Here is a 56,077-nt window from a genome sequence, read left to right on the forward strand (position 1 = left end):
TCATGACCTCACCGATCATGTCCGAGTCCGAGGTGCGGGCCGCCGTCGAGCGGGAGATGCCCGGCGTCCGGGCCGACCTGGAACGCCTCGTCCGCATCCCCGGCATCGCCTTCGAGGGTTTCGACCACTCGCACGTGGAACGTTCCGCCGAGGCGGTGGCCGAGCTGCTGCGCGGCTGCGGCCTGGACGTCGAGATCGTGCGTTCCGGTGGCCAGCCGGCGGTGATCGGCCGTCGGGCCGCCCCGCCCGGCGCACCCACCGTGCTGCTCTACGCCCACCACGACGTGCAGCCGGTCGGCGACCGGTCGCTGTGGGAGTCCGACCCGTTCGAGCCGGTCGAGCGAGACGGCCGGCTCTACGCCCGGGGCGCGGCCGACGACAAGGCCGGCATCATGGCGCACGTCGCGGCACTGCGCGCGTACGGGGACGCGCTGCCGGTGGGCGTGGTGCTCTTCATCGAGGGCGAGGAGGAGTACGGCTCCGACTCGCTGGAGCAACTGCTGATCGAGCACCGCGACGAGATCACCTCGGATGTCATCGTGATCGCCGACTCCGGCAACTGGGACATCGGCGTACCGGCGTTGACCACCTCGCTGCGCGGCGTCGTCAACTGTTTCGTCGAGGTGCGCACGCTGGACCACGCGGTGCACAGCGGCATGTTCGGCGGTGCCGTGCCGGACGCGCTCGCCGCGCTGGTCCGCCTGCTGGCGACCCTGCACGACGACGCCGGTGACGTGGCGGTGGACGGGCTGGTCGGCCGGGTGGGCGCCACCGTCGACTACCCCGAGGACCGGGTCCGGGCCGAGGCCGGGCTGGCCGACGGTGTCCAGTTCATCGGCACCGGCCGGATCACCGACCGGCTCTGGACCAAGCCCGCGATCGCCGTGATCGGCATCGACGCGCCATCCACCAGTGAGGCGCCGAACGCCCTGGTGCCGGCCGCGAAGGCGAAGCTCAACGTCCGTCTCGCTCCGGGCGACGACCCCAAGCGGGCGTACGAGGCGCTGCGCGCGCACCTGGAGAAGCACGCGCCGTGGGGTGCCCAGGTGACTGTCAGCCTGGAGCACGACGGTTACCCGTGCGTGATCGACGCGTCCGGGCCGATGTTCGACGCCGCCCGGTCGGCCTTCCGGGCCGCCTGGGACGGCACCGACCCGGTGGACATCGGCGTCGGCGGTTCGATCCCGTTCATCGCCACCTTCCAGGAGATGTTCCCGGAGGCGGCGATCCTGGTGACCGGTGTGGAGGACCCGCACGCCCGCGCACACGGCCCGAACGAGAGTCTGCACCTGGGGGAGTTCGCCCGGGTCTGCCTCGCCGAGGCGCTCCTGCTGGGCAAGGTGGCGGCAGCGGGCAGGTAGGGCCCGGGTGCCGGTGTCGGCAACTTCGGGTCTGATCTGGAGGTTTACGGCGTGTCGGACGGCTGGCTGTTATAGCCTTTCGTACATGAGTACGAACGAGGTGATGGCCCGGTTGGGGGCCGCTGTCAGCGCACTGGGAGATGTCGATGTCTCCGCGTGGTCCGAGGACACGCTCAACGAGCAGCTCGGTGAGCTCTCCGCCGCACTGGTCGCCCTCGACTCGGTGCTCTCCCGTGTCGCCGGCGAGGTCCGCGCCCGAGGGTTGCGCATCGAGGAGCCCGTCTCCGCCTGATCCGCCTTCCGCCTGATTCGTCGTCCGCGAGGGCGGGCGGCATCCGGCCGACACCGCCCGGGCACGGCAATGCCCGGGCGGTGTCGGCGGTGACTGGCAGGATGAGCTGCGTGCGGTTCCTCGATCTGGCAGCCACCTCCGCGGCCGTCGGTGCCACCAGCGGCCGGCGGGCCAAGGTGGAGCTGCTCGCTGACGCGCTGCGCCGGCTCGACCCCGACGAGGTCGAGCCGGGAGCCGGCTATCTCGCCGGTGAGCTGCGCCAACGGCAAACCGGGGTCGGCTATGCGAGTCTTCGTGACCTGCCGTCACCGGCCGTCGAGCCGACGTTGACGGTGGCCGCCGTGGACGCCGCCATCGCGCAGATCGCCTCGGTGCACGGCTCGGGCTCGCAGGCTCGGCGTCGGGCGTTGCTCGGTGCCCTCTACGCGACGGCGACGGCCGACGAGCAGCGCCTGCTCACCGGCCTGTTCAGCGGCGAGCTACGCCAGGGCGCCCAGGCCGGGCTCCTCGCGGACGCGGTGGCCCGGGCCGCCGAGGTGCCGGTCGCGGCGGTCCGCCGGGCGCTGCTGCTCGCCGGTGATCTGCGGGCCGTGGCGGTGGCCGCCCTGGCCGGCGGGGCCGCCGCGCTGGCCGGGTTCGGTCTGCAGGTCGGCCGGCCGCTGGCGCCGATGCTCGCGCAGAGCGCCCCCTCGGTCGACGAGGCGCTCGCCGCGACCGGCACGCCGGCGGTGGTCGACGTGAAGCTCGACGGCATCCGCATCCAGGTGCACCGCTCCGGCGCCGACATCGCGGTGTTCACCCGCAGCCTCGACGAGATCACCACCCGGGTGCCCGAGGTGGTCGCCGCGGTCCGTGCCCTGCCCGGCCGCGAGTTGGTCCTCGACGGCGAGGCGATCGGCCTGGACGAGACCGGCCGCCCACTGCCCTTCCAACAGACGTCGAGCCGGGCCGCCCGACGCACCACCCCCAGCACCACCGGTCGCACACCGGTCGCCCCAGCGGTGCTCGCGGCGGCTGCCAGCACCGGTGCGACGGTGCTCACCCCGTACTTCTTCGACCTGCTGCACCTCGACGGCGAGGATCTGATCGACCTTCCCGGCCGGGAGCGGTGGGCCGCCCTCGCCGGTTCGGTGGATTCGTCACTGCTGGTCGGGCGAATGGAGGTCGACGATCCGGAGCAGGCCGCCGCCGCGTTCGCCGCCGCGCTCGACGCCGGGCAGGAGGGCGTGGTGGTGAAGGCGCCGGACGCCCCCTACGACGCCGGCCGGCGCGGTGCCGCCTGGGTCAAGGTGAAACCGCGGCACACCCTCGACCTGGTGGTCCTCGCCGTCGAGTGGGGCAGCGGCCGACGCAAGGGCTGGCTGTCCAACCTGCATCTGGGCGCGCGTGACGCGCACACCGGCGACTTCGTCATGCTCGGCAAGACGTTCAAGGGGCTCACCGACGAGCTGCTGCGTTGGCAGACCGAGCGGTTCCTCGACCTCGCGGTCGAACGCGGCGACTGGGTCGTCCGGGTCCGGCCCGAGCAGGTGGTGGAGATCGCCTTCGACGGGGTGCAGACGAGTTCGCGCTATCCGGGTGGGGTGGCGCTGCGGTTCGCCCGGGTGGTGCGTTATCGCGACGACAAGTCCGCCGCCGAGGCGGACACCATCGACGCGGTCCGCGCCATCCACGCCGGCCGGGTGAGTGGCTGACGGGGCGGGGTCACGCGGACGCGGTCGACGTCGGTTCGGCGGCCCGGTCCAGGGGAGCCGGAGGGGTGCCGATGCCGGCGGCCCGGCGGGCCTCTCGACGGGCCACCCAGCCGTAGCCGAACAGCGCCATCACCGCGAAGAGCCACCACTGCACGACGTAGCCGAAGTTCTGCCAGTTGTTGGTGTGCCCGACCGGCACCGCCTTGAACAGCGGATCGGCCGCCGGGGTCTGCTCGTCGAGCAGCAGGTAGGCGCCGTAGACCGGGTAGGGCATCTCGCCGGCCAGCCGGGACACCCCGATCCGCCGGATCTCCAGCACCCCGTCGCGTCGGGCCACCGTGCCGGCGCCGCTCTCGGTCTCGTGCACCCGACCGACCACCGTCACGTCGCCGGTCGGCGCGGCCGGCACCGACGGCTGGGCGGTCGCCCCACCGGGCGCCGGCGGGATCCAGCCCCGGTCCACCAGCAGCGCCGTGCCGTCGGCGAGCACCAGCGGGGTGAGCACCTCGAAGCCGACCCGGCTGTCCACCGTCCGGCCACGGACCAGCACGGTGTTCGTGGGGTCGTACCGGCCGGTGACGGTGACCCGGGTCCAGACCTTGTCCTCGGCGGGGGCCGGGCCTGTCGTCCCCGGGCCGCCGGTGGGAGTGCGCAGCGCGTCGCCGAGCTGCGCGGGAGCCATCCGCTGGCCCGCGTCGATCCGCTCATTGACCTCGGTGCGCCCCCGGTAGCGGTCCAGCTGCCAGTCGCCGAGGAACACCATGACGGCGGCGGCGACCATGGTCAGCGCGAGAGCGCCCAGCCAGCGTGGGCTCAGCAGGAACCGGTACACGGCACCGAGGCTACTCGTATGACCGGCGCCACTGACCTGGACGGGCCGGACCGGGCCGGGCCCGTCGCCGGTGGGCCCTGCCAGGGCGGGGCCGGCTGCCCCGGTTGGCGGTGCTCGCGCCCGCGGCCGGGCGGGTATCGTCACGCCGACGGATCGGCCTCGGTCGTCCTGTCGCGTACCCGCCACCGCTCGCGAGGAGTCGATGATGACCGTCGTGCCGCGCCTGGTGCTCAGCGCGCCGTCCTCCGGGCACGGTAAGAACGCGCTGGCGATCGGGCTGCTCGCCGCCCTGGCCGAGCGAGGGGTCGACGTCGCCGGGTTCAAGCTCGGGCCCGACCACGTCGACGCCGCCTACCTCGGTCTCGCCTCCGGTCGGCCGGGTCGGGTGATCGACCCCCGGCTGGTCGGCGTCGACCGGCTCGCCCCGCTGGTGGCGCATGGTGCCGCCGGTGCCGGGCTCGCCGTGGTGCAGGGCAGCATGGGGCTGTACGACTCGGTCGGTGGCCGTCCCGAGGAGGAGTCCACCGCCGCCGCGGCCGCCGCGCTGCGCAGCCCGGTGGTGCTCGTTGTCGACGTGGCCGCGATGGGTCAGTCGGTGGCGGCCCTGGTGCACGGTTTCCGCTCGTACGACGAGCAGTTGTGGCTCGGCGGGGTGATCCTCAACCGGGTGGCGTCGTCGCGTCACGAGGGGATGCTGCGCGAGGCGTTGGACGACGTGGGAGTGCCGGTCTACGGCGCGCTGCGTCGCCAGGACCTGCCGGCGGTGCTGCCGTCGCGGCGGCACGGTGTGGCGCCGGTGGTCGACAATTCGGCCGATGCCGTCCGGGCGGTCCGCCGGTTGGGCGAGGCGGTCGCCGCCACGGTCGACCTGGAACGGCTGCTCGGGTTGGCCCGCTCCGCTCCGCCGCTGCCGGCGCCCGCCTGGTCTCCCGAGGAGGCGCTTGGCGCGTTCACACTCCCGGCGAACCGTCCGCTGGTGGCGGTGGCCGGTGGGCCGGGCGGCAGCTTCAGCCACCCGGAGACGGTGGAGTTGCTCCGGGCCGCCGGAGCCGAGGTCGTCGTCGTCGACCCGCTGCGCGACGAGGCCCTGCCGGTCGGCACCCGCGCGCTGGTCGTCGGTGGCGCGCTGCCCGAGGCGTACGCCGAGCAGTTGTCGGCCAACCGGCGGCTCTGCATCGCGGTGGCCGAGTTGGCGCGCACCGGGCGTCCGGTGATCGCCGAGGGCGCCGGCCTGCTGTGGCTGGCTCGGGAGCTGGACGGGCTGCCGATGTGCGGTGTCCTGGACGCGGTCGGGGTCAGCCGGGAGGGGGTGGTGGCCGGCTACCGGGAGGCGACCGCCCAGACCGACAGTGTGGTCGCCGCCACCGGCACCGTGCTGGTCGGGCACAAGGCGCACCGTGCGGTGCTCACCCCCCGCGCCGGTCAGCGGCCGGCCTGGAGCTGGGACGGCGGCGCACCGGAGGGCTTCGTCTGGCGCAACGTGCACGCCTCGCAGCTCACCCTGCACTGGGCCGGCCATCCGGCGACGGCCACCCGGTTGGTCGCCGCGGCGGCGGCCGACCCGACGAGCGAGGTGGTGCCCGCTCAGCCAGGCGGGGTGTCGGTGTGATCGGTCAGGTGGCGGTGCGCCGGTTCCCGGCGTTGACCGTCTCCACCCCGCGGACCGAGGTGCGCCAGCTCGCGGCGGCCGACGCGGCGGCGGCCGGGGAGATCTTCGCCGACAAGCTGACCCGGCGTTGGCTGCCGCTGCCCGACGACTCCGGCCCGATCGACGGGTTGGCCTGGTGCACCGATCTGGCCAGGCAGCGGCGCGACAGCGGGGAGGGCGACCACTATGCGGTGGTCCGGCGTGAGGACGACCAGGTGGTGGGCTCGCTGTGGACCCGGCGCACCGACTGGGGCGCCCGCCTCACCGAGATCTCCTATGCGATGGCGGCACCCGCGCGGGGCTTCGGTCTCGCCGCCGAGGCGGTCGACGCGGTGGCCATCGCGCTGATCCTGGAGCACGGCTTCCAACGGGTCGAGCTGCGGGTGGCGCCCGGCAACCTGGCCTCGCGCCGGGTCGCCGAGAAGGCCGGCTTCAGCTACGAGGGTCTGCTGCGTAACGCCGGGTTCGTCAGCGGCGGCCGGGTCGATCTGGAGCTGTGGTCGTTCGTCGCCGCCGACCTGCGCTGAGCTGACCTGCGCCGCGCTGGCGCTGGCATTGGCCTGAGCTGCGTTGCGCTCGCGCCGGTCAGCCGACGATGGCGTCCGATGGTGGGGTGAACTGGCGGGTTGGAGTGCCCTTCAGGCCGTCGCGCAGGGTCTCCGAAACCGCGGCGATGGGGATCTGGGACTGCCCGTCACCGACCGCGTTGAACGGATTGTCGGGGTCGGAGATGAAGCTCGCCGCCGCCAACTCCGGGGTGTAGCCCACGAACCAGGCCGACCTGGTGCTGTCGGTCGTACCGGTCTTGCCGGCCACCGGGCGTCCGACGGTGCCCCGCACGCTGTCGGCGGTGGACCAGCCGCCGCAGCTGCCGCGCGCCGGGGTGTCTCCGGTGGGGCAGCGGGCCGCGTCGGTGGCTGCCCGCGCGGCGTCCGCGCTCACGACCTGCCGGCACCGTGGCTTGGCCACTTCGCGGTGCAGGCCGCCCGGGGTGGCGTACGTGGCGGGAGTGCCGTCCCGGTTCATGATCGCTTGCACCGGGATGGCCTCGCAGTAGCGGCCGTCGGCGGCGATGGCGGCGTAGGCGTTCGCCATCTCCAGTGGGGTGGCGTCGGAGACGCCCAGGGTGAACGCGCCCCACTTCTTCGCCTTGGTCGGGGACGCCTGTTCCCGGTCGACGTCGGTGCGCCAGCGCAGCCCGAGCTGTTCGGCCAGTCGGACCGCCCGGTCCGCGCCGACCTTCTCCTCCAGCCACACGAAGTACGTGTTTACCGATTTGCCGAAGCCGGACCACATGGTCTGTTGGCCGGTCATTGCTGCGCTGGCGTTGGAGGGCGCCCAGCCGTCGTACACGGACGACTTGTAGCGGTAGGGCGCGTTGAACGAGGTGGAGAGGGTCATCCCGGAGTCCAGCGCGGCCAGCATCGGGAACATCTTGAACGTCGACCCGGCCTGGTAGCCGGCCAGGTCACCGCCGCCGAGCAGCGGCGCCACCGTGTTCGGATAGTTTGCCTTCACCTTCGGCCCGGCCTCGGGGTTGGAGCTCTGCGGATTCTCGGCCAGGTCCAGCGAGTACGTCCGGTTCACCGCCATGGCCTTCACCCGTCCGGTGCCCGGCTCGGAGACCACGATGCCGTTGGCGAACGGGCTGCCGGTGGCGTTCTTGGCGCCGACGCTGTTCTCCGCCGCCTCCTGGATCTTCGGGTCGAGGCTGAGCACGATTCGGTAGCCGCCCCGGCGCAGGTTGTCCATCCGTTCCAGCCGGTTCGCTCCGAACGCGGGCTGCGCGCTCCACCAGTTCTTCAGGTAGTCGCAGGCGAAGCCCCAGCTGTTGTACTTCTCCGACACCGCGGCGCAGTCGTGCGGTGGGGTGGTCAGCTTGAGCCGGATCGGCTCGGACTTGGCGGCGGCGGCCGAGTCGGGGGAGAGGTAGCCGAGTTGGCTCATCCGGTCCAGCACGTAGTTGCGCCGCCCGGTGGCCTCCTTCTGGTCGGAGTCGGCCGGGTCGTACTCGGACGGGGACTTGACCAGTCCGGCGAGGGTGGCGGCCTCGACCGGGGTGAGGTCCTTGGGGGTCTTGGAGAAGAAGATCTCGCTGGCCGCGTAGATGCCGTACGCCCGGTGCCCGAAGTACGCGGAGTTCAGGTAGCGCTCCATGATCTGTTCCTTGCTCAACTCCTTCTCCAGGTCCAGCGCCATCCGCATCTCCTTGACCTTGCGCAGGCTGGTCTGCTGGGTGGCTTCCTGGACCTGCTTGGGAGTGGTCGCGCTGTCCCGCAGGGCCATCCGGACGTACTGCATGGTCAGCGTCGAGGCGCCCTGGGAGCCGCCGGAGCGGGCGTTGGAGACGAAGGCCCGGGCGACGCCCTTCGGGTCGACGCCGTGGTGCTGGTAGAAGCGGGAGTCCTCGGCCGCGATGATCGCCTGCTGGATGTTCGGCGACATGTCCGACAGCTTGGTGTACTGCCGGTACTCCTCGTAGAACATGGTCAGCACGGTCTTGCCGTCGGGGGCGTAGAGGTACGAGGTCTCGGCGGGCAGGGCGGTCTTCAGCACCCGGGTCTTCTGGTCCACGGCGTGCGCGGTGGCCTTGGCGCCGATCCCGGTGAGGGCGACCAGTGGGTACGCGGCGGCAGCGATCACGATTCCGGCGATGAGACCGGCGCGGAGGAGAGGGACGAGACGACCAGCGGCAGCAAGGGGTCGATTGCTCACCTGGTCAAGTTATGACATTTCCGATTCGTACATGAGAAGAACTCTTAAACCGGCGAGTGGTGACGCGGCTTACGCCGAGATCGGCTGTCCCACCGGCCACCTTCCCGGCAGGATCGCGGACATGTCTGATCAGTCGAGCACGGTCGCCCCACCCACCGGGGCCGAGCCGGACCTCGCGCACCACGGGGACGCGGAGGCCACCGCCGGTCTGATCGACCTCGCCGTCAACGTCCGGCGCGGGCCGCCTCCCGCCTGGCTTGCCAACCCGATCGCCGCGACCCTCACCGAGCTGGCGCGTTATCCGGACCCGGCGCCGGCCCGGGCGGCGGTCGCCGCCCGACACCGCCGTCACCCGAACGAGGTGCTGCTCACCGCGGGCGCCGCCGAGGGCTTCGTGCTGATCGCCCAGGCGCTGCGCGGCGTTCGCCGCCCCGTGGTGGTGCACCCCCAGTTCACCGAGCCGGAGGCGGCGCTGCGGGCCGCCGGGCACCCGGTCGAGCGGGTGCTGCTCGACGCCGCCGACGACTTCCGACTCGACCCGTCCCGGGTGCCCGCCGACGCCGACCTCGTGATGATCGGCAACCCGACGAACCCGACCTCGGTGCTGCACCCCGCCCAGACGGTGGCCGCGCTGGCCCGCCCCGGCCGGGTGCTGGTGGTCGACGAGGCATTCGCCGACACCACGATCGCCCCCGGGCACCCCGGCGAACCGGAGTCGCTGGCCGAACGCCGCGACCTGCCCGGACTGCTCGTGGTGCGCAGCCTCACCAAGACGTGGGGCCTGGCCGGCCTCCGGATCGGCTACCTGCTCGGCGCTGCGGAGCTGCTGTCCCGGCTGGCCGCCGTCCAGCCGCTCTGGGCCGTCTCCACGCCCGCGCTGGCGGCCGCGTCGGCCTGCGCCAGCGCCGTCGCGGTCCAGGCCGAACGCGCGATCGCCGCCGACCTCGCCGCCGACCGCGACCACCTGGTCGCGCGCCTCACCGACCTGCCCGGTGTACGCGTCGTCGGCACTCCCGCCAGCGCGTTCGTGCTGCTGCACCTGCCGGGCGCGACAGCGATCCGGGCCGCACTGCGTGAGCGCGGCTGGGCGGTGCGCCGAGGCGACACCTTCCCCGGGCTCGGCCCGGACTGGCTGCGGGTGGCGGTACGCGACCGAAACACCACCGATGCGTTCATCGAGGTGCTGCGCGAGACCATGGAGGCATGATGCTGGAGACCACGATCGCGGCGATCCGCCCGGCGGACGAGACGGCCATGGCCGCCGCCCGGGAGCTGCACGGCCGGCTGACCAAGCCGGCGGGCTCGCTGGGCGCGCTGGAGGAGCTTTCGGTACGCCTCGCCGGCCTGGCCGGGGCCTGCCCACCACCGCTGCCCGAGCCGGCCGCAGTGGCGATCTTCGCCGGCGACCACGGCGTGCACGCCCAGGGGGTGAGCCCCTGGCCGCAGGAGGTCACCGCGCAGATGATCGGCAACTTCCTGGCCGGCGGGGCGGTGGTCAACGCGTTCGCCCGACAGGCCGGCGCATCGGTCACCGTGGTCGACGTCGGCGTGGCCACCCCGCTGCCCGTCGACCCGGGTGTGCCCGATGCGGCCGTGTCCGACCCGGCCGTGTCCGATGCGGCTGTGTCCGACGCTGCTGTGCTCGACCCGGCGGTCCCTGGCCCGGCCGTGCTCGACCCGACCGTGCCCCGGCTGGTCGTCGCGTCGGTTCGCCGGGGCACCCGCGACCTCGCGGTGACCGCCGCGCTCACCCGGGACGAGGCGCTGGCGGCGGTGCAGACCGGCATCCGGATCGCCGACGAGCTGATCGACGCCGGCGCCGGGATCCTGCTCACCGGGGACATGGGCATCGGCAACACCACCCCGGCAGCCATGCTGATCGCCGCGTTCACCGGCGCCGATCCGCTCGACGCCACCGGCCGGGGCACCGGGGTCGACGACCCGACGTACGCGCACAAGGTGGCAGTGGTGCGGGCCGCGCTGGCCCGGCACACCCCCGACCCGGCCGACCCGCTGGGGGTGCTGGCCGCCGTCGGCGGCCTGGAGCACGCCGCCCTGGCCGGGCTGATCCTGGGGGCCGCGGCCCGCCGTACGCCGGTGCTGCTGGACGGCGTGATCGCGGTCTCGGCCGCGCTCGCCGCCGCCGCGTTCGCCCCGGCGGCGGTCGACGCCATGGTCGCCGGTCACCGCTCGGCCGAGCCCGGTGCCACGGTGGCACTGCGCCACCTCGGCCTCGACCCGCTGATCGACCTGGGGCTGCGCCTCGGTGAGGGCACCGGCGCGCTGCTGGCGTTGCCGGTGGTCACCGGCGCGGTCCGGGTGCTGCACGAGGTGGCCACCTTCGACTCCGCCGGGGTGTCCGAGAAGTGACCACGCGCACCGAACGAGCCGCGCGCCCTGGTGGTGCGGCGTGACCTCCAATCCGTACCCCCTCGGTCTGCGGCTCGACGGGCGGCGAGTGGTCGTCGTGGGTGGCGGCGCGGTCGCCACCCGGCGTGTGCCCGCGTTGCTGGACGCCGGTGCGGACGTCCTGCTGGTGGCCCCGGAGCTGACCCCGGCCCTGCGCGCCCGGGTTGACGCGGGCCGGCTGCACTGGGTTGCGCGCTGGTTCGTGCCCGAGGACCTGGACGGCGCGTGGCTGGTCCAGGTGGCGATCGACGACCCGATGGCGGCGGCTTCGGTCAGCGCCGTCGCCGCCGAGCGGCGGATCTTCTGCGTCCGGGCCGACGACCGGACGGCCGCCACCGCCTGGACCCCGGCGGTGACCCGGCACGGCCCGGTCACCGTGGCGGTGCTCGGCGGCGGCGACCCCCGCCGCGCGATGACCGTCCGCGATGCGATCCGCGACCTGCTCGCGGTCCGCCTGGCCCCGGACGGAACCGTGCCGACGCACCGCCGGCCCGACGCCTCGACCGGGCCGACCGCATCGACCGGCCCGACCGCGACGACCGGGACTGCCGCGTGGACCGGGACTGCTGCTCCGACCGGCACGACCGTGACGACCGGGACTGCCGCGTCGACCGGCACGACCGCGATGGCCGGCGGGCGGCGGACCGGACGGGTGGCGCTGGTCGGGGCGGGGCCGGGAGACCCGGAGCTGATCACCGTGAAGGGCTGGCGGCTGCTCACCGAGGCCGACGTGGTCGTCGCCGACCGGCTGGTGCCCGGCCTGCTCCTGGACGAGCTGCGCCCGGACGTCGAGCTGGTGGACGCCTCGAAGATCCCCTACGGCCCGTCTCGGGCCCAGGAGGAGATCAACCAGATCCTGGTCGACCGTGCCCTGGCCGGTGCGGTCGTGGTCCGGCTCAAGGGCGGTGACCCGTACGTCTTTGGCCGCGGCGGTGAGGAGTTGCTGGCCTGCGCGGCGGCCGGTGTGCCGGTCACCGTGGTGCCGGGGGTGACCAGCTCGATCGCCGCCCCCGCTGCGGCCGGCATCCCGGTCACCCACCGGGGGGTGGCGCACGAGTTCACAGTGGTCTCCGGGCACCTGGCACCCGACTCGCCGGCCTCGCTGGTGCGCTGGGACGCCCTCGCCGGCCTCCGCGGCACCCTGGTGGTCCTGATGGGGTTGAAGAACCTCGCCGCCATCACGGCCACCCTGATCGCGCACGGCCGGTCGCCGCAGACCCCGGCCGCCGTCGTCCAGGAGGCCACCACGGGCACCCAGCGGGTGCTGCGGTCCACCCTCGGCGCGGTCGCCGCCGACGCGCTCGCCGCCGACCTCCGCCCGCCCGCGGTAGTCGTGCTGGGCGACGTGGTGAACACGCTCGACGTCTGAGAGCCGATGAACGGCACAGTCAGCCGTAGATCTTGGACACTTTCCGTTAGCGCGTAACGGAAAGTGTCCAAGATTGCCAGCTGCGGCCGGTGCAAGGGGCGCCGGTGCCAGCTGCGGCCGGTGCAGGCGGCCGGTGCAGGGGCCCCGGGCGGGCGGACAGACGACAGGGCCGGAGCGGCAGCGCTCCGGCCCTGTCGTACGTGCTGTCGGCTACTGCTTGAGCATGTTGTCCAGCAGCAGTGCGCAGCGGATCAGCCCGAGGTGGCTGTACGCCTGCGGGTGGTTGCCCAGGCCGCGCTCGGCGAGCGGGTCGTACTGCTCGGGGAGCAGCCCGGTCGGGCCGGCGGTCAGCACCATCTGCGCGAACAGTTCCTCGGCATCGGTGCGGCGGCCGGTGCGCAGGTACGCCTCGATCAACCACGCCGTGCAGATGTGGAAGCCGCCCTCACGGCCGGGCAGGCCGTCGTCCCAGTGGTAGCGGTAGACGACCGGGCCGCTGCGCAGGTCCGCCTCGATCCGCAGGACGGTGGAGAGGAAGCGCGGGTCGTCGCCCGGGAGCAGGCCGGAGAGGCCGATCCAGAGCGACGAGGCGTCCATGTCCTCGTCCCCGTACGCGACGCTGTACGCCTCGACGTCCGAGTGCCAGCCGTGCTCCAGCACGTTGGCGCCGATCCGGTCGCGCAGGTCCTTCCACTCGGGCCGGTCCTCGCCACCGTGCTCGCGCATCACGTGCAGTGCGCGGTCGACTGTCATCCAGCACATCACCTTGGAGAAGACGTGGTGCCGGGGTGGCAGTCGGGCCTCCCAGATGCCGTGGTCGGGCTCGTGCCAACGGCGGCGGACCGCCTCGACCATGTTCTCCAGGACCCGCCACTCGTCGTCGCGGACCGAGCCGCGGGCGTCGGCGACGGCCGCGATCAGGTCGGCGATCGGGCCGAAGACGTCCAGCTGCAACTGGTGGTTGGCGAGGTTGCCGACCCGGACCGGCCGGGAGCCGGCGTACCCGGGCAGCGTGTCGATCACCGCCTCGGCGCCCAGCTCGTAGCCGTCGATGGTGTAGAGCGGGTGCAGGCGCTCCGGGTGCCCGCCGGTGCGCTCGATGCAGCCGTCCACCCAGCGCAGCAGCGCCTCGGCCTCCTCGACGGAGCCCAGGTCGACGAGCGCACGGGCGGTCAGCGCGGCGTCGCGTAGCCAGCAGTAGCGGTAGTCCCAGTTGCGGACGCCGCCCAACTCCTCGGGGAGCGAGGTGGTCGCCGCCGCCAGGATCGAGCCGGTCGCTTCGTGGCAGAGCCCGCGCAGGGTGAGGGCGCTGCGCGCGACCAGGTCACGGGCGGTGGACGGCAGCCGCAGCGAGGCCACCCAGTCCTTCCACGGCTGCTCGGCGGCGGCCTGCCGCTCGTGGATCGGCACCCGGTGGTGCTCCAGGCTGTGCGTGCCGAAGCGCAGTTCCAGCACGACCTGCCCGCCGGCGGCGGAGAGGTCGACGACCGCCTTGGCGGTCTCGTACCCGCCGTCGTTGCCGACCTCCCACTGCACGCCGGGGGAGTAGAGCGCGACCGGCTCGTTGGAGCCGAGCACCAGCAGGCCGTCGCCGAGCGGCTGCAACTGGACGGCCACCTGGCCGAACTCCGGCCTCGGGGCGAATTCCACCTTGGCCTTGCCGCCGCCGGTCAGCACCCGGACCAGTGTCGAGTCACCGGTGACGACGGCCGGGCCGTCCGGGGTGGTCTCCCGGGCCGGCTTGTCCAGCCAGTCGGTGACGGTGAGCCCGGACCAGCGCGTCTCCACGGTCATCGTGCCGGAGCGGTAGCGCTGGCCCAACGGGATGCCGCCGCGTTCCGGGATGATGCTGAAGTGGCCGGCCGGGCTGCCACCGACCAGGTCAGCGAAGATCGCCGCCGAATCCGGCTTGGGGTGGCAGAGCCAGCTCACCTTGGCCTCGGGGGTGAGCAGAGCGACGGTACGACCGTTGGCCAGCATGGAGTGCCGTTCGATCGGCACCGCCCGCTCGCCGAACAGCCAGTGCCGCCGGGTCTCCAGCAGCAGCGCCAGTGCCCGCGCGGCCTCCAACGGGTCGGCCACCCGGTAGTTGGCCTGGGTGTCGCCGGGGCCGATCTTGATGCCGAGGTCGGGGCCGTGCAGGTTGCCGAAGGCGTTCTCGTCGGTGATGTCGTCGCCGATGAACAGCACCGCGCTGGCGGCGAGCTGGGTCCGGAGTTGGTCGACAGCCGTGCCCTTGTGGGTGGCCACCACGGAGAGTTCGATGACCTCCTTGCCCTGGGTCACCGTTACGCCGTCGAAGGTGGCCGGACCGTTGAGCACCGCCTCGATGGCCGAGGCCGCCACCTGCGGGTCGATTCCCCGGGTGTGCATGGCGACGCTGGCCGGTTTGCGTTCCAGCCGGATGCCCGGATGCTCGGCGGCGATCTCCCGCAGCGCGTTGCGGACCTGGGTGCGGACCGCGACCAGCTCGGGGGAGAGCCGCTCGACGAAGCCGATGTCGAACTCGGAGCCGTGGCTGCCGACCAGGTGCACCTCGCTGGGCAGCCGGGAGAGTGCGGCCAGGTCGCGCAGCGCCCGACCGGAAACCACCGCCACGGTGGTCTGTGGCAGCGCGGCGAGCGCGCGGACCGCGGCCACCGACTCGGGCAGCGGGACGGCCGTGCTCGGATCCTCCACGATCGGCGCGAGCGTGCCGTCGTAGTCGCAGGCGACCAGGAGCTGGGGGACCCGGGCGATCCGGCCGATGGCGGAGCGCAACTCAGGGTCCATGACCCCGGTGGCGATTGCCGCCCCATCGTTGACGGACGTGTTCACTCGGCCTCCGCCTCGGGAACTCCGAGCTCCGAGAGGAAAGACTTGGCCCAGTGGCCCACGTCGTGGGTACGCAGGTGACGTTGCATTGTCCGCATCCGGCGGCGTGCCTCGGTTTTCTCCACGTGCACTGCCCGGAGGAGGGCGTCCTTGACCGCGTCCGGGTCGTGCGGGTTACACAAAAATGCCTGGCGAAGCTCGGTGGCGGCACCGGCGAACTCACTGAGTACGAGTGCGCCACCCTGGTCGGCACGTGATGCTACGTATTCCTTTGCCACGAGGTTCATTCCGTCTCGCAGCGGGGTCACCATCATCACGTCGGCAGCAACGTACATCGCGGCCAGCTCACTGCGACTGTACGACTGATGGAGGTAATGGACCGCCGGCACGCCGACCCGGCCGAACTCGCCGTTGATCCGACCGACCTCGCGCTCCACCTTGACCCGTAGTGCCTGGTAGTGCTCCACGCGCTCACGGCTGGGTGTGGCGACCTGAACCATGACCGCGTCGGGAACTGTCAACTTTCCGTCAGCCAGCAGCTCCCGGAAGGCCTTGAGCCGCAACTCGATGCCCTTGGTGTAATCCAGTCGGTCCACGCCCAGGATTATCGTCTTCGGGTCGCCCAGCTCAGCCCGAATCTGCTTGGCCCGGGCCTGGATCGCCGGGTCGGCGGCCATCCGCTCCATCTCCTGGGTGTCGATCGAGATGGGGAAGGCGCCCGCCTTCACCTGCCGACCGTCGACCTGGATCATCTGCCCCTCGTAGCGCAGCCCGAGCAGGTGCCGGGCCAGCCGGACGAAGTTCTGCGCGGCCAGCCGCTGCTGGAAGCCGACCAGGTCGGCGCCGAGCAGACCGCGCAGGATCTCGGTGCGGAACGGCATCTGCATGAACAGCTCGATCGGCGGGAACGGGATGTGCAGGAAGAACCCGATCCGCAGGTCCGGGCGGAGCTCGCGGAGCATCGCCGGCACCAACTGGAGCTGGTAGTCCTGCACCCAGACCGTCGCGCCCTCGGCCGCCACGTCGGCAGCGGCCTCCGCGAACCGGGCGTTGACCAGGCGGTACGCCTCCCGCCATCGGCGCTTGTAGGCAGGCGTCTCCACCGCGTCGTGGTAGAGCGGCCAGATCGTCGCGTTGGACTGGCCCTCGTAGTAGCGCTCCAGCTCTTCGGCGCTGAGCGGGACCGGGTGCAGCCGGATCCCCTCCAGGTCGAACGGCTCGGGGGCCGCGCCGGTGCCACCGGCCCAGCCGACCCAGGTGCCCTTGTGTTCGGCGAGTACGGGATGCAGCGCGGTGACCAGCCCGCCAGGGCTGCGTCGCCACTGCCGGCCCTCGGGTGTGCTCACCTCGTCGACCGGCAGACGGTTCGCCACTACGACAAAGGAGCTACGGACGGTCACGATCGGCCACCTCCGGGTGCTGACGGGTCCACCGCGATGAGCGTACTGAGCGTAGCTGCGGCGTCTGGTGCCCCGTGCCGGAGTCTCCTACCCGCGTCTGTTTGCCCGAATCCTAAAGGTGATCTTGTCAACAGCCGTGCCGGGCCGAGGGGTCGATGGTGACACCAGGGTGGGGCGACGCGGCGTGTCCGCGTACTCCTGGGGCGGGGTGATGTGGGCGAAGCGCGCCGTACCTGTCAGGATTGACGGTGGCGTGCGCGCGGCCGGCTTCCCGGCCGGCGGCGGCGGGTGGAGGTCCGAGCCCGCGCCGCGCCGCCGATCATGCGACAGCAACCGACGGAGGTAGCCCGCACCGTGGCCCAGTACATCTACGTCCTGGAAAAGGCGCGCAAGGCGCACGGCGACAAGGTCGTGCTCGACAACGTCACGTTGAGCTTCCTGCCGGGGGCCAAGATCGGTGTGCTCGGCCCCAACGGTGCCGGTAAGTCCAGCCTCCTCAAGATCATGGCAGGGCTGGACAAGCCGAGCAACGGCGAGGCCCGACTCATGCCCGGCTACACCGTCGGCATGCTCGCCCAGGAGCCCCCGCTCAACGAGGCCAAGACCGTGCTCGGCAACGTCGAGGAGGCGGTCGCCGAGACCAAGGCCAAGCTGGAGCGGTTCAACAAGATCGCCGAGCAGATGGCGACCGACTACTCCGACGAGTTGATGGAGGAGATGGGCAAGCTCCAGGAAGAGCTCGACCACCTCGACGCCTGGGACGTCGACTCCAAGCTCGAACTGGCGATGGACGCGCTGCGCTGCCCGCCGCCGGACGCCGACGTGACCCAGCTCTCCGGTGGAGAGCGTCGCCGGGTCGCGCTCTGCAAGCTGCTGCTGGAGGCGCCCGACCTGCTGCTGCTCGACGAGCCCACCAACCACCTGGACGCGGAGAGCGTCTCCTGGCTGGAGCAGCACCTGGCGAAGTACGCCGGCACCGTCATGGCGATCACCCACGACCGGTACTTCCTCGACAACGTGGCCGGCTGGATCCTGGAGTTGGACCGCGGCCGGGCGATCGGGTACGAGGGCAACTACTCCACCTACCTGGAGAAGAAGGCCGCCCGGCTGGCCGTCGAGGGCCGCCGCGACGCCAAGATGAAGAAGCGCCTCACCGAGGAGTTGGACTGGGTCCGCTCCAACGCCAAGGCCCGGCAGACCAAGTCCAAGGCCCGCCTGGACCGGTACGACGAGATGGCCAGCGAGGCGGAGAAGACCCGCAAACTGGACTTCGAGGAGATCCAGATCCCGCCGGGCCCGCGGCTGGGCAGCACGGTGATCGAGGCACAGAACCTCAGCAAGGGCTTCGGTGACCGGCTGCTGATCGACAACCTGTCGTTCTCGCTGCCGCGCAACGGCATCGTCGGCATCATCGGCCCCAACGGCGTCGGCAAGACCACGCTGTTCAAGACCATCGTCGGGCTGGAGCAGCCGACCAGCGGGTCGGTCCGGGTCGGCGAGACGGTCTCGCTGTCGTACGTCGACCAGAACCGGGAGGGCCTCAACGGCGACAAGACCGTCTGGGAGGTCGTCTCCGACGGACTGGACTACCTGATGGTGGGCAAGGTCGAGATGCCGTCGCGGGCGTACATCGCCGCGTTCGGCTTCAAGGGCCCGGACCAGCAGAAGCCGACGAAGGTGCTCTCCGGCGGCGAGCGCAACCGGCTCAACCTGGCGCTGACCCTGAAGATCGGTGGCAACGTCATCCTGCTCGACGAGCCGACGAACGACCTGGACGTGGAGACGCTGTCCAGCCTGGAGAACGCGCTGCTGGAGTTCCCCGGTTGCGCCGTGGTCATCTCGCACGACCGGATGTTCCTGGACCGCGTCGCCACGCACATCCTGGCCTGGGAGGGCGACGACCAGGACCCGGCCAAGTGGTTCTGGTTCGAGGGCAACTTCGAGGCGTACGAGAAGAACAAGATCGACCGCCTCGGCGCTGAGGCCGCCCGGCCGCATCGGGTGACCTACCGCAAGCTGACCCGCGACTGACCGGCCGAGACGGTGTCTGATCGCTTCATCTACCACTGCACCCTGCGCTGGTCCGACCTGGACGCGTACGGCCACGTCAACAACTCGCGCTTCCTCACCCTGTACGAGGAGGCGCGGGTCGCGTTGATGTTCGCCGGCGGCCGGGCCTGGGGGGTCGGGTCGTTCGCCGACGGGGTGGTGATCCGCCGGCACGAGGTCGACTACCTGCGCCCGGTCGACTACGCGCTCGGCCGGGCCACCGCGGAGGCGGCACCCACCGTACGGATCGAGCTGTGGGTGGAGGAGATCCGGGCTTCCCGGTTCACGGTCGCCTACGAGCTGTACGACGGCGAGGTGTTGGCCAGCCGGGCCCGCTCCGTGCTGGTGCCGTTCGACCTGACCCGCCAGGTGCCCCGGCGGATCACCACCGAGGAACGGGACTTCCTGCTCACGTACGCGCCGCAGGGCGGTGTGGGGTGACCCGGCCGGGCACCGCTGAGCCGGGCCGGGTGGCGGCGTCGGCGTCCACCCACGGTGTTGCCGGGGTGGCCGACGCGGGTGCCTTCCTGGCCCGGCTGGTCCGGTTGGACCCGGCCGCGCCGGTCCGGCTGCGGCCGGCCGGCGCACCCGGCCGGGTCGCGCTGTGGGCCCGGCTGCCGTGGCAGGTTCTGGTGGTCCGCACGGTTGCCGGTGGGCCGGCCGACGGTGCCGCCGAGGACGTCACGGTGGCCGCTGCGGAGCTGCTCGCCGAGCTGGAGCACGGCGGCGCTGCCCTGCCGGCCCGGCGGGACGCCCAGTGGCGGTGGCCGTTGCCGCCGACGCGGAGCCGTCAGGTGGAGGCGTTGCCCGTCGCCGAGTTGCGACGGATCGCGGACGCGGCGGCGGGCACCCTGCGGACGGCGAGCGAGGAGGGCGTCGCCGGCCGTGCCGTGGGCCAGCGGGCCCTGCGTGACGCGTTGCTCGACCACGTGGCGGTGCTGATCACCCCGGACGGGCCGCCCGCCGCGCCGGTCGAGGTGCCGCAGCGGCTGGTGCAGGGGGTGGTCCGGATGGGCTTCCTCGGCGCCGCCGACGGTTCGCCGGCCGGCGAGGGCGGGAACACCGTTCAGGTGCGGGTGGCCGGTCGTTGGGTCGGCCTGGTGGGACCGCACGGAGCGGCTTGGTTGCAGAAGGCCACGGATCTTGCCGTGACACCCCTGAACACTCGTCCGAACGGATGACCCCGGCTCATTCTTCTGGTCATGGGCGGTCGTTGGGGGGGTGCTTCAACCCGGCTGTCCGGGTACCGTCCATCCTCGGATCCAACGCACCGTAGGCGGCTGGATCCGCTGGGGAGTGAGGTGCGCGAGCGATGCCGTGGTGGTCATGGCGCCCTGGTCCCGCCGACGGCGGCGATCCGGAAACCCGAAGCGGGATCACAGTCGACAGTGCGGTCCGGATCGGGCCGCCCAGCCCTCGCCAGCCGGGGGACGACTGCCCGTCCAACGAGCGGCCAGTGCTGACCGAGATGCCCGCCACCGTCGAGGCGGTGAGTCTGGGCCGGGTCTGTGACGCACTCGATCTACTCGACGTGCGCTATCTGGCCGATGGCGACGGCAACCTGCTGGCGATGTGGGAGCGGCACGCCGTGCTGGTCACCCTCGAAGGCCCCGAGGACGAGATCCTGGTCATGCGGGCACGTCCGCACGCCACGGTCCCGCCGGACTGGGCCGACCGGGCGTACCGGGTGGTCAACGAGTGGAACCACACCCGCCGCTTCTGCAAGGCGTACATCGGTGACCCGACCGAGCGCGGCCAGTTGCCGATCTACGCCGAGCTTCAGGTGCCACTCGGCGCCGGCACCCACGACGCGCTGTTGGTCGAGATGCTCGACTGCGGCGCGGCGGTCGCCACCAGCTTCGTGGACTGGCTGCACGACGAGGGCGCGCTGCTCTGACGGTGCGGCTGACCGGGCCGGTCAGCCGCCGTTGGCCGGGTCGTCCTCGACGTTGACCATGAAGTACGCGGCCCGCTCCAGGTAGTCCCAGAGTGTGCCGGCGATCTCCGGTTCAAGGTCGAGCCGATCCACGGCACGACGCATGTTCCGCAGCCAGGCGTCCCGTTCGGCCGCGCCGATCCGAAACGGCGCGTGCCGCATCCGCAGCCGTGGGTGCCCGCGCTGGGCGGAGTACGTGTTCGGCCCGCCCCAGTACTGCATCAGGAACAGGGTCATCCGGTCTGCGGCCGGGCCCAGGTCCTCCTCCGGGTACATGGGGCGCAGCAGGGGATCGGTGGCGACACCGGCGTAGAACTCGTCGACCAGCTTACGGAAGGTGGGTTCGCCGCCGACCGCTTCGAAGAGGGTCATCGACGCACCGGGACGGTCGGATTCACCTGCGGAAGTCACCGTTCCATCCTGCCAGGTGCGCCCCCTGCCGAACCGACCCGCCCGGCGTGCGTCGGATCACGCCGGGGTCGATGCCCCCGAATGTCGGGCACCCGGCCCGCTCGTGGCGACGTCGGCTCGACGGGTCAGGTGACCGCGTGCCGGCGGTGGCCGTCACCGCTGTGCGGGTCGGCGGTGCCTTCCCCAGTGCGGTCACCGGCCGGGCCCTCAGGCGGCTCGGCGTTGGCCCTCGTGGCGGCAGTGATCGCGTCGTCCACCGTCTGCCGGTCCGGCCAGCGCAGCGTGGACACCACCATGAGCACCACCCCGGCTGCGCTCCACAGGCCGACCACGATCGGGATGGGGAACCGGTCAGCGAGCACCCCGGTGATCAGCACCGCGAAACCCTGGATGACCTGCACACCGGTGGCCATCACGCCGAAGGCGCGGGCCCGGAACCCGTTCGGCAGCGCCTGGACGAACAACCCGTTGGCCATCGGCATCATGCCGGCGACCGCGAACCCGCAGAGCGCGGCGAGCAGCGCGACCACCATCGGCGGGGGGTCGAGGAGGACCGGTACGAGCATCAAGGGGGCGAGCACCGCGAGCGGCCGCATCAGCTTCAGCCGGCGAGTCGGCCCGAACAGGCGACTCACCAGCAACCCACCGAGGATGAAGCCGATCGGGTTCGCCACCATGATCGCTGCCTGTGCGGTGCCCGCGCTCACGGCGCCGCGGCTCTCGTCGTGGGCCCAGGCCGCGGCCAGCCCCTCGGGAACGATAGAGAAGAGCATCGCGCTGAACACCAGCACCGCGATGGCCCGGAGCACCGGTGTGCGGAACACGATGCCGAACCCCTCGCGAGTCTCCCGCAGCAGGTGGCTGCGGTGGGCCGGGCTCATCACCGCCGGGCGGTCGCGCACACCCAGACGCAGCAGCAGCGCCGAGAGACCGAACGTGGCCGCGTTGAACACCAGCGCCACCTCCGGGTTGATCGCGGCGACAGCGGCGCCGAGGGCGTACCCCACGACCTGGGCGGCCTGTCCGATGCTGCTGTTCAGCGACAGCCCCAGCACCAGTTGGTCCCCGGTGAGCAACTGCGGCATCAGCGCGGACTTCGCCGCCTGGCTCGGTGGGTTGGCCAACGTGGCGGCGAAGATGAGCACCAGCACCGCCTGGTACGGCAGGCCGGGAATGGCGATGAGCAGCATCAGCGCCATTCGGATGAGGTCGCACGCCACCATCACCCGTCGGTACGGGTACCGCTCCGCGAGTGCGGCGAGCACCGGACCGCCGAGCAGCCACGGCAGGAAGCTGACCGCGAAGGCGGCCGCGGAGAGCGCGACGGACCGGGTCTGTTGAAAGACCAGCAGGGTGACGGCGGCCTTCGCGACATAGTCGCCGACCCAGGAGAGAGCACCGGCCACGAACACAGCCCGGAACTCGCGCTGGGAGAACACTTCACGAAACGTGGCGGGGCCTTCCGCGGAAGGTCGCTCGTTAGGCACCGTCGCCTCCATCGGCCCCGGCTTGGCCGCTCGTGGCAGCACGGCCGGAAGCTCTCGTCAGATCTACGGATCAGCGAGGATGTGATCACGCATTGGTGGGAACGCGTGCTCCGGATTCTGCCCGATCGTCTGACAACTGGCTAGGTCGAACGGGTCGTTCGTCGCCTCCCCGACTGAACGAACGGACGATACCCGAGGGGCCGGCCGGATCGCGACCCCTGAATTGCAGGACAGTGTTCGGCCGGGTCAGGTGGCGCCGCCCTGACCAGTCTCGCCTTCGGAAAGTGGCCGGGTCGACAGACCGGGATAGATGCGGCCAGCCGCGATCTGCGCGGTGATTCCCGCATTCTCCAGGGCCTCCGCGAGACGCCGACGCAACTCCCGGCCCACCGCGTACTGCCCGTCCGCGGTCGTCTTCACCACGGTGCGGATGACCGCGCCGTCCACCGTCACCTGCTCGACACCCAGCACCTCGGGCGCCTCGACGATCTCCGGCGACAGCTCCGGGTCCATCGCGACCGAGGCGGCCGCGGTCCGTAGCACCGCCACGGCCTCCTCGGTGCTGTTGAAACCGATCGGCAGGTCCACCACCACGAGGGCCCAGCCCTGGCTCTTGTTGCCCACCCGGATGATTTCGCCGTTGCGGATGTACCAGAGCACGCCGCGGCCGTCGCGCACGGTGGTGACCCGCAGGCCGACCGACTCGACCACGCCCATCGCCTCGCCCAGGTCGACGTTGTCGCCCACGCCGTACTGGTCCTCGATCAGCATGAAGAGGCCGGCGATCAGGTCCTTGACCAGGCTCTGCGCACCGAAGCCCAGCGCGACGCCGGCGATCCCCGCGCTGGCCAGCAGTGGAGCCAGGTCGAAGCTGAACTCGCGCAGGATCATCAGCAGCGCGATGCCGAAGACGAACGCGGTGGTGAGGCTGCGCAGCACCGACCCGATCGCCTCGGCCCGCTGCCGTCGTCGCTCGGGTACGAACTCGCCCGGGTCGGCTGCGGCGCTGGGCACCCGCTCGCGCAGCGGCCGCAACATCGTCGGCACCGCACCGTCGGTGGTCGTCCGCACCAACCGGTTGATCGTCCGGTGCAGCGCCCAGCGGGCCACCATCGCCAGTGCCAGGATCAACAGCACCCGAAGCGGTTTGAGCAGGATCCAGTAACTGCCCTCGGCGAACCAGGCGGAATTGGTGATCCGGTAGAGAAATTCACAGGAGGTGCTGCCCTGGCAGCTCACCGAATCGGTGGCGGACAGGGCTAGGGGCATCACGCTGGCGGCACTCACCCTGTCTTCGTACCGTAAGGAGCCCGGGCGCCCGCCGCCGACCCACGGCTGGTGACCCCCTGGCAACCTCCGTCCTGGCAGCCCTCACCTGTTCCACGGTGTGCGGACGAAGGCCGACAGGATGGCTGGGGGCGCAGGCGGGGATGTTCAGAGGTTCGCCTTGACGATCGCATCGGTAAGTCGTAGCTTTCGTTCGTGGGGACTTACGGAGTGCATCCCGGCTGGGAGGCGTTGGGCGATCCCAGCAGGCTCGCCATCGTCCATCGCCTAGCCGAGCGGCCCCGGGCCGTGGGGGAGTTGGCAGACGAATTGCCCATCAGTCGGCCAGCCGTGTCGCAGCACCTCAAGGTGCTCAAGGGTGCGGGCCTAGTCGTTGACCAGGCGATCGGAACTCGCCGTGTCTACCGGCTCAGTCCGGTCGGGTTGGCCGCTCTGCGAGACCAGCTCGACACGTTCTGGCGGCGGGCGCTGGACGGCTATCAAGACATCGTCGGAGAGACTGAGGAAATTCCATGACGCATGCAGCGACGGCGGTGGTCCGCCGACAGATTGTCGTCAACGCGCCGATCGAACAGGCCTTCACCGTGTTCACCGAGCGGTTCGGCGACTTCAAGCCACGCGAGCACAACTTGCTTCAGGTCCCGATCGCCGAGACCGTGTTCGAGCCCAGGGTCGGCGGGCACATTTACGACCGAGGTGCCGACGGCAGCGAGTGCCGCTGGGCACGCATCCTCGCGTTCGAGCCGCCGACCCGGGTCGTCTTTAGCTGGGACATCGGACCGACCTGGCAAGTCGAAGCCGATCCGGACCTCACCAGCGAGGTCGAAGTCCGATTCGTTGCCGAGACGCCAGACCAGACCAGGATCGAGCTAGAACACCGACACCTTGACCGGCACGGCCCCGGCTGGGAGTCGGTGCGAGACGGCGTCGACAGCGACACCGGATGGCCCCTCTACCTCAGCCGCTATCTCTCGCTCTTCGGGAGCGACAACTAACGGCGCGGCAAGGGCTGTCAACCACTGTCGGGCAACGGAAGGGTTCACCGAGGCCAGGGCAGCGATCCACCCGGATGCGGATGATCCTCATACCCCATGAGGGATTAGTACGTGCAATCCGGGGTCCGATCAGGGACTATTGGCGCAACGGACGTCGGTGATCGGCCCGGCGTCGACCGTGTGAGCCCTTGTGCCCGGGCCCGGTCGGCGGTGGTCCCCAGCAGCCGCTGAACCGGGAGGGTGAGCGCGATGCCTGACATACGACCCACGGTGGGCTCCGGCGCGCTGGTCCTCAACGCCACCTACGAGCCGCTGTGTGTCGTGTCGGTGCGTCGCGCCGCGATCCTCGTCCTCTCCGCCAAGGCGGTCTGCGTCGCCGACGGGGACGGCATCCTGCACAGCGCCCGGGACGCGCTCCCGGTGCCGTCCGTGGTCCGGCTCACGCGCTTCGTCCGGGTGCCGTACCGGACGCATGTCGGGCTGTCCCGGCGGGCGATCTTCGCCCGGGACGGGTGGCGGTGCGCCTACTGCCGGGGCCCGGCCGAGACCATCGACCACGTCTTCCCGCGCAGCCGCGGCGGCCGGCACGCATGGGAGAACGTGGTCGCCGCGTGTGCCCGGTGCAACCACACCAAGGGCGACAAGACCCCGGCCGAGATGGGGTGGCGGTTACACGCGTTGCCGGCCGCCCCGAAGGGCACCGCCTGGCGGGTCCTCGGGCACCGCGCCCCCGACCCCCGCTGGGCCGACTGGCTGGATCTGCGGGAGCCCGAGGCGGCCGCCTGACTTCGAGGGGCGTGGTCAGGCTCCGGATTGCGGGCGGCTTGCCCGGCGCGCTGCGCGTTCGTGGCGGTCGACCGCTCGCCGGTGCGCGATCGCGAGTAGTCGGTCGATCTCGGGCAGCAGCTGCGGGCCGGGCATGACGATGCTGGCGAAGCCGTACAGCGCGTAGCCAGGGTGCGGCACGAGGGTGTCCAGCCGGGCGAAGTCGAACTCGTGCCGGTGCTCCTCGAATTCCTTGGGCGGGAAGCCGAACAGCCGCTCGAACTCGGCCCGGCCCAGGTCCAGGTTGAGGCGGAAGACACCGGGGCGGTCCAGCTGGGCGGCCTCGTCGAAGCCGGGCACGTCACGCTCGACGATGGTGGCGAACGGCTGGCGGCGGTCCGGGCCGACGAAGAAGAACCGGTCGCCCCAGGCCGCCTCGGGTGATCCGTTCTCCTCACTCGCCACGACCTGCTCGACGTCGGACAGCGCGACGATCCGGTCGGCGAGCACAGCCGCGTCGACACCGGTCGGGATGTGCAGGACCGCGTCGGCGTGCTCGATGGTGGCCCGGTCCAGAGGGAAGTAGCGGTAGTCGTGCGTCCGCTGCTCGGCCACGCCGATGCTGGACGCCGGCAGGTACCGGGGGAGGCCGGTCTCCTGTTGGAGTCTGCCCTCGTACGTCGAGGCGGCGGGCGGCCCGATGCCGAGCGCCGGGCTCGCGCCGAGGCTGCCGGCGATCACCGCGTACCGCTCACCCAGCAGCGACGCGACGATCGCGCCGGCGCCGGCCCACGACACCTGCATGTCGGCCAGCGTCATCGTGCTCTGGTGCCGTTGGAGGTGCGCGTTGTGCGCGAAGACCAGCGTGGGCCCGCGGTGTGCCTCGGCCGCCCGGATCGCGAGCAGGTTCTCGGCCATGAGTGCGTCCCGGACCGCGGCCAGGCGGGCGAAGCGTTCCTCCTGCGCGAGCGGGGCGGCGGCTGCGGCGTGGTAGCGCAGCAACGCGACCGCGGCCGTGCCGTGCACGAACGCCGTCGGCCAACCCACGGACTTGCGCGGCGCCCGCAGGTACAACTCGGTCAGCAGGTCGTCGGCGAGCACCCGCAGTCGCTCGGCGTCCGTCGAGCGCCCCACCGAACGGCCCGGCTCCCAGATCGCGGCCGGGTCACTCCACCGCGCCTCGTCCCCGATCAGGTCGTCGATCTCGGCGGACCGGTCCAGGCCGAGGAAGAGGCAGACCTGGTTGAGGTGGTGGCGTGGGCTCGGAGCGCTCTCCAGCTCGACCGGGGCGTCGAAGCCGTGGAACGTCAGGCGCTCGGCGACCGGCCGGCCGGCGTTCCACTCCCGCATTCGCAGCAGGAGGTCGCGGTTGGCCGGGGCCCCGCCGAATCCGTGGCTGAACCCTTCGGCGAGCGCACGGTCGAGCGTCACGTCGACGACGCCCTGCACGAACTCGTCGGCGATCAGCCCGGCCGCTCGGTCGCTCTCCACGGCGATTGAGCGGTAGCCGTGCGCCGTCAGCGACATGAAGGCCTCGTTGCGGAGCTGGAGGAAGGCGGACTCCCCGTGTGTCGGTTCGCCGAGCGCGAGCAGGTCCGGGGATACCGCGAGCAGGTCGAGAAAAGGTGGCATTCCATAAACCGTATCGTTGAACCAGCGGTTGAGACCCACGAGCGACGGAGCACGGTGGCAGCCACAAAACCTTCAAACCCAGGTGTACGCCGACCGGTCGACCTCGCGCGCGCCCACGGCCTCTCCGCGCAGGCCGTGCGTAACTACGAACGAGCCGGCGTCCTGCCGCCGGCCCAGCGCACCCCGAACGGCTACCGTCGCTTCACCGAGTTGCACGTCAAGGCGCTGAGCGCGTACCTCGCGTTGATCGTGGGCCACGGTTATGCGGCCAGCGGTGAGATCATGCGGGCCGTCAACCGGGGCGAGATCGACACGGCGCTGCGCGTCATCGACCAGGGTCATGCCCTGCTTCAGCGCGACCGGGAGACCCTGGACGCGGTCGAGACGGCGGTGGCGACGCTCACCGGAGCGACGCCGCAACCGCAGAGCCGCAAAGCTGTGCCGGTCAGCGTGCTTGCTCACCGGCTCGGTGTGCAGCCGGCCACGTTGCGAAAATGGGAGCGGGCCGGGGTGCTGCGGCCGGTACGTGATCCGGTGACGCGCCACCGGCTCTACCTTGCCGACGACGTCCGTGACGCCGAACTTGCCCACCTGCTGCGCCGCGGCGGGTATCGGCTCGACCACATCGCGGGCGTGCTGCGTCGAGTGCGCGACGCCGGCGGTGCTGAACCGCTCGCCGCGTCGCTGCGCCAGTGGCGGCAACGGCTCAGCGAGCGAGGTCGGGCCATGCTCACCGGTGCTGCCCGGCTCGCCGAGTACGTCGACGCCGGTCAGCCACCGGAACGTGCCTTGACCAGCGAAGCGAAGACCACCACGTTGTCCGCGTAGCCGGTCTCGCCGCCGACCCATTGCCCGCCGCAGGTGATCAGTCGGAGACCCGGACGGCTGAAGTCGCCGTACACCTCGTCCACCGGCAGTCGGCCCTTGTCGAACTTCTCCACCGAGTTCACCTCGAAGACCGCCACCCGCTGGTCGGTGCGGCTGACCTCGATCTCGTCACCCGAGCGCAGTTCGCGGAGTTTGTGGAAGACCGCCGGACCGCTGGTGGTGTCGACGTGCCCGACGATCACGGCTGGGCCGTACTGGCCGGGGGTGGGCCCCTGGTCGTACCAGCCGGCCTCCTGGGCGCGGGCCGCGTCCGGCACGGCGATCGTGCCGTCCGGAGCGATGCCCACGGCGTGCACGGGCGCCTGCAGGTCGATCTTCTCGATGGCGAGGCTGGTCGGCTGACTGGCCGGCAGCACCGGGAACTTCTTCGGCGGTGGTCGCAGGCCAGCGCTGAGCCGGTCCGGTAGCAGGCTCATTCCGGTCACCTGCTCGACGCCCAGCATCGCGACGATCAGCACCATCAGGGCGGCGATGGCCAGCACCGGCAATCCGGGGCTCGTACCGAAACGGTGTCGAACCGACGGCGGCCCGGCCGGACGCCGCGGCGGCAGCGGGCGGGCGGCCGGATCGGTGGTGGTGACGCTGGCCGACACCGCCTGCCCGGCGACCCGACGCAGCCGCCCGGAGACGCGGGCCACCAGCCGGCCGGACGCGCGCAGCGCCGGCCCGGCCCGGAGGCGGGCGCGGCGGTCCGGCCGCGCACGCGCGGATCTGCGGGTCATTGGTGATCCGGCTCAGGAGCCGGCTCCCGGTCGACGTCGGCCGCCGGCCATCCCGAGCACGATCGCGGTGGCCACCAGTGCCACGCCACCGAGCACGAGCAGCGAGCCGGTGCCGTGACCGCTGGCCATCCCACCGCCACCGGTCGCCGGCCCCTTGCTGGGTGAGGCCATGTTCAGCACGGTGAGTGTGGTCGACGCCGTCTGGCCGTTCTCGCAGCGCAGGTCGACCGGGTAGTCACCGGCCGGCTTGTCCCGCGGAATGGTTGCCTGCGCGGTCAGAAAGCCCTTGTCCGGTTTGAGTGTCACGTGCCCGAACGCATCGGAGTGCACGCTGGACTGCCGGTTGTTGTTGTCGTTGTCGCAGCTCGCCTTGATGCTGACCCGGCTGCCCGCCTGGGTGCTGTTCGGTGTCACCTCGACGAAGACGTTCTCGCCGGCGCGTGCCGGCGCGACCGACAACAGGACGAATGCCCCGACCAGCCCTACCAGTGTCAGTGCGGACGAGAGCGCGCGGTTGATCGTGCGGATTGCCTGCATGATTTCCCCCCAACCGGCGACGACCGCCGGAACCCTCCCCTGGGCACGCGCTGCTTTCCCGCTGGCGCGTGGGCAAACCCGCAGGCGGGCAGGGTGGGAGGGTCAGCGGGGGTGGGGGATGGGGCCGGTGGCGGGCAGAGGGGTGATGGGCTGCCAGTTCAGCGGGGAGGAGAGGACCATCGTGCTCGACGGTTGGCCGTACGGGGCGAGACGGTCGATGACCCCCTCGAACGCGCCGATCGAGCCGGCCGCCACCTTCAGCACGCTGCACGCGTCCCCGGTGATCCGATGGATCTCCAGGATCTCCGGCCAGCCGGCCACCGCCGGATCGTGCAGGATGCATCGCGCTCCGTAGCAGGACATCCGGATCAACGCGACCACGGTACGGCCGGCGCGGCTCAGGTCGACATGGGCGTGGTAGCCGGTGATGACCCCGGCCTCCTCCAACCGGCGGACCCGTTCCGCGACCGACGGTGGTGACAGGTGCACCCGCCGGGACAACTCGCTGAAGGAGAGCCGCGCGTCGGCCTGCAACTCGCGCAGCAGCGCCCAGTCCATATCGTCCACGCTCAGACCTTACTTTCGTGAACCAACTTCGCCTAGTTGCCTTTGGTTCACGAGGAGAAGCCGGTGAGAGCCGTTGATTCGGCATTCCATGGGCCGATCCGACCGCGAGATCATGATGTCGGCCAGTCCGGGGAGGGAGAACAATGGTGGATCAGACGGAGCGGCGGGCGCCGAACCGCCCCGCCACGGTGCGACCGGTGACTCCGCGGCAGCGGGCCGCCCGCGCCGCCCGCAACGGCGGCGAGCCGACGCTGGAGTTCGCCGAGCGCGTGCCGTACGACGCGTACGTGCAGGCCAGCACCCTGCACCAGTTGCAGCAACCACTCAGCAGCGACCCGGGCGAGATGTCCTTCCTCATGGTCAGTCAGATCATGGAGCTGTACTTCGGGTTGACCTGCCACGAGCTGCGGGAGACCCAGCGTCTGCTCCGCGCCGACGAGGTGTGGGACGCCGTGGCGCCACTGCGCCGCGCTGCCCTGCACCTGGAAGGGCTGAACGCCGCCTGGCAGGGCCTGCGCTGGATGACCCCCGCCGACTTCAACCGGTTCCGCAACCTGCTCGGTGAGGGCTCCGGTTTCCAGTCGGCCATGTACCGGCACCTGGAGTTCCTGCTCGGGCTCCGCGACCCGGCGCTGATCCGGCCATTCCGCCGGCAGACCGAGGTGCACGCCGCGCTGACCGCCGCGCTGGCCGCCCCCAGCCTCTGGGACGACGTGGTCGCGTTGCTCGCGCGGCGAGGGTTCGACATCCCCGCCGGCCTGCTCGACCGGGACGTCGCCGTCGAGCACGACCCGCAGCCGTCGGTCGAGGCGGCCTGGGTGCGGATCTACGATGACGCCGGCCCGGACAACCACCTGCGGTTGCTCGGCGAGGCGCTGAGCGCTGTCGCCGAGGAGTTCGGCGACTGGCGCTGGAACCACGTGAAGGCGGTGCAGCGGACAATGGGAGCCAAGGTCGGCAGCGGAGGTTCTGCTGGCCTGGCGTGGTTGCAGCGCAGCATGGCCCGGGTGGTCTTCCCGGAGCTGTGGTCGGCCCGCACCACGATGTGACCGGAGAGCGAGACATGCACACCCCTCAAGAAGAAGCGCATCGCCGGGACGAGGCCGACCCCGGCCACCGGCACCTGTTCCACGTGCCACCTGCCGACGGTGGCGAGCACCCCGAGTCGGCGTACCTGGCCGGCAACTCGCTCGGCCTGCAACCTCGGGCCACCCGCGACGAGCTCCTGGCCGACCTGGACGCGTGGGGGCGGCTCGGCGTGGAGGGGCACCTGGAGGCGGAGCGCGCCTGGTTGCCGTACCACGAGTTGTTGACCGGGCCGGCCGCGCGACTCGTCGGCGCCCGCCCGGCGGAGGCCGTGGTGATGAACTCGCTCACTGTCAACCTGCACCTGCTGATGGTGAGTTTCTACCGCCCGGCGGGCGCGCGCACCCGCATCGTCATCGAGGACGCGGCGTTCCCCTCGGACAGTTACGCGGTGCGCAGCCAGGCGCGCTTCCACGGCTTGGACCCGGACGACACAGTGGTCCGGCTCCGTCCGCGCGACGGTGAGGACGCCCTGCGCACCGAGGACGTGACCGACTACCTGGCCGCCGAGGGCGACCGGGTGGCGCTGGTGCTGCTCGGCGGGGTCAACTACCTCACCGGCGAACTGTTGGACATCCCGGCCATCACGGCTGCCGGCCGGGCAGCCGGCGCGGTGGTCGGTTGGGACCTGGCCCACGCCGTCGGGAACGTGCCGCTGGCCCTGCACGACTGGGACGTCGACTTCGCCGCGTGGTGCTCCTACAAGTACCTGAACTCCGGCCCGGGTGCCCTGGCGGGCGTCTTCGTGCACGAACGGCACCTCGGCGACGCGGACCTGCCCCGTTTCGAGGGGTGGTGGAGCACCGCGGCGGCGACCCGGTTCGAGATGACGCCGGTGTCCCGGCCACCGGCCACTGTGGAGGCCTGGCAGATCTCCAACCCGCCGATCTTCGCGATGGGTCCGGTGCGTACCTCGCTGGAACTGTTCGACGCGGTGGGGATGACCGCGCTGCGCGCCCGCAGCCAGCGCCTCACCGGCTGGCTGGAGTCGCTGTTCGACGAGGTGACCGTCGGCCGGCCGCTGCGGGTGGTCACCCCCCGCGACCCGGCCCGCCGGGGCTGCCAGCTCTCCGTGCGCATCGGTTCCGGCAGCGCCGCCGAGCTGACCAAACGCCTCCGGTACGAACACGGGGTCATCGCCGACGCCCGCGAACCGGACGTCGTCCGGTTCGCGCCGGTGCCGCTCTACTCCACGTACCTCGACTGCTGGCGGGCCGCGACGGCGCTGGCCGCGACGGTGGGGGTGACCTCTGTGAGCGCGAGGAGTGAGCCGGGGTTGCGAGCCCCGCAGTCGCGAACGAAAGGTGGCTCAGCATGACCGCGCGGCGTGACGAGATCGCGATCATCGGTGCGGGGCTGGCCGGCTGTCTGGCCGCCTGCTTCCTGGCCCGGCGCGGCTACCCGGTGGCCCTCTACGAGCGCCGCTCCGACCCGCGGGCCGGCGCGGCCGAGCGAGGCCGCTCGATCAACCTGGCCCTCTCCGAGCGTGGCCTGGACGCGTTGCGCCGGATCGGGCTGGCCGAGCAGGTGATGACCGACGCGCTGCCGATGCGCGGCCGGATGATCCACCCGGTCGAGGGCGAGCAGCAGTTCCAGTCCTACAGCGCGGCCGGCGACCGGGCGATCAACTCGATCAGCCGGGGTGCGCTGAACAACGCCCTGCTGGACGAGGCCGCCGCGCTGCCCGGGGTGCGGATCGTCTTCGACCACCGGCTGGTCGGGCTCGACCCGACCGACGGCGCGCTGAGCTTCGAGACCCCGCAGGGCCCGGTCGCGGCGAAGGCGTCGGTCGTGTTGGGCGCCGACGGCGCCGGCTCCGCGGTGCGCGGGCAACTGCTGGCGTACGGGCTGCTGGACGAGAGCGTCGACTTCCTCGACTACGGCTACAAGGAGTTGACGATCCCGCCGCTGGGCGGGGACTTCGCCCTCGATGAGGACGCGCTGCACATCTGGCCGCGCGGCACCTCGATGATGATCGCGTTGCCGAACCCGGACCGCTCCTTCACCTGCACCCTGTTCTGGCCGAACGAGGGCACCAGGAGCTTCGCGGCACTGGACAGCCCGGCGGCGATCGAAGAGCACTTCGCCCAGCACTACCCGGACGTCATCCCGCTGGCGCCGAACCTCGTCGACGACTACCAGCACAACCCGGTGGGTGTGCTCGGGACCGTGCGCTGCACCCCCTGGCAGGTCTACGGGAAGGTCGGGCTGCTCGGCGACGCGGCGCACGCGATCGTGCCGTTCTACGGCCAGGGCGCCAACTGCGCCTTCGAGGACGTGGTCGAGCTGGACCGCTGCCTGGACGAGTGCGCCGACGACTGGTTGGCGGCGCTGCCGCTGTTCCAGCGACGCCGCCAGGAGAACGCGGAGGCCATCGCGACGATGGCGCTGACCAACTTCGTGGAGATGCGGGACAAGGTCGCCTCCCCGGTGTTCCAGACCCGGCGGCGGGTGGAGCACGCACTGGAACGGGCCCTGCCCGGCCGGTACGTTTCCCAATACGAGCTGGTGTCGTTCTCCACCACCCCGTACGCGCAGGTGCGCCGCCGGGTGCGCCGACAGCACCGGGTGCTCGGGGCGGTGGTCGGCGGGGCCGCGCTGCTGCTGGTCGGCGCGATCGGTGCGGCACTGAGCCGAGGGAGGCGCGCATGAGCGGCATCTGGGATCCGCGGCTGATGGCCGGTCACGCGCCGAGTGGTCCGCACCGGTTGCGTAACTTCGTCGGCGGCGAGTTCGTCGACGGCGGAGCGACGTTCGCCAAGGCCAGCCCGGTCACCGGGGAGCAGGTCTTCGAGGTGGTCGAGGCGTCGCAGTCCACCGTGGACGACGCGGTGGCCGCCGCCCGGGCCGCCCTGCGCGGGCCGTGGGGTCGGATGGGGGAGCGCGAGCGCGCCGAGGTGCTGCGCCGGGTCGCCGACGAGTTGGAGCGCCGCTTCGACGACCTGGTCGCCGCCGAGGTCGCCGACACCGGCAAGTCCATCGCCCAGGCCCGCACGCTGGACATCCCGCGCGGCGCGGCGAACTTCCGGGCGTTCGCGGAGATCGTGGCGACCGCGCCCACCGAGTCGTTCACCACGGTCACACCGAGCGGCGGCCGGGCGCTCAACTACGCCCTGCGCAAACCGGTCGGCGTGGTCGCTGTCATCGTGCCGTGGAACCTGCCGCTGCTGCTGCTCACCTGGAAGGTGGCTCCGGCGCTGGCCTGCGGCAACGCAGTGGTGGTCAAGCCCAGCGAGGAGACTCCCGCCTCGGCGACGCTGCTCGCCGAGGTGATGGCCGCCGCCGGGGTGCCCGCCGGGGTGTTCAACCTGGTGCACGGCTTCGGGCCGGGTTCGGCGGGTGAGTTCCTCACCCGCCACCCGGGCGTCGACGCGATCACCTTCACCGGTGAGTCGGCCACCGGCGGCGCGATCATGCGGGCCGCCGCCGACGGGGTGAAGGCGGTGAGCTTCGAACTCGGCGGGAAGAACGCCGGCCTGGTCTTCGCCGACGCCGACCTGGACGCCGCGGTCGCCGGTTCGGTGCGGTCCAGCTTCACCAACGGCGGGCAGGTGTGCCTCTGTACCGAGCGCATCTACGTGCAGCGCCCGGTCTTCGAGGAGTTCACCGCCCGGCTGGCGAAGCGGGCCGGCGAGCTGGCGTACGGCTGGCCGACCGACGAGGCCACCGCCACCATGCCGCTGATCTCCCACCAGCACCGTGCGAAGGTGCTCGGCGCGTACGAGCTGGCCCGGTCCGAGGGCGCCGAGGTGCTCACCGGCGGCGGCACGCCCACGTTCGGCGACGTCCGCGACGGTGGGTCGTACGTGCAGCCGACGGTGTTGACCGGGCTCGGCCCGGACGCCCGCACCAACCGGGAGGAGATCTTCGGCCCGGTGGTGCACGTCGCGCCGTTCGACACCGAGGACGAGGCGTACGCCCTGGCCAACGGCACCGAGTACGGCCTCGCGGCGACCGTGTGGACCCGGGACGTGGGCGTGGCGCACCGGGCCGGCGCCCGGCTCGACGCCGGCATCGTCTGGGTCAACACCTGGTTCCTGCGTGATCTGCGCACCCCGTTCGGTGGGGTGAAGGCGTCCGGGATCGGTCGTGAGGGCGGCGTGCACTCGCTGAACTTCTATTCCGAACTCACAAACGTCTGCGTGGACCTGTCGTGAGCCATAGCGAGGGAGCGGGCATGGAAGCTGACATCGAGGCCGCCAACCGGGAGTTGGCCGATGCCCGCAGCACCGGCAAGCCGTGCGCACCGCTCCGGGGCCGGCTGCTGCCGGAGGGCGACGTGGAGTCCGCGTACCGCGTGCAGCAGCTCCAGGCGCGCGCCTGGCAGGGCCGCGGCGAACGCCGGGTCGGCGCGAAGATCGGGTTGACCTCCCGGGCGGTGCAGGAGACCTTCGGGGTGTTCCAGCCCGACTTCGGCATGCTGACCGACGCGATGGCGGTCGGCGACGGGGTCGAGGTGCCCATCGACCGGCTGCTCCAGCCCCGCGTCGAGGCGGAGATCGCCTTCGTGCTCGACAAGGATCTTCCGAACCCGCAGCTCACCACGGTCGACCTGATCCGCGCGGTCGACCATGTGCTGCCGGCGATCGAGATCGTCGATTCACGGATCGCCGCCTGGGACATCTCCATCGTGGACACCGTCGCCGACAACGCCTCCAGTGGGCTCTTCGTGCTCGGCACCACCCCGCGCCGGCTCGCCGACGTCGACCTGCGACTGTGCGGAATGGTGCTGGAGCACGCTGGCGAGCCGGTCTCGGTGGGCGCCGGCGCGGCCTGCCTCGGCAACCCGCTGCACGCCCTGCAGTGGCTGGCCGGCACCCTCGCCCGCGCCGGTGACCCGCTGCGCGCCGGCGACGTGGTGCTCTCCGGTGCGCTCGGCCCGATGGTGCCGGTCAGCCCGGGGGCGGCGTACGAGGCCCGGATCTCCGGGCTCGGCTCGGTGCGCACCTGTTTCAGCAAGGAGGGTTCGGCATGAGCGTCGGCGTGGCGGTGCTCGGTTCCGGCAACATCGGCACCGACCTGATGATCAAAGTCCTCCGGCTGAGTGACAGCTTGCGAATGGTGGCGATGGCCGGCATCGACCCGGCCTCCGACGGCTTGGCGCGCGCTCGCCGGCTCGGCGTCGCCACCACCGCCGACGGCGTGGACGGGCTGGTCGCGCTGCCCGAGTTCGCCGACGTCGAGGTGGTGTTCGACGCCACCTCGGCCGGCGCACACCGACGCCACGACGAGGTGCTGCGCGCCCACGGTCGCACGGTCGTCGACCTGACCCCGGCCGCGCTCGGCCCGTACGTGGTGCCGCCGGTCAACCTCGACGAGCACCTGCACGAGCCGAACGTCAACATGGTGACCTGCGGCGGGCAGGCGACCGTGCCGATCGTCGCCGCGGTACGCCGGGTCACCCCGGTGGCGTACGGGGAGATCGTCGCCTCGATCGCGTCGAAGTCCGCCGGGCCGGGCACCCGGGCCAACATCGACGAGTTCACCGAGACCACGGCTCGGGCCATCGAGGTGGTGGGCGGGGCCGAGCGGGGCAAGGCGATCATCGTGCTGAATCCGGCGGACCCACCGCTGCTGATGCGGGACACCGTCTACTGCCTCTGCCCGGACGCCGACGCCGACACCGACGCCATCGCCGCCTCGATCAGCGAGATGGTGGCGGCGGTGCAGGAGTACGTCCCCGGTTACCGACTCAAGCAGGACGTGCAGTTCGACCGGGTGCAGGCGTACCTGCCGACGCTCGGGCGGCAGCTCACCGCCCTGCAGGTGTCGGTCTTCCTGGAGGTCTCCGGTGCCGGGCACTACCTGCCGGCGTACGCCGGGAACCTGGACATCATGACCTCCGCCGCAGTGCGCACCGCGGAGCGGCTGGTCGCCCTGCGTTCGACGGGAGCGGTGGCATGACCGACCTGTACATCCAGGACGTGACGCTGCGCGACGGCATGCACGCCATCGCCCACCAGTACACAGTCGACCAGGTACGCACCATCGCCGCCGCGCTGGACGCCGCCGGGGTCGCCGCCATCGAGGTGGCACACGGTGACGGCCTCGCCGGTTCCAGCGTCAACTACGGCCACGGCGCAGCCAGCGACGCCGAGTGGATCTCCGCGGCTGCCGAGGTGCTGACCAGTGCGAAACTGACCACCCTGCTGCTGCCGGGTATCGGCACGATCGCCGACCTGAAGGCCGCGAAGGCGCTCGGGGTGACCAGCGTGCGGATCGCCACCCACTGCACGGAGGCGGACATCTCCGCCCAGCACATCTCCTGGGCCCGGGAGAACGGCATGGACGTGGCCGGGTTCCTGATGATGTCGCACATGTTCGATCCGGCCGGGTTGGCCGGGCAGGCAAAGCTGATGGAGTCGTACGGGGCGCACTGCGTCTATGTCACCGACTCCGGCGGGCGGCTGCTGATGTCCGACGTGGCGCAGCGGGTCGACGCGTACCGGCAGGTTCTCGCCCCGGAGACGCAGATCGGCATCCACGCCCACCACAACCTGTCGCTCGGGGTGGCCAACAGCGTGCTCGCCGTCGAGCACGGCCGGGTCACCGGGTCCGCGCCGGCCGGTCCCGACGCGGTGCACGGTCGGACCGTCCGCGTCGACGCCTCCCTCGCCGGCATGGGCGCGGGCGCCGGAAACGCCCCGCTGGAGGTCTTCGTCGCGGTCGCCGAGTTGCACGGTTGGAAGCACGGCTGCGACGTGTTCGCGCTGATGGACGCAGCTGACGACATCGTCCGCCCGCTACAGGACCGGCCGGTCCAGGTGGACCGGGAAACGCTCTCCCTGGGGTACGCGGGGGTCTACTCCAGCTTCCTGCGGCACGCCGAGCGGGCGTCCACGAAGTACGGCGTGGACGTCCGGTCGATCCTGGTCGAGCTGGGCCGCCGCCGGATGGTCGGCGGTCAGGAGGACATGATCGTCGACGTTGCACTGGACCTGGCCGGCAAGGAGCAGGCTGTGAGCGCGAGGAGTGAGCCGGGTTTTCGAGCCCCGCAGTCGCGAACGGAAGGTGGCGCAGCATGATCGGCCCGGACATCGCGGGGATCGCCGACAAGCTGGGTGCGGCGGCCGACACGGCCACCCCGATTCCGCAGCTCGCCGCCGAGACCGGCCTCGACGTGGACACCGCGTACGCCGTGCAGGCCGCGCTGCTGCAACGCCGGGTGAACGCCGGTGAGCGGTTGGTCGGATTGAAGATGGGGCTGACCAGCAGGGCGAAGATGGCCCAGGTCGGCGTGGACGAGGTGATCTGGGGGCGGCTCACCAACGCGATGCGGGTGCCCGACGGCGGCACGGTCGACCCGGCCGCGTACATCCATCCCCGGGTCGAGCCGGAGGTGGCGTTCCTGCTGGACCGGCTGCCCGAGCCGGGCGAGCCGGTCGGCGACTTCGCCACGGCGGTCCGCGCGGTCGCCCCGGCCATCGAGCTGATCGACTCCCGGTACGCGGACTTCCGCTTCTCCCTGCCGGACGTGATCGCGGACAACACCTCGGCCGCCGCGTTCGTGATCGGGCCGTGGTCTCCGGTGCCGGCGGGGCTGGACAACCTGGGCGTGCTGCTGGAGGTCGACGGGCGGGTGGCGCAGGTCGGCTCCACGGCGGCGATCCTCGGTGATCCGCGCCGGGCGCTCGACGAGGGCATCCGGCTGGCGGGCGGGCACGGGGTGCGGCTGGAGTCCGGGTGGGTCTTCCTGGCCGGTGCCGCGACCGCCGCCGTCCCGCTTCGCCCCGGCGTCCATGTCCGTGCCGTCGTCGAGAAGCTCGGCACCGCGTCTTTGCGGGCGTCGTCGTGACCGCTCGGGTGGTGGCCGGGAAGGCCGTGCCGCGGGGGGCCTTTCCGCACGTCAAGGTGGCGGGTGGGTTCGTCTTCGTCTCCGGTACGTCGTCACGTCGGCCGGACAACACCTTCGCCGGTGTGGAGGTGGACGGGTTCGGCACGACCAACCTCGACATCCGGGTGCAGACGCGGGCCGTGATCGAGAACGTGCGGGATCTGCTGCGCTCGGTCGGTGCCGACCTCGACGACCTCGTCCAGGTGACGTCGTACCTGGTCAACATGAACGACTTCGGTGGTTACAACGAGGTGTGGGCGGAGTTCTTCGACGCGTCCGGGCCGACCCGAACCACTGTGGCGGTGCACCAGCTGCCGCACCCGCACCTGCTGATCGAAATCCAGGCCGTGGCCCTTCTTCCCTCGGGAGGTCAGTCGTGAGTGAGATCGCCGAGCCGTTCAGCTTTCCGGGCTGGATCGCGGACAACCAGCACCTGTTGAAGCCCCCGGTGGGCAACAAGGAGATGTTCCCCGGCGGGGACGACTTCATCGTGATGGTGGTGGGCGGCCCCAACCAGCGCACCGACTTCCACGTGGACCCGTACGAGGAGTTCTTCTACCAGGTCAAGGGCAACATGCACATCAACCTGATGACCCCGGAGGGGCCGCGTACGGTGCACGTGCGCGAGGGCCAGATGTGGATGTTGCCGCGCAACACCCCGCACTCGCCGCAGCGGCCGGAGGCCGGCTCGATCGGTGTGGTCGTCGAGCGGGTCCGCGAGGAGGGCACGCTGGAGACGTTCCAGTGGTACTGCCCCGAGTGCGGGCACAAGGTGCACGAGGTGGAGTTGCAGGTCCGCGACATCGCGGCCGACCTGCCGCCGGTGTTCCAGGCCTTCTACGCCGACGAGGCGGCGCGGACCTGCGCGAACTGCGGCACCCTGCACCCGGGCAAGGGCTGATGCCCGCAGGCGTGGTCGACGTGCACACGCACGTCGTACCGAAGGGGTGGCCGGACCTCGGCGCGGCGTGCGGTGGGTCGGGCTGGCCGTGGTTGCGGGTGGACTCCGAGCGCGCCGCCATGATCATGGTGGGGGAGACGGAGTTCCGCCCGGTGGGCGCCGAGTGCTGGGACGCGTCGCGCCGACTGGCCGACATGGACGCCGACGGCGTGGTCGTGCAGGTGGTTTCGCCGACGCCGGTCTTCTTCAGCTACGACCGCCCGGCCGACCAGGCGGTGAAGGTCGCCCGGATCTTCAACGACCTGACCCTGGAGGTCACCGCGGCCGGAGGTGACCGGCTGGTGCCGTTCTGCCAGGTGCCGCTCCAGGACCCGGACGCCGCCTGCGCCGAGCTGGACCGCAGCCTCGCCGCCGGGCACGTGGGCGTCGAGATCGGCAACCACGTCGGTGACCGGGACCTCGACGACGCCGGCGTGGTCACGTTCCTGCAGCACTGCGCCGAGGTGGGCGCACCCGTCTTCGTCCACCCGTGGGACATGCCGGGCGGGCCGCGACTGGACCGTTGGATGGCCCGTTGGCTCACCGGGATGCCCGCCGAGACGCACCTGTCGGTGCTGGCGATGATCCTCGGAGGTGTCTTCGACCGGGTGCCCGAGACACTGCGGATCTGCTTCGCGCACGGTGGCGGCAGTTTCCCGTTCTGGCTGGGTCGCGCCGACAACGCCTGGCACCGCCGCGGCGACCTGGTCCGGGGTGCGTCCGCCGCCCCGCCCAGCAGTTACGTCGACCGGTTCAGCGTCGACTCGGTGGTCTTCACCCCGCCCGCGCTGCGCCTGCTGGTCGACACCCTGGGGGAGGACCGGGTGCTGGTGGGCAGCGACTACCCGTACCCGCTGGGCGAACGGCCGGCCGGGGCGGTGGTTCAGGCGGCCGACTTCCTCACCGACGATCAACGCGACAAGCTCCTGTCCACCAACGCGCTGCGCTTCCTGCACGGCTGAGCGGGCTTTCGCCACAGGCATGCGCAGATCTTGGACACTTTCCGTTCGCGCGTGACGCGCGTGACGGAAAGTGTCCAAGATCTGCGGGCAGGTGCGGCGTGGAGCTGGAGCAAGGTCCGGTTGGTCCGTTTCCGGTCGCCAGCGCGTGTCGGCTGCGCGAACGACCGACGGGCGGCAGGATGACGGCATGGCCGAGCCGCACGACCTGACCGCGTTGGAGCAGGCCGCCGCGATGACCCGCGGCGAGCTGTCCAGCGTCGACCTGGTCGAGCACTCCCTGAGCCGGGTGGCGGCACTCGGCGACACCGTGGGCGCGTTCGTCACCGTCACCCCGGACCTCGCCCGGCGGGCCGCACGCGCCGCCGACGCGGTGCCGATCGAAAAGCGCGGCCCGCTGCACGGCGTGCCGACCGCGATCAAGGACCTGACGCTCACCGCCGGAATCCGCACCACATTCGGTTCGGCCGCCTTCATCGACTACGTCCCGCCGGTCGACGCGGACGTGGTCCGGTTCATCAAGGCCGCCGGTCTGGTGAGCCTGGGCAAGACGACAACCTCCGAGCTGGGCTGTTCGCTCTACTCCGAGGGCCGGGTCGCGCCGCCGGCCCGCAACCCGTGGCAGTTGGCGTACACCGCGGGTGGGTCCAGCGGTGGCGCGGCGGCGGCGGTCGCGGCCGGGTTGGTCCCGGTCGCCCAGGGGTCCGACGGCGGCGGATCGCTGCGCATCCCGGCGGCCCTCTGCGGCCTGGTCGGCTACAAGCCCAGTCGGGGCCTCGTCTCCGGCGGACCAGTCGGCTCCGGCGCATTCGGGCTGCCTACCAGTGGCTCGCTCGGGCGGACGGTCACCGACGTCGCCGCGCTGCTCGACGTCATGGCCGTCCCCGTCCCCGGCGAGCCCTACCTGCCACCGGTCGCGCCGCCCGGCGGCTACCTGGCCGTCGCGCGCCGGGCCGAGCCCGGCCCGCTGCGGATCGGCCGGTTCACCACGCCGATGCTCGCCGACGAACCGGTGCACCCCGACTGCGTCGCCGCCGTGGACCGGGCCGCCGCGCTGCTCACGGCGGCCGGCCACGAGGTGGTCGAGGTGTCGCCGCCGCTCGGGCCGGCGGCGTGGCCGCTGTTCGAGATCCTCTGGTACGTGCTGGCGCTGACCCCGGTGCCGCCACAGCGGGAGGCGGAGCTGCTGCCGTTGACCCGGCTGCTCCGAGCCAGGGGCGCCGAGGTCTCCGCCGGCACCCTGGCCGCCACCCTCGGGGAGTTGCAGGCGCAGGTTCGCCTCGGCGCCCGCCGCACCGCCGGCTGCGATCTGCTGCTCTGCCCCACCCTGGCCACCCCGCAGGCGCCCGTCGGCTGGTTCAGCGCCGATGGGGACCCGGCCGCCGACTTCGACCGGCAACGCCGGTTCTCGCCCTACTGCGCCATCTTCAACGTCACCGGCGATCCCTCCGTCTCGCTGCCGCTGGGCAACACGACCGACGGCCTGCCCGTCGGGGTGCTGCTCACCGGCCGGTACGGCGACGACGCGCGGCTTATCGCTACCGCTGCGCAACTGGAGAACTCCAGTGACGGATGGGATCGGCACCCCGCAATCTGGCGGGCCACCGACTCCGCTAACGTGAATGGCGACGGAGTCGGGCGGTCGGCAGCGTGATCGTCCATCCGACCCGGTTGTTCAAGGTCGTCCTTCTTCCGCCTGGGGGCGTTGGGATTGTCTGTTACCGAGACGTTGCTGGTCTTCGTCGGCATCCCGTTGGCTGCGGTGCTGGTCATCGCCGGCCTGTCGTACGCCGGTAGCCGTGGGGGTGCCACCGGCGGTGGCGGCGGCGCCAAGCGCTACCGCCCGGGCCGGCCCTTCGACTTCACTCCGGTCTGGTTTCTGGGCCGCCCGGAGCAGCTGGCCGACTCGGCCGGCACCGCGCTGACGGCGGGGGCGCAGGCGCCCGCGCTGACCAGCCACAAGCTTGAGAAGGCCAGCGTCGAGGCGCCGGCCGGTGGAACCGGAGGCGCAAGTGACCGTTGGTGAGAAGCAGGCCGGGTCGGAAAATCCGCCCGAGGTGCTGGACGGGCCGTTCTCGACCCGGCAGCTGCTGCGCATCGACGAGGCGTTGCGCCTGGCCGACCAGGGCACCGGTCTGGTCTTCTCGGTCTTCGTCGGCGGGCTCGACGAGCCGATCCGCGAGCACGCTCAGCGGCTGCACCGTCAGCTCGCCGAGCCCGACAAGTCGGTGCTGATCGCCGTGTCGCCCAACCAGCGTCAGCTGGAGATCGTCACCGGGCGGTACGCCCGCAAGCGCATCCCCGACACGTACGCCAAGCTGGCCGCGCTCTCCATGGTCGGCGCGTTCAGCGGCGGTGACCTGGCCGGCGGCATCATCAACGGCCTGGACCAGCTCGCCAGCCACGCCGGCAAGGGCTGACCCACTCGTACGACGAAGCCCCGGCCAGCTCGCAGCGGGCCGGGGCTTCGTCGTGTCAGCGAGGCCAGGCGGACGGGTCCAGCTTCATCGACCACGGCTCGTCCACGTTCACCGGGTTGTCCGGGCCGAGGGTGCCCAACAGTTCGTAGTGTTCGCCCTCGCCAAGCCGATACCGGTAGATCACCGGGCCAAAGTTGCCCCGTTCGACCCGCCAGTAGTGCGGGACGCCCGCCTCGGCGTAGAGAGCGGGCTTGGTGAAGCGATCGTGGCGACGGCTTCCCGTCGACTCGACCTCGAGGACGAGCGCGATGTCCGCCGGATCGGCCCACATCCGCCCGCGCGGTGCGCCCGGGCGCAACGCAGTCAGATCGGGGATGAGATTGCCGCCGGGGACATGTACCCCGATCTCCCGGATCACCCGCCACCCGGCGGGAGCTGCCTGGCGGAGCGCCATCCGGATTTCGTCCGCGAGTTCGTGGTGCTCGGGACCGGCCGGTGGGGTCACGTGGAGGCTTCCGTCGATGATCTCGTAGCGGTTGCCGTCCGCAGGCAGGTCGAACAGATCCTGCTCGCGCCAGCCCCGCTCCGGGGGCTGCCACTGGTAGGTCGGCTGTGCCATCACGTCCACCTCCTCAAGCCACGATAACGTCCGGGGCCGGCGCGGGCTCACACCCACGCCGGCCCCGGGGCCGGATCACGCTGCTCAGGCGCTCTGGGCGTCCTTCGCGCGGGCCTTCAACGCCCGCACCACACCGTCGCGGCCCTCGGCCACCAGCCGACGCAGCGGGGCGGGGTGCCCCTCGCCGGCCAGCCACGCGTCGGTGGCCGCCACCGTGTCGTCCTGCACCAGGTAGGTCGGGTAGGCCAGCTGGGCGAACTCCTGCGCCGGCTCGCTGTCCCGGGTGGCCCACACCTGACCGACCGCCGCGAAGTAGCGCTCCCGGTACGGGGCGACCAGCTCCACCTGCGTCGGGTGGGCGAAGCCCTGCAACAGCGCCCGGTGTCGCCAGTTGGGCAACGAGTCCGGGCCGGTGAGCAGGGCCCACACGGCGGCCTTGTTCTCCGCCGTCGGGATCAACGCGTGCGCGTACGCGGCCTCCCGCTCGCCGCTGGCCGTGCGGTCGCCGCTCAGCTCCGCCTCGATCTCGGTGGCACCGGCGGCACCGTTGGCCACCAGCGCGGCGAGGACCGACCAGCGCAGCTCGGTGTCGACGGTCAGCCCGGCCGGCATGCCGGTGCCGTCCAGCCAACCACGCAGCGTCGCCAGGTCTTCCCCGGAGCGGGCCGCCGAGGTGAACGCACGGGCCCAGGCCAGCTGGAACCCGCTGCCGGGTTCGGCGGCGGCGAGTGCGTCGCGGGCGGTCCGGGCCAGGTCGGCCCAGCCGGTCGGCGCCCAGGCCGGGTCGGCGTACAGGGTGAGCGCGGTGGTCGCCTGCCGCAGGGTGGCGGTGACCAGGTTGATGTCGGTCTCCGCGGGCAGCCCGCTGAGCGTCAGCGCCACGTAGTCGCGGGCGGACAGCTCGGCGTCGCGGATCATGTCCCACGCGGCGGTCCAGCAGAGCGCACGGGCCAGCGACGAGTCGAAGCCACCGATGTGCTGCACCACGGTCGCCATCGAGCGATCGTCGAGGCGCAGCTTGGTGTAGGTGAGGTCGTCGTCGTTGAGCAGCAACACGTCGGCCGCCCGGACGCCGCGCAGCGGGGCGACCTCCGTCTGCTCGCCGGTCACGTCCACCTCGTACCGCTCACGACGGACCAGCCGCCCGTCGGTCAGGTCGTACAGGCCCACGCCGATCCGGTGCGTGCGCAGCGTCGGGTACGCCGCCGGCGCCTCCTGCCGCACCAGCACCTGCTCGTACGTGCCGTCCGCTCCGATGGTCACCTCCGGCCGCAGCGTGTTGACCTGCGCGGTCTCCAACCACTGCGCGGCGAACTTGCGCAGCTCCCGACCGGATGCGGCCTCCAGCTCGGTGAGCAGGTCGTCGAAGGTGGCGTTGCCCCAGGCGTGCTTGCCGAAGTAGGCCCGCAGCCCGGCCACGAACGGCTCCTCACCCACGTACGCGACGAGCTGCTTGAGCACGCTCGCGCCCTTGGCGTAGGTGATGCCGTCGAAGTTGACCTCCACGGCCTCCATGTCCGGCATCTCGGTGTAGACCGGGTGGGTGGAGGAGAGCTGGTCCTGCCGGTAGCCCCAGTTCTTCCGGATGGACAGGAAGGTCGTCCACGCCTCGGTGAACCGGGTCGCGTTGGCGTTGCACCAGTGGCTGGCCCACTCGGCGAACGACTCGTTCAGCCACAGGTCGTTCCACCAGCGCATGGTGACGAGGTCACCGAACCACATGTGGGCCAGTTCGTGCAGGATCGTGTTGGCGCGCTGCTCGTACTCGAAGTCGGTGACCTGCGAGCGGAACAGGTAGTGCGACTCGGCGTGCGTCACACAGCCGAAGTTCTCCATCGCGCCGGCGTTGAAGTCGGGCACCCAGAGCTGGTCGTACTTCGGCAGCGGGTAGCGCACCCCGAACTTCTCGTGGAAGAAGTCGAAGCCCTGCTTGGTGATCAGGAACAGGTCGTCGGAGTCCAGGTACTGCGCCATCGACGCCCGGCAGAACGCACCCAGGTCGATGCCGTCGTGGCTGTCGCGCACCTCGTGGTACGGGCCGGCGCACATCGCCGTGATGTAGGTGCTCATCCGGGGCGACTCGGTGAAGTGCAGCGTCTTGAGCGCCTCACCCGCCGGCTCCTCGCGCTGCACCGGCATGTTGGAAACCGCCCGCCAGTGCGCCGGCACGGTGACGTGCCAGGTGTAGACGCTCTTCAGGTCGGGCTGGTCGAAGCAGGCGTACACCCGCTGCGCGTCGGCCGTCTCGAACTGGCTGTAGAGGTACGTCTCACCGTCCACCGGGTCGACCGTCCGGTGCAGGCCCTGACCGCTGTTGGAGTAACTGAAGTCGGCGTCGACCACCAGGACGTTGTCGCCGTCCAGCCCGGACAGGGTCAGGCCCTTCTCGGCGGACCAGTCGGAGAGGTCGACGGGTGCGCCGTTCAGCGTCGCGGACCGCACCGACTCGGCGGCCAACTCGATGAACGTGCTCGCGCCCGGTTCGGAGCAGCGGAACCGAACCTCGGTCGTCGACCTGAACGTGCGGCCGTCGGCCGCCAGCACGGCGGTGGACAGGTCCAGACTGATGTCGTACCCCGTCACGTTGAGCAGGCGTGCCCGCTCGGTCGCCTCGACCTGCGTCAGGTTGCGCACTCCCGGCACTGTTCGTCTCCATCCCACATGTCGCCGTACGCCCGGCGGCGCCCGTTCGCCTACCGCTCGTGACGGCCGGCCCGATTCGAGTCTTCCATGTACGGGCAGCCTGCGGTGGCCGAGGTCACGCTCTCATTCGGGTGCCGGTCGATGCGCTGCGGGGTGAAGATTCTCGTGAGACGCCGACTGCTGGCGCCACCCGTCGTGAAGGGATCTCACCGTGACTGAACGTGTCACCGCCGACATGTGGTTCGACCCGGCCTGCCCGTGGGCATGGATCACCTCCCGCTGGCTGCTTGAGGTCGAGCAGGTCCGGGATGTGGACATCCGCTTCCACGTGATGAGCCTGGCCGTGCTCAACGACGGCCGGGACGAGTTGCCCGAGGAGTACAAGGAGTTCCTGAAGACCGCGTGGGGCCCGGTGCGGGTCTGCATCGCTGCCGAGCAGCGCCACGGCAATGACGTGCTGCGCCCGCTGTACACCGCGCTCGGCACCCGGATCCACCTGCAGAAGCAGGAGCGGGGTCCGGAGCTGTACGTGGCTGCGCTCACCGATGCCGGCCTCGACCCGGCGCTGGCGAAGGCCGCTGACAGCACCGACTACGACGAGGCGCTGCGGGCCAGCCACGAGGCGGGCATGCGCCCGGTCGGGCAGGACGTGGGCACTCCGGTCGTACACGCGCCCGGTCCGGACGGCGCTCCGGTCGCGTTCTTCGGCCCGGTGATCACTCCGGCTCCGAAGGGGGAGGCCGCCGGCCGACTCTGGGACGGCGTGTTGCTGGTCGCCGGCACCCCGGGCTTCTACGAGCTCAAGCGCACCCGTGAGCAGGGCCCGATCTTCGACTGAGCGATGACCACCGCGCCCCCGTTCGTGCTGCGTCAGCTGCGTGGACGGGGGCGTTCCGGGTCGGGTGCCGAGGTCGGCGGCCGGTTGTGGCGTCACCGGGAGGTGGGCGGCGTCGTTTCCCTCGGTGTCCGCCGCAGCGACCCGTAGGGCCGCACGCCGCAGTTCGTGGAGGCAATCCCGATGGCCAAGCACCGTGCGTCCGGTGACGATCAGTTGACCCGGCAGGGGGTGATCGAGACTCCCGGCGCGGACTACTGGTCCGTCGACGACTCCCGCTGGCCGACGGTCCGCCCGGATCTACCCGCCCATCTGGTGGATCTGCTCGCGCCGCCCATCGTGGTGGGCGTGGCGCGGGTCCCGGTGACCTCCCGGCTCACCCCGCCCGCGGCTGTCGATTCGCTGCAGTCGCCAGTCGACGCCGTGCCGTGCGATGTGCCGGCGCTGGTGCCATCGGGGGCGGCGCCGGCCGAACCCGCACCCCCGCCGCCGGCGCCGGCCCGTCCGGTGCCGACGCCGCCGCTGAGCCCGCGGCCTGTCCCGACGCCTCCTCCGGACCGTCCGGTGCCGACGCCGCCGCCGACGTCGCCCCGCCGCGCCGTGAACACCGGGCCGATCGGGGTCGGTCGACGCGGCAACGGTGGGCCGGTGAGCGCGGGTCGGCACCGCCGGGGCACATCCGACCGCGCCGGCTGACCACCCGGGCCGGCCGGGTGCTTTCATCTGGTGGACGCCCTGCGGGTCCCCGTCGGCGGCGACACCGTCGCCGGTAGCGTCAGTAGGCATGACGGTCGTGCATCCGATCACCCGGGCCTGGGTCACCACTGGCGGCACCGGCGCGCAAAACTACGACGAGTTCGCCGACGACGCGGAGATCACCGCGATCATCGAGTCGAACCCGCACAGCGCTCTCGGCATCGAGATGCCGCATCGCGCCCCGCAGAGCCTGGGCAAGTCGTTCCTCGACGCTCTGCCGGACGCGGTGGCCCGCCTCGCCGAGGCCAAGGCCGACGGCAGTTACACCCCCGCCGAGCAGGTGGTGGTGCTCTACCGGATCACCGCACCCGGCGAGGAGCCGGCGTACGGGCTGTTCGCGATGGTGGACACCGACCAGATCTCCACCCGGGCAGACGAGCCGGGCCTGGTCATCCGCAACGAGGACGTCTTCATCGCCAAGGTCCGCGAGCGGGTGGCGCTGGCCGACGCGCTGGGCCACCTGCTCTCACCCGTACTCCTGCTCCAGACCGGGCGTGGCGATGAGCTGCACGCCGCCCTCGTGGCGGCGACCGACGCGGCCGGCGCGCCCGCCGCTACCGACACCGACCAGGCGGGGCGCACGCACGCCATCTGGCTGCTCGGCCCTGGCCCGGAGCAGGCCACGCTGACCGCCCTCGCCGGTGGCGGGGACCTGGTCGTCGCGGACGGCAACCACCGCAGCCTGGCCGCTCAGACCGGGGGGCTGCCGCGCTTCCTGGCCGTGGTCACCACCCCCGCGTCGGTGGCCATCCAGCCGTACAACCGGTTGGTCAGCGAGCTGACCACCACCCCCGCCGAGCTGCTCGACCGGCTGCGGGCCGCGGGCGCCGAGGTCGAGCCGATCGACGGCCCGGTCGAGGTCCCGACGGCCGGCGGCACCGTGCACCTCCGCCTCGACGGCCAGGGGTACGCGGTGCGCCTGCCCGCGACCGCCTCCGCCGGCCTGGAAAACCTGGACCATGCCCTGGTCGAGCGGCTGGTGCTGCGCGACGCTCTCGGTCTGGACCCGGGCGACAAGCGGATCACCTACGTCGGCGGTGACTACCCGGCGAGCTGGCTCACCGGTGAGGTCGACGCCGGGCGGGCCGAGCTGGCCATCCTGATCGCCCCGGTGACGGTGGCGGATTTCGTCGCGGTCAACCTGGCCAGGGAGAAGATGCCCCGCAAGAGCACCTGGTTCACCCCGAAGGCGCGCGGTGGCCTGGTCGTCGCCGAGCTGCCGCGTTGAGCGCCACCCCCACGACCGTGTGACGGAACCGGCTCGGGGACGCCGCCGCTGTGACGTCCCCGAGCGCGGCCTGACAGACTGCCCGGTATGCGCGTCTACCTGGGATCCGATCACGCCGGTTTCGAGTTGAAGGTGCACCTGGCCAACCACCTGGCCATGCAGGGGTACGACGTCGTCGACGTCGGCCCGCACAGCTACGACCCGGACGACGACTACCCCACGTTCTGCCTGCACACCGGCGACCAGGTGGTGGCCGACGAGACGGGCCTCGGAGTGGTCATCGGTGGCTCCGGCAACGGTGAGCAGATCGCCGCGAACAAGGTCGCCGGCGTCCGTGCCGCGCTGGCCTGGAGTGTCGAGACCGCTCAGCTGGCCCGCCAGCACAACGACGCGAACGTGGTCGCCATCGGTGCGCGCCAGCACACGCTGGACGAGGCGACAGCCATCGTCGAGGCGTTCCTGAACACGCCGTTCTCCGGCAACGAGCGGCACGCTCGTCGGATCGCCCAGGTGGCCGAGTACGAGCAGACCCGGAAGCTGCCCGACCTGCCCTGACCGTGCGGCGCTCAGCGCGGCGAGCGGGGCAGCTCCTCGCGGGGCACCCAGTTGCGGCGGACGAGCACCACCCGGGCCTCCGCCTCGGCCAGGTCGTCGTCGTTGGGACGGGCCGCGTCCCGGGCCCGTAGCGCGGCGCTCAGCCCCACCTGGGACGAGCCGGAACCGACCAACCCGCGCAGCCCTCGCTCGCCGTCGCGCTCGTCACCGCCCGCACTCCTGCGTCGTGGCGGCGGCTCGTCACCGTCATGCACGCCCGCGGTGCTGGCCGTCGGGCCGTCGGCACCTGGCCTGGCCGTCTCGGTGTCGGCGGGGTGGCGCAGCCGTCGCCGTCGTCGGTCGGGGTCACCCATCAGCCGACCGTACCCCGCCCGGGTCTGATCCGGCACCGTCGTGCGGCCTCGCGCCCCGGCCGGGGTCGGCGACCGATTTGCCGGCTGGCTACCCTCGAATCCAGGCGGTGTCGTTGCCGTCGGTCAGGGGGAGCTCGAGATGGCAGACCAGACGCAGCCGTGGGCGGAGCGGACCGTGGAGGTGCCACCGCAGGCCGGCGTCGGGGTGCCGCCGCAGCGCGACGGGTTCCGTCGGGGGGTCGCCCCGGTGGGTCAGCCGCGCGCCCCGCGGACGGAGCCGTTCCCGGTGGTCGAGCAGGAGCCGACCGGCACCGGCTGGCCGGACGGGCCGGTGCCCCGCCGCTCGCTGAGCTCGCGAATGGCGCAACTGCGGCGCGGCGGTGAGTGGAGCGCCGCGGCCGGTCTCTTCGCGTTCGTGTGCTGGGGGATCTGGGCACTGTCCGGCCAGGGCGACCTGAGCGGCCCGCTGCTGGTGTTGGTGCTCAGCCTGCTGGTGGCGATCGGCCTGTTCGCCCTGTTCCGGCTGGTCGGCCGGGTGGTGCTGGAGCGGCAGTTGGGCCGGGTCCGGCGCAGCGCCCGAGGTGCGCACCTGGCGACGGCGGTCTTCCTCGCCGGCCTGGGGGTGGCGTGGCTCCAGCAGACCGAGTGGGTCGTCTCGGCCTGGAACTGGATCTCCTCGAACTGATCCGGGTGTGCACGGGCGGGCCGGTCCAATGACCCGCCCACCCGTGCACCCGGTCGTCTCCCCACCAGGCAAGGCCGCTGCTTACCCGGCCGGCCGCGGTTCATCCGTGGTCGGCCGCTGCGACCGGTACCTCCTTCGAGGGTTCAGTCGGCGGATTCGGCGGCGGCGTAGTCCCGGGCCACCCGGACCAGCTCCACCAGTCCGCCGGCGTACTCCTGGGATTCGCCGTGCGCCTCGTCGAACGGCGGCTGGAAGCCGACGCCCTCCCACTGGCTGGTCGCCGGGTTCCACCGGTCGTTGCCGACCTCGAAGTCCCAGGCGAAGATGCCCAGCTCGTAGTAGAGCTGGTCGGCCGAGTTGCCGGCGGCGGAGTAGAGCACGTCGGCGACCGGTCCGGTCTGCGACGGCCAGGTGACGGTGCCCCGCTCCTGTGCGATGGCCCCGACGATCCGCCGGGCGCTGTTGAGGAACAGCGTCGACTCGTCGATCGACGGCCGGGGCAGGGTGATCCGCCCGTCGGCCCGGTACGCCCCCGGCGGCCACATGAAGTACCCGCCGTAGGAGTGCACGTTCATCGCGAACTTGATGTTCGTATGGGCCTGGGCGAGCGCGATCACGTTGCTGCTCTCCGCCTCGGACAGCTCGGCGGTGCCCGCGTAGTTGCCGGACAGGCAGTTGGCGCTGGCGCCCACATACCCGTCGAAGTACGACCCGACCGTGTAGTTGCGGTTGACGTCGACGCCCCACGAGGTGCGGTTCTTCGGATCGCGGGCGGGCCCGGTGCAGTGGTTGACCAGGTTCTTGCGCTGGAAGTTGAAGTCGTTGAACGAGTAGTTCGCGCCGTCCGGGTTGACCGTCGGGATGACGAAGATGTCGACCTGCTCCAGCAGCTCACGGGTTGCCGGGTCGGTGCGGGCGTTGGCCAGCATCCGCTCGGCGAACTCCAGCGTCACCAGCGGGGTGGCCCACTCCCGGGCGTGCTCCTGCGAGTACGCGAGCACCCCGACCCGGGACCCGTCGCGGTGCGCGCCGAGGCGCAGCGCCTGCACCGTCCACGGCCGTGCCGGCACCTCGGTGCCCTGGAGGCCGTCGTCGAGCCGGGCGGGGCCGGCGACCGGCATCGGCAGCCCGGCCGAGCCGTCCTCGACGGTGGCCCGGAACCGGTTCGGTTGGCGCGCGTTGATCGCCGCCGCGACCTCGTCGGTGGTGCTCACGGTCTTGCCCGCGGTGTCGGTGGCCAGTGACACGGTGAGGACGCGGTCGCGGTAGCCGACGGTCAGTGGCCGGTTCGCCCGGCCAGGGTCGACCGTCCGCACCTGTACGCCGTTCATGTTCTGGTCGCCGAAGCGGACCGACTCGACCACCACGGCGGCCACCGCCGGGTCGCCCAGGTAGGCGGCGGCGTTGCGTCGGTACCCCTGGGTCTTGTTCGGCAGGTCGATCACGTCCACCAGGTCCCGGTACTGGCGGGCCAGGCGCTTGATCCGCGCCTGGATGTCGATCGGCGTCAGGTACGCGTCGATGAAGTCCTTCTGATAGCCGGCCGGAAGGGGCGGCGGGGCAGCGTTCGGCCAGAGCGTCGGCGTGACCACGCGGCTGACCCCGCCGAGGCTGGAGGTGGCGGTCAACTGGATCGGTCGGTTCGGCACCGGCTGGGGAAGGTTGTAGTGGTACTGGTACTCGCCCGAGTCCTCGAACCGGTACAGCGGGAACGATCCGGTGGCGCCGTCCGCCGTCCGCCAGCTGACCGTGATCTCCACGTCCGGATCGTCGGTGGCGGTCGTGGCCACCTGGGCCTGCAGGAAGGTCTGCCCACCCGTGGTCCACCAGTACGCCTGCTGCACCTGGAGGGTGTCCACGGCGGCGGCGGCGGTGGTCCGTTGGCCCGCGGCCGGAGCGCGCAGCCCGGCGGCGGTGCGGGCCTGAGCCGCGCGGACGCTGTCGGCGTAGTGCCGGCTGCCGTCGCCGGCGCGCTGCACAATCTGCACCGCCGTCGCGCCCTGCGCGGTCAGCTCGGCGAGCTGGGTGCCGGTCAACACCAGGTCGGCGAGGATCCGGCCGTCCCGTGCGCGGGGTCGGTTGGCCAGGTCCGCGCCGGTGGCGACCAGCCGGTCGAGCTGGGCCTGGTCGCGGAGTTGGACCCGGACCAGGGCGGTCTCGGTGGCGGTCAGGGTGATCGGGGCAGCGGGTGCCGCCGCTGCGGAACCGGGATGGGACAGCACCGCGCTGATCAGGATCGCTGTGGTGGCGGCAGCTGTCCACCGTCGTCGGACGATCATGTGCCCTCCTGTGACGGACGTCGATGTTCTTGGTCCTTACACCAGTGCACAGATCGACACCTGTCAAGGGAAGGGAATGCGCTTCAGCAGGTCCGGGGCCAACGATCCACTGTGAGGCGCGCCGGTCAATATCCCACCGGTCCCGTTCGGCGTTGATCCATTGACAACTGCGCGAGTTCCGGAGCAACCCTTCGAGCCAGACCCCGCGTGACTATCTCGAAACGGGGATCGGAGGCCTGGATGAGCGATCGCGACGAGGCGTTCGCCGAGTACTTCGCGGCACGGTCCGGTGCCATGCGCGGCACCGCGTACCTGCTGTGCGGCGACTGGCACCGTGCCGAAGACCTGGTCCAGACCGCGTTCGTCAAGCTCTACCGGGTCTGGAACCGGATCTCTCGGCACGAGGTGCTCGACAGCTACGTGCGTCAGATCCTGATCCGGACCTTCCTCGACGAACGCCGGCGTGGCTGGTGGCTTCGGGAACGGGTGGGTGGCGAGGACACCGAGCAGGTGGCCCCGCCCGACTCGCCGGAGAGCCGACTGGTGCTGCTTCAGGCGCTGGCCCGGGTGGCACCACGTCAGCGGGCCGTGCTGATTCTGCGGTACTGGGAGGACCTGTCGATCGAGGACGTCGCGGCGCTGCTGGAGTGCTCTCCAGGGACGGTGAAGAGCCAGGCGGCACGCGGGCTCGACACGTTGCGCGGCCTCCTGGCACCCAGCTACAGCGGGATCGAGATGGGGGAGCGATGAACGAGGAAGAACTACGCGAGGGGCTGCGTAGCGAGATGGCGGGCGTCACCCCGCCACCACCATTGAGTACGACAGCCGCGCTCGGCGCGGCACGGCGGGCGCACTTCCGCCGACGCGCGGTGTGGGCGTCCCTCGGGTCGGCGGTTGTCGTGCTGGCGGTCACCGGCTTCGCGGCCGTCGCCACACCCGATGGTCACGTCTACGAGCCGGCGGGCCGGGGGCCACTGGTTGCTCCGGACACCAAGAAGCCGTGGCCGACCGGGCCGAACGGTCAACCGCAGGAGGACCGGACCGCCCGCGCCGGGTCCAAGTACGACCAGGGAGCACACCTGCTCAGTGAGGCTGTCTCGGTCGTACCCGCTGGTTTCAGCGCGCCGGAGGACCCGCCGAGTCTGCCCGCCGAGCAGCGGACGTCGCGAACCCACCAGGCGCAGTTCGAGGCCAGGGTGGACGGCGTCGACGTGTGGAGCTACTCCTCGTCGGTCGCCGTGACGCAGCACGCCGCCGCCGGGCGCCTCATCGTCGAGGTGCACGACGCCGGCAATCCGATGCCGACCGAGCCGTGCGAGCTGGCCCGGGCCTTCTGGGGCATGCGGGGCGACTGCCAGGTCGAGACCGTCGGCGCGGCGCGGGTCGGCGTGGTGGTCCGACCGGACGGCGACGACCGGCTGGACCAGTGGTCGGCGTACCGGCACCCGGACGGGGTGGTGGTGTTCGTGGCGCAGGGCGTGCGGCTCGACGAGAGCCGGCCGGCGTTGACGAAGCTGCCGTTCTCCGTACCGCAGTTGGCGGCTCTCGCCGTCGACGAACGGTTCCACCTGAAGTGACACCGCAGCTCGGCTTCGCCGAGGGGTCCAGGTGCCGCCACCTCGGGGTTCACCTGGGCCTTGCTGTGTGTGAAAGCCCGCCGTCCGGTGTGTGGCGCGTGCTTCTCAACGCCGTGCCGTGAGGGGGACGAGGACGAGGACGGCGAGGCCGAGCGTGGTGGCGCCGACAGCCCACCACCAGAAGAACCCCGAGAAGACCGAGGCGATCAGGAGTCCCACGCCGAGACCGGCCAGCAGGCCGAGTGCGAACAGAATCCGTGGGGGCAGGGCGAGATGTGGCAGGCGTCGCACGACCAGCACCTCCAGCCAGGTGCCGCCCACCGTCAGCAACGCCGCGCCGAACCCGTCCACGGCGGACAATCCGTGACCTTCGCTGATGGGCACGAGAACGCTGCCCTCGCTGCCTGCGGGGACGAAGAGAAGAAGCACGCCAGCGACGACGAGCAGAGCGGCGGTGACGACCTGCCGGCGCGGAGCGCCCGCACCATCGGGTGACATCGCTACAGTCTCGGCCGCCCGTCATCGTTTGCACAGGAGCCGTATCGGCGAACTCCGAACTTCTGACGCCCCGGCTGGTCGGCTGTCAGCCCGCTCGGCGGATTGGGTAGTGGTGCGCGAGATCCACGATGGGGGAGAAGGTGAAGGCCCAGGTGCCGCGATCGTGCGGTCTGCCTGGGCCTTCGTGCGTGGAGCGGGCGACGAGAATCGAACTCGCGTAGTCAGTTTGGAAGACTGAAGCTCTACCATTGAGCTACGCCCGCGTGCATCCCGCCGAAGCAGGACGCGCCCCTAGCGTACCCAATGCCGTTGCCTGACGCGTAACCGCGCCACCGCCCCGCGGCGCCCGCGTTGTCCTCGACGCGGCGGTACGGCGACCCAAGATCCCCGCAACATCCGGGATGTAGTGGTCTGCGCGCGTCGATGAGACCACTACATCCATGAAGTTGTGCGGATCTTGGAGTCGCCTCCAGGATCCGCACGGCGGCAGGTCCGAGGGGTGGAATGGTAGTTTTCGGGGGTTGTGTCCGGGTGGCTGATGCCCCGGCACCAACTGAGGCGTGGCGACGGCATAGACTGCACGTCGCCACGGGGTGTGGCGCAGCTTGGTAGCGCACTCGCTTTGGGAGCGAGGGGCCGTGGGTTCAAATCCCGCCACCCCGACTGTCGTCCGCGGCCGGGCCGCCCCGGGTGTCGCCCAGTGCGGCCCCCGGGCGATGCCGGAGCGTCAGGCCGGCTCGCCTACACTCGATGGGCTGAATCACGCCCAGACTCAACTGAGATCCGTCAAGGAGTACGCCTGTGAAGAGCACCGTCGAGACTCTGAGCCCGACGCGCGTGCGGCTCGCCATCGAGGTGCCGTTCGTCGAGCTCGAGCCGAGCCTCAAGAAGGCGTACCGGGAGATCGGTTCGCAGGTCCAGGTTCCGGGCTTCCGCCGGGGCAAGGTGCCGACCGCGGTGATCGACCAGCGGGTGGGCCGGGGCACCGTCCTCAACGAGG

Annotated in this window: 54 protein-coding genes, 2 tRNA genes and 1 pseudogene (1 of these 57 only partly in view); 40 read left to right on the forward strand and 17 right to left on the reverse strand. The window is 71.6% G+C overall.

What is annotated here, in order from left to right; all coding sequences use genetic code 11:
* Window positions 1-17: 17 nt before the first annotated feature.
* The 3 genes from V6U86_RS12185 (at window position 18) to V6U86_RS12195 (ending at window position 3,347) form a co-directional block, all read left to right on the forward strand.
* On the forward strand, window positions 18-1,361 hold the full coding sequence (locus V6U86_RS12185; protein WP_334502277.1) for a dipeptidase: 1,344 nt from the start codon (window positions 18-20) through the stop codon (window positions 1,359-1,361).
* An 85-nt stretch (window positions 1,362-1,446) separates the two neighbouring features.
* Window positions 1,447-1,653: a hypothetical protein gene (locus V6U86_RS12190; protein ID WP_030333429.1), complete on the forward strand. Its 207-nt coding sequence runs from the start codon at window positions 1,447-1,449 to the stop codon at window positions 1,651-1,653.
* A 101-nt stretch (window positions 1,654-1,754) separates the two neighbouring features.
* Window positions 1,755-3,347, forward strand: coding sequence for an ATP-dependent DNA ligase (locus V6U86_RS12195; RefSeq protein WP_334502279.1), 1,593 nt, complete (start codon window positions 1,755-1,757; stop codon window positions 3,345-3,347).
* A gap of 10 nt (window positions 3,348-3,357) precedes the next feature.
* On the opposite strand, the gene V6U86_RS12200 is transcribed toward V6U86_RS12195, so the two are convergent.
* Complete coding sequence (locus V6U86_RS12200; protein ID WP_442934927.1) at window positions 3,358-4,179, reverse strand: SURF1 family cytochrome oxidase biogenesis protein; 822 nt, start codon at window positions 4,177-4,179, stop codon at window positions 3,358-3,360.
* 205 nt (window positions 4,180-4,384) lie between these two features.
* Here V6U86_RS12200 and V6U86_RS12205 point away from each other — a divergent pair, with 205 nt between their 5' ends.
* Window positions 4,385-5,788: a cobyrinate a,c-diamide synthase gene (locus tag V6U86_RS12205; protein ID WP_334502132.1), complete on the forward strand. Its 1,404-nt coding sequence runs from the start codon at window positions 4,385-4,387 to the stop codon at window positions 5,786-5,788.
* A complete protein-coding gene (locus V6U86_RS12210) occupies window positions 5,785-6,354 on the forward strand; it encodes a GNAT family N-acetyltransferase (RefSeq protein WP_334502134.1) in 570 nt (189 codons plus the stop codon). The genes V6U86_RS12205 and V6U86_RS12210 overlap by 4 nt, the downstream gene beginning before the upstream one ends.
* A gap of 58 nt (window positions 6,355-6,412) precedes the next feature.
* Here V6U86_RS12210 and V6U86_RS12215 read toward each other — a convergent pair whose 3' ends face one another.
* Complete coding sequence (locus V6U86_RS12215) at window positions 6,413-8,542, reverse strand: transglycosylase domain-containing protein (protein ID WP_334502136.1); 2,130 nt, start codon at window positions 8,540-8,542, stop codon at window positions 6,413-6,415.
* Window positions 8,543-8,663: 121 nt separating this feature from the next.
* Here V6U86_RS12215 and cobC point away from each other — a divergent pair, with 121 nt between their 5' ends.
* From cobC to cobA, 3 genes are read left to right on the forward strand one after another with little or no spacing between them, the layout of a single operon-like run.
* A complete protein-coding gene (cobC, locus tag V6U86_RS12220) occupies window positions 8,664-9,749 on the forward strand; it encodes an Rv2231c family pyridoxal phosphate-dependent protein CobC (RefSeq protein WP_334502138.1) in 1,086 nt (361 codons plus the stop codon).
* On the forward strand, window positions 9,749-10,912 hold the full coding sequence (locus V6U86_RS12225; protein ID WP_334502283.1) for a nicotinate-nucleotide--dimethylbenzimidazole phosphoribosyltransferase: 1,164 nt from the start codon (window positions 9,749-9,751) through the stop codon (window positions 10,910-10,912). Before cobC ends, V6U86_RS12225 begins: the two co-directional genes overlap by 1 nt.
* A 40-nt stretch (window positions 10,913-10,952) precedes the next feature.
* On the forward strand, window positions 10,953-12,320 hold the full coding sequence (cobA, locus tag V6U86_RS12230; RefSeq protein ID WP_334502140.1) for a uroporphyrinogen-III C-methyltransferase: 1,368 nt from the start codon (window positions 10,953-10,955) through the stop codon (window positions 12,318-12,320).
* 210 nt (window positions 12,321-12,530) lie between these two features.
* Here the strand turns inward: cobA and otsB are convergent, their stop codons facing one another.
* Complete coding sequence (gene otsB / locus V6U86_RS12235) at window positions 12,531-15,092, reverse strand: trehalose-phosphatase (protein ID WP_334502285.1); 2,562 nt, start codon at window positions 15,090-15,092, stop codon at window positions 12,531-12,533.
* A gap of 41 nt (window positions 15,093-15,133) precedes the next feature.
* A complete protein-coding gene (locus V6U86_RS12240) occupies window positions 15,134-16,534 on the reverse strand; it encodes an alpha,alpha-trehalose-phosphate synthase (UDP-forming) (RefSeq protein WP_030333449.1) in 1,401 nt (466 codons plus the stop codon).
* A gap of 354 nt (window positions 16,535-16,888) precedes the next feature.
* Between V6U86_RS12240 and ettA the strand changes: the two genes are divergently transcribed.
* The 4 genes from ettA to V6U86_RS12260 all read left to right on the forward strand — a co-directional run bounded on the left by ettA (window position 16,889) and on the right by V6U86_RS12260 (window position 20,480).
* Window positions 16,889-18,565 (forward strand): energy-dependent translational throttle protein EttA, encoded by a 1,677-nt coding sequence (ettA, locus tag V6U86_RS12245; protein ID WP_334502287.1) that lies wholly within the window; start codon window positions 16,889-16,891, stop codon window positions 18,563-18,565.
* A 12-nt stretch (window positions 18,566-18,577) separates the two neighbouring features.
* Window positions 18,578-19,024 (forward strand): acyl-CoA thioesterase, encoded by a 447-nt coding sequence (locus V6U86_RS12250; protein WP_334502144.1) that lies wholly within the window; start codon window positions 18,578-18,580, stop codon window positions 19,022-19,024.
* A complete protein-coding gene (locus V6U86_RS12255) occupies window positions 19,021-19,764 on the forward strand; it encodes a hypothetical protein (RefSeq protein ID WP_334502146.1) in 744 nt (247 codons plus the stop codon). Before V6U86_RS12250 ends, V6U86_RS12255 begins: the two co-directional genes overlap by 4 nt.
* Window positions 19,765-19,895: 131 nt before the next feature.
* A complete protein-coding gene (locus tag V6U86_RS12260) occupies window positions 19,896-20,480 on the forward strand; it encodes a YbjN domain-containing protein (protein WP_334502148.1) in 585 nt (194 codons plus the stop codon).
* A 21-nt stretch (window positions 20,481-20,501) separates the two neighbouring features.
* On the opposite strand, the gene V6U86_RS12265 is transcribed toward V6U86_RS12260, so the two are convergent.
* The 3 genes from V6U86_RS12265 to V6U86_RS12275 form a co-directional block, all read right to left on the reverse strand.
* On the reverse strand, window positions 20,502-20,930 hold the full coding sequence (locus tag V6U86_RS12265; protein WP_124859707.1) for a globin: 429 nt from the start codon (window positions 20,928-20,930) through the stop codon (window positions 20,502-20,504).
* Between the two features lie 125 nt (window positions 20,931-21,055).
* Window positions 21,056-22,429, reverse strand: coding sequence for an MFS transporter (locus tag V6U86_RS12270; protein ID WP_334502292.1), 1,374 nt, complete (start codon window positions 22,427-22,429; stop codon window positions 21,056-21,058).
* 234 nt (window positions 22,430-22,663) lie between these two features.
* Entirely contained in the window at window positions 22,664-23,686 is a 1,023-nt protein-coding gene (locus V6U86_RS12275) for a mechanosensitive ion channel family protein (RefSeq protein WP_334502294.1), read from the reverse strand.
* Between the two features lie 213 nt (window positions 23,687-23,899).
* On the opposite strand from V6U86_RS12275, the gene V6U86_RS12280 reads away from it, so the two are divergent.
* The 3 genes from V6U86_RS12280 (at window position 23,900) to V6U86_RS12290 (ending at window position 25,485) form a co-directional block, all read left to right on the forward strand.
* Window positions 23,900-24,220, forward strand: coding sequence for an ArsR/SmtB family transcription factor (locus V6U86_RS12280; RefSeq protein ID WP_334502151.1), 321 nt, complete (start codon window positions 23,900-23,902; stop codon window positions 24,218-24,220).
* Window positions 24,221-24,237: 17 nt separating this feature from the next.
* On the forward strand, window positions 24,238-24,699 hold the full coding sequence (locus tag V6U86_RS12285) for an SRPBCC family protein (protein WP_334502153.1): 462 nt from the start codon (window positions 24,238-24,240) through the stop codon (window positions 24,697-24,699).
* A gap of 249 nt (window positions 24,700-24,948) precedes the next feature.
* Window positions 24,949-25,485, forward strand: a complete 537-nt coding sequence (locus tag V6U86_RS12290; RefSeq protein WP_030333470.1) for an HNH endonuclease — start codon at window positions 24,949-24,951, stop codon at window positions 25,483-25,485.
* 15 nt (window positions 25,486-25,500) lie between these two features.
* On the opposite strand, the gene V6U86_RS12295 is transcribed toward V6U86_RS12290, so the two are convergent.
* Complete coding sequence (locus tag V6U86_RS12295; protein WP_334502160.1) at window positions 25,501-27,096, reverse strand: DUF6194 family protein; 1,596 nt, start codon at window positions 27,094-27,096, stop codon at window positions 25,501-25,503.
* A gap of 54 nt (window positions 27,097-27,150) precedes the next feature.
* On the opposite strand from V6U86_RS12295, the gene V6U86_RS12300 reads away from it, so the two are divergent.
* Window positions 27,151-27,924, forward strand: a complete 774-nt coding sequence (locus V6U86_RS12300) for a MerR family transcriptional regulator (RefSeq protein ID WP_334502162.1) — start codon at window positions 27,151-27,153, stop codon at window positions 27,922-27,924.
* Here V6U86_RS12300 and V6U86_RS12305 read toward each other — a convergent pair.
* The 3 genes from V6U86_RS12305 to V6U86_RS12315 all read right to left on the reverse strand — a co-directional run bounded on the left by V6U86_RS12305 (window position 27,867) and on the right by V6U86_RS12315 (window position 29,810).
* A complete protein-coding gene (locus V6U86_RS12305) occupies window positions 27,867-28,643 on the reverse strand; it encodes a class F sortase (protein WP_334502296.1) in 777 nt (258 codons plus the stop codon). The two genes, V6U86_RS12300 and V6U86_RS12305, sit on opposite strands and share 58 nt — an antisense overlap.
* Before the next feature lie 75 nt (window positions 28,644-28,718).
* The gene (locus tag V6U86_RS12310) at window positions 28,719-29,243 is read right to left on the reverse strand and encodes a hypothetical protein (RefSeq protein WP_334502164.1); all 525 of its coding nucleotides are present in this window, start codon (window positions 29,241-29,243) and stop codon (window positions 28,719-28,721) included.
* A 102-nt stretch (window positions 29,244-29,345) separates the two neighbouring features.
* Window positions 29,346-29,810 carry an Lrp/AsnC family transcriptional regulator gene (locus tag V6U86_RS12315; protein WP_334502166.1) on the reverse strand — a complete coding sequence of 155 codons (465 nt, stop codon included), beginning with the start codon at window positions 29,808-29,810 and terminating at the stop codon, window positions 29,346-29,348.
* Between the two features lie 146 nt (window positions 29,811-29,956).
* Here V6U86_RS12315 and V6U86_RS12320 point away from each other — a divergent pair, with 146 nt between their 5' ends.
* The 14 genes and pseudogenes from V6U86_RS12320 to V6U86_RS12385 all read left to right on the forward strand — a co-directional run bounded on the left by V6U86_RS12320 (window position 29,957) and on the right by V6U86_RS12385 (window position 43,049).
* Window positions 29,957-30,859 carry a tryptophan 2,3-dioxygenase gene (locus V6U86_RS12320; protein WP_334502298.1) on the forward strand — a complete coding sequence of 301 codons (903 nt, stop codon included), beginning with the start codon at window positions 29,957-29,959 and terminating at the stop codon, window positions 30,857-30,859.
* A 14-nt stretch (window positions 30,860-30,873) separates the two neighbouring features.
* Window positions 30,874-32,142, forward strand: a pseudogene (gene kynU / locus V6U86_RS12325) (kynureninase); the annotation flags it as partial.
* A gap of 68 nt (window positions 32,143-32,210) precedes the next feature.
* On the forward strand, window positions 32,211-33,548 hold the full coding sequence (locus V6U86_RS12330; RefSeq protein WP_334502168.1) for an FAD-dependent oxidoreductase: 1,338 nt from the start codon (window positions 32,211-32,213) through the stop codon (window positions 33,546-33,548).
* Window positions 33,549-33,571: 23 nt separating this feature from the next.
* Window positions 33,572-35,053 carry a 2-hydroxymuconic semialdehyde dehydrogenase gene (locus tag V6U86_RS12335; RefSeq protein ID WP_334502300.1) on the forward strand — a complete coding sequence of 494 codons (1,482 nt, stop codon included), beginning with the start codon at window positions 33,572-33,574 and terminating at the stop codon, window positions 35,051-35,053.
* Between the two features lie 20 nt (window positions 35,054-35,073).
* The gene (locus V6U86_RS12340) at window positions 35,074-35,871 is read left to right on the forward strand and encodes a 2-keto-4-pentenoate hydratase (protein ID WP_334502170.1); all 798 of its coding nucleotides are present in this window, start codon (window positions 35,074-35,076) and stop codon (window positions 35,869-35,871) included.
* Window positions 35,868-36,800, forward strand: coding sequence for an acetaldehyde dehydrogenase (acetylating) (locus tag V6U86_RS12345; protein ID WP_334502173.1), 933 nt, complete (start codon window positions 35,868-35,870; stop codon window positions 36,798-36,800). Before V6U86_RS12340 ends, V6U86_RS12345 begins: the two co-directional genes overlap by 4 nt.
* Window positions 36,797-37,921 carry a 4-hydroxy-2-oxovalerate aldolase gene (dmpG, locus tag V6U86_RS12350; RefSeq protein ID WP_334502175.1) on the forward strand — a complete coding sequence of 375 codons (1,125 nt, stop codon included), beginning with the start codon at window positions 36,797-36,799 and terminating at the stop codon, window positions 37,919-37,921. The genes V6U86_RS12345 and dmpG overlap by 4 nt, the downstream gene beginning before the upstream one ends.
* Complete coding sequence (locus V6U86_RS12355; RefSeq protein ID WP_334502178.1) at window positions 37,918-38,691, forward strand: 2-keto-4-pentenoate hydratase; 774 nt, start codon at window positions 37,918-37,920, stop codon at window positions 38,689-38,691. The genes dmpG and V6U86_RS12355 overlap by 4 nt, the downstream gene beginning before the upstream one ends.
* Window positions 38,688-39,110 (forward strand): RidA family protein, encoded by a 423-nt coding sequence (locus V6U86_RS12360; protein ID WP_334502180.1) that lies wholly within the window; start codon window positions 38,688-38,690, stop codon window positions 39,108-39,110. The genes V6U86_RS12355 and V6U86_RS12360 overlap by 4 nt, the downstream gene beginning before the upstream one ends.
* Window positions 39,107-39,631, forward strand: a complete 525-nt coding sequence (locus V6U86_RS12365; protein ID WP_151491805.1) for a 3-hydroxyanthranilate 3,4-dioxygenase — start codon at window positions 39,107-39,109, stop codon at window positions 39,629-39,631. The genes V6U86_RS12360 and V6U86_RS12365 overlap by 4 nt, the downstream gene beginning before the upstream one ends.
* Window positions 39,631-40,632 (forward strand): amidohydrolase family protein, encoded by a 1,002-nt coding sequence (locus V6U86_RS12370; protein WP_334502187.1) that lies wholly within the window; start codon window positions 39,631-39,633, stop codon window positions 40,630-40,632. Before V6U86_RS12365 ends, V6U86_RS12370 begins: the two co-directional genes overlap by 1 nt.
* Window positions 40,633-40,819: 187 nt before the next feature.
* Window positions 40,820-42,283, forward strand: a complete 1,464-nt coding sequence (locus V6U86_RS12375; protein ID WP_334502190.1) for an amidase — start codon at window positions 40,820-40,822, stop codon at window positions 42,281-42,283.
* A gap of 51 nt (window positions 42,284-42,334) precedes the next feature.
* Window positions 42,335-42,655, forward strand: a complete 321-nt coding sequence (gene ctaJ / locus V6U86_RS12380) for an aa3-type cytochrome oxidase subunit CtaJ (protein ID WP_435821308.1) — start codon at window positions 42,335-42,337, stop codon at window positions 42,653-42,655.
* The gene (locus tag V6U86_RS12385) at window positions 42,642-43,049 is read left to right on the forward strand and encodes a DUF5130 family protein (RefSeq protein WP_124772579.1); all 408 of its coding nucleotides are present in this window, start codon (window positions 42,642-42,644) and stop codon (window positions 43,047-43,049) included. Before ctaJ ends, V6U86_RS12385 begins: the two co-directional genes overlap by 14 nt.
* A 55-nt stretch (window positions 43,050-43,104) precedes the next feature.
* On the opposite strand, the gene V6U86_RS12390 is transcribed toward V6U86_RS12385, so the two are convergent.
* Together V6U86_RS12390 and pepN are read right to left on the reverse strand one after the other, a co-directional pair.
* Complete coding sequence (locus V6U86_RS12390; protein WP_334502198.1) at window positions 43,105-43,668, reverse strand: Uma2 family endonuclease; 564 nt, start codon at window positions 43,666-43,668, stop codon at window positions 43,105-43,107.
* A gap of 84 nt (window positions 43,669-43,752) precedes the next feature.
* Window positions 43,753-46,302 (reverse strand): aminopeptidase N, encoded by a 2,550-nt coding sequence (gene pepN, locus V6U86_RS12395; protein ID WP_334502200.1) that lies wholly within the window; start codon window positions 46,300-46,302, stop codon window positions 43,753-43,755.
* Window positions 46,303-46,522: 220 nt separating this feature from the next.
* Here pepN and V6U86_RS12400 point away from each other — a divergent pair, with 220 nt between their 5' ends.
* The 5 genes from V6U86_RS12400 to V6U86_RS12420 all read left to right on the forward strand — a co-directional run bounded on the left by V6U86_RS12400 (window position 46,523) and on the right by V6U86_RS12420 (window position 49,685).
* Window positions 46,523-47,149: a mycothiol-dependent nitroreductase Rv2466c family protein gene (locus tag V6U86_RS12400; protein ID WP_334502203.1), complete on the forward strand. Its 627-nt coding sequence runs from the start codon at window positions 46,523-46,525 to the stop codon at window positions 47,147-47,149.
* A 3-nt stretch (window positions 47,150-47,152) separates the two neighbouring features.
* A complete protein-coding gene (locus V6U86_RS12405; RefSeq protein WP_334502206.1) occupies window positions 47,153-47,296 on the forward strand; it encodes a hypothetical protein in 144 nt (47 codons plus the stop codon).
* A gap of 33 nt (window positions 47,297-47,329) precedes the next feature.
* On the forward strand, window positions 47,330-47,842 hold the full coding sequence (locus V6U86_RS12410; RefSeq protein WP_334502208.1) for a hypothetical protein: 513 nt from the start codon (window positions 47,330-47,332) through the stop codon (window positions 47,840-47,842).
* Window positions 47,843-47,930: 88 nt separating this feature from the next.
* Complete coding sequence (locus V6U86_RS12415) at window positions 47,931-49,130, forward strand: DUF1015 family protein (protein ID WP_334502210.1); 1,200 nt, start codon at window positions 47,931-47,933, stop codon at window positions 49,128-49,130.
* A gap of 87 nt (window positions 49,131-49,217) precedes the next feature.
* A complete protein-coding gene (locus tag V6U86_RS12420; protein ID WP_334502213.1) occupies window positions 49,218-49,685 on the forward strand; it encodes a ribose-5-phosphate isomerase in 468 nt (155 codons plus the stop codon).
* 11 nt (window positions 49,686-49,696) lie between these two features.
* Here the strand turns inward: V6U86_RS12420 and V6U86_RS12425 are convergent, their stop codons facing one another.
* Entirely contained in the window at window positions 49,697-50,038 is a 342-nt protein-coding gene (locus V6U86_RS12425; protein ID WP_334502215.1) for a hypothetical protein, read from the reverse strand.
* Between the two features lie 139 nt (window positions 50,039-50,177).
* Between V6U86_RS12425 and V6U86_RS12430 the strand changes: the two genes are divergently transcribed.
* Window positions 50,178-50,723 (forward strand): hypothetical protein, encoded by a 546-nt coding sequence (locus tag V6U86_RS12430; protein WP_334502217.1) that lies wholly within the window; start codon window positions 50,178-50,180, stop codon window positions 50,721-50,723.
* Window positions 50,724-50,866: 143 nt separating this feature from the next.
* Here the strand turns inward: V6U86_RS12430 and V6U86_RS12435 are convergent, their stop codons facing one another.
* Entirely contained in the window at window positions 50,867-53,002 is a 2,136-nt protein-coding gene (locus tag V6U86_RS12435) for a M14 family zinc carboxypeptidase (protein ID WP_334502219.1), read from the reverse strand.
* Window positions 53,003-53,242: 240 nt separating this feature from the next.
* Here V6U86_RS12435 and V6U86_RS12440 point away from each other — a divergent pair, with 240 nt between their 5' ends.
* Window positions 53,243-53,752 carry a SigE family RNA polymerase sigma factor gene (locus V6U86_RS12440; RefSeq protein WP_334502221.1) on the forward strand — a complete coding sequence of 170 codons (510 nt, stop codon included), beginning with the start codon at window positions 53,243-53,245 and terminating at the stop codon, window positions 53,750-53,752.
* Window positions 53,749-54,579, forward strand: coding sequence for a hypothetical protein (locus V6U86_RS12445; protein WP_334502223.1), 831 nt, complete (start codon window positions 53,749-53,751; stop codon window positions 54,577-54,579). Before V6U86_RS12440 ends, V6U86_RS12445 begins: the two co-directional genes overlap by 4 nt.
* A gap of 105 nt (window positions 54,580-54,684) precedes the next feature.
* On the opposite strand, the gene V6U86_RS12450 is transcribed toward V6U86_RS12445, so the two are convergent.
* Window positions 54,685-55,077: a hypothetical protein gene (locus V6U86_RS12450; RefSeq protein WP_334502225.1), complete on the reverse strand. Its 393-nt coding sequence runs from the start codon at window positions 55,075-55,077 to the stop codon at window positions 54,685-54,687.
* 189 nt (window positions 55,078-55,266) lie between these two features.
* A tRNA-Gly gene (locus tag V6U86_RS12455) sits at window positions 55,267-55,340 on the reverse strand.
* 326 nt (window positions 55,341-55,666) lie between these two features.
* Here V6U86_RS12455 and V6U86_RS12460 point away from each other — a divergent pair.
* Window positions 55,667-55,740 (forward strand) — tRNA-Pro (locus V6U86_RS12460).
* Between the two features lie 138 nt (window positions 55,741-55,878).
* Window positions 55,879-56,077, forward strand: the 5' end (the start) of a protein-coding gene (tig, locus tag V6U86_RS12465; RefSeq protein WP_334502227.1) for a trigger factor. The gene runs 1,148 nt beyond the window's last position; only the first 199 of its 1,347 coding nucleotides appear in the window; it begins with the start codon at window positions 55,879-55,881; its stop codon lies beyond the right edge, outside the window.

Origin of the sequence: Micromonospora sp. CPCC 205558, assembly GCF_036902955.1 — a bacterium.
Lineage (GTDB): Bacteria > Actinomycetota > Actinomycetes > Mycobacteriales > Micromonosporaceae > Micromonospora.

Bases quoted from the DNA above. Each gene is read 5' to 3' on its own strand.
- V6U86_RS12425 (WP_334502215.1), bottom strand. From the start codon at position 50,038: ATGGGTGACCCCGACCGACGACGGCGACGGCTGCGCCACCCCGCCGAC.
- V6U86_RS12190 (WP_030333429.1), top strand. From the start codon at position 1,447: ATGAGTACGAACGAGGTGATGGCCCGGTTGGGGGCCGCTGTCAGCGCA.
- V6U86_RS12330 (WP_334502168.1), top strand. From the start codon at position 32,211: ATGACCGCGCGGCGTGACGAGATCGCGATCATCGGTGCGGGGCTGGCC.
- dmpG (WP_334502175.1), top strand. From the start codon at position 36,797: ATGACCGACCTGTACATCCAGGACGTGACGCTGCGCGACGGCATGCAC.
- V6U86_RS12450 (WP_334502225.1), bottom strand. From the start codon at position 55,077: ATGTCACCCGATGGTGCGGGCGCTCCGCGCCGGCAGGTCGTCACCGCC.
- V6U86_RS12410 (WP_334502208.1), top strand. From the start codon at position 47,330: ATGGCCAAGCACCGTGCGTCCGGTGACGATCAGTTGACCCGGCAGGGG.
- V6U86_RS12430 (WP_334502217.1), top strand. From the start codon at position 50,178: ATGGCAGACCAGACGCAGCCGTGGGCGGAGCGGACCGTGGAGGTGCCA.
- V6U86_RS12185 (WP_334502277.1), top strand. From the start codon at position 18: ATGTCCGAGTCCGAGGTGCGGGCCGCCGTCGAGCGGGAGATGCCCGGC.
- V6U86_RS12415 (WP_334502210.1), top strand. From the start codon at position 47,931: ATGACGGTCGTGCATCCGATCACCCGGGCCTGGGTCACCACTGGCGGC.
- V6U86_RS12340 (WP_334502170.1), top strand. From the start codon at position 35,074: ATGGAAGCTGACATCGAGGCCGCCAACCGGGAGTTGGCCGATGCCCGC.
- V6U86_RS12275 (WP_334502294.1), bottom strand. From the start codon at position 23,686: ATGCCCCTAGCCCTGTCCGCCACCGATTCGGTGAGCTGCCAGGGCAGC.
- otsB (WP_334502285.1), bottom strand. From the start codon at position 15,092: ATGGACCCTGAGTTGCGCTCCGCCATCGGCCGGATCGCCCGGGTCCCC.
- V6U86_RS12370 (WP_334502187.1), top strand. From the start codon at position 39,631: ATGCCCGCAGGCGTGGTCGACGTGCACACGCACGTCGTACCGAAGGGG.
- V6U86_RS12355 (WP_334502178.1), top strand. From the start codon at position 37,918: ATGATCGGCCCGGACATCGCGGGGATCGCCGACAAGCTGGGTGCGGCG.
- V6U86_RS12270 (WP_334502292.1), bottom strand. From the start codon at position 22,429: ATGGAGGCGACGGTGCCTAACGAGCGACCTTCCGCGGAAGGCCCCGCC.
- V6U86_RS12405 (WP_334502206.1), top strand. From the start codon at position 47,153: ATGACCACCGCGCCCCCGTTCGTGCTGCGTCAGCTGCGTGGACGGGGG.
- V6U86_RS12420 (WP_334502213.1), top strand. From the start codon at position 49,218: ATGCGCGTCTACCTGGGATCCGATCACGCCGGTTTCGAGTTGAAGGTG.
- V6U86_RS12440 (WP_334502221.1), top strand. From the start codon at position 53,243: ATGAGCGATCGCGACGAGGCGTTCGCCGAGTACTTCGCGGCACGGTCC.
- V6U86_RS12205 (WP_334502132.1), top strand. From the start codon at position 4,385: ATGACCGTCGTGCCGCGCCTGGTGCTCAGCGCGCCGTCCTCCGGGCAC.
- V6U86_RS12290 (WP_030333470.1), top strand. From the start codon at position 24,949: ATGCCTGACATACGACCCACGGTGGGCTCCGGCGCGCTGGTCCTCAAC.
- V6U86_RS12435 (WP_334502219.1), bottom strand. From the start codon at position 53,002: ATGATCGTCCGACGACGGTGGACAGCTGCCGCCACCACAGCGATCCTG.
- V6U86_RS12335 (WP_334502300.1), top strand. From the start codon at position 33,572: ATGGCCGGTCACGCGCCGAGTGGTCCGCACCGGTTGCGTAACTTCGTC.
- V6U86_RS12445 (WP_334502223.1), top strand. From the start codon at position 53,749: ATGAACGAGGAAGAACTACGCGAGGGGCTGCGTAGCGAGATGGCGGGC.
- V6U86_RS12345 (WP_334502173.1), top strand. From the start codon at position 35,868: ATGAGCGTCGGCGTGGCGGTGCTCGGTTCCGGCAACATCGGCACCGAC.
- V6U86_RS12390 (WP_334502198.1), bottom strand. From the start codon at position 43,668: ATGGCACAGCCGACCTACCAGTGGCAGCCCCCGGAGCGGGGCTGGCGC.
- V6U86_RS12225 (WP_334502283.1), top strand. From the start codon at position 9,749: ATGCTGGAGACCACGATCGCGGCGATCCGCCCGGCGGACGAGACGGCC.
- V6U86_RS12375 (WP_334502190.1), top strand. From the start codon at position 40,820: ATGGCCGAGCCGCACGACCTGACCGCGTTGGAGCAGGCCGCCGCGATG.
- V6U86_RS12260 (WP_334502148.1), top strand. From the start codon at position 19,896: ATGCCGTGGTGGTCATGGCGCCCTGGTCCCGCCGACGGCGGCGATCCG.
- V6U86_RS12195 (WP_334502279.1), top strand. From the start codon at position 1,755: ATGAGCTGCGTGCGGTTCCTCGATCTGGCAGCCACCTCCGCGGCCGTC.
- V6U86_RS12310 (WP_334502164.1), bottom strand. From the start codon at position 29,243: ATGCAGGCAATCCGCACGATCAACCGCGCGCTCTCGTCCGCACTGACA.
- V6U86_RS12295 (WP_334502160.1), bottom strand. From the start codon at position 27,096: ATGCCACCTTTTCTCGACCTGCTCGCGGTATCCCCGGACCTGCTCGCG.
- cobC (WP_334502138.1), top strand. From the start codon at position 8,664: ATGTCTGATCAGTCGAGCACGGTCGCCCCACCCACCGGGGCCGAGCCG.